The sequence below is a fragment of the Pantoea hericii genome (assembly GCF_014155795.1).
In the GTDB taxonomy this organism is placed as follows: Bacteria; Pseudomonadota; Gammaproteobacteria; order Enterobacterales; family Enterobacteriaceae; genus Pantoea; species Pantoea eucalypti.
In genome coordinates, this window is record NZ_SCKV01000001.1 from 113,059 (window position 1) to 170,729 (window position 57,671).

General features: G+C 54.3%; 47 protein-coding genes, 2 tRNA genes and 1 pseudogene (2 of these 50 only partly in view). 27 read left to right on the plus strand and 23 right to left on the minus strand.

Going from position 1 to position 57,671, the window contains the following annotated elements; genetic code table 11:
• The 8 genes from H7K52_RS00580 to H7K52_RS00615 all read right to left on the minus strand — a co-directional run.
• Nucleotides 1–211: the start of a haloacid dehalogenase type II gene (locus H7K52_RS00580; protein WP_003852370.1), read on the minus strand. Its footprint begins 458 nt before the window's first position; the window shows 211 of its 669 coding nt (coding positions 1–211); its start codon is at nucleotides 209–211; the stop codon falls past the left edge of the window.
• Nucleotides 212–239: 28 nt separating this feature from the next.
• On the minus strand, nucleotides 240–1,709 hold the full coding sequence (locus H7K52_RS00585; protein ID WP_008926926.1) for an aldehyde dehydrogenase family protein: 1,470 nt from the start codon (nucleotides 1,707–1,709) through the stop codon (nucleotides 240–242).
• A gap of 446 nt (nucleotides 1,710–2,155) precedes the next feature.
• A complete protein-coding gene (locus tag H7K52_RS00590) occupies nucleotides 2,156–3,613 on the minus strand; it encodes an NAD-dependent succinate-semialdehyde dehydrogenase (RefSeq protein ID WP_182629503.1) in 1,458 nt (485 codons plus the stop codon).
• Between the two features lie 158 nt (nucleotides 3,614–3,771).
• Nucleotides 3,772–4,731 carry an HTH-type transcriptional regulator Cbl gene (gene cbl / locus H7K52_RS00595; RefSeq protein WP_003853203.1) on the minus strand — a complete coding sequence of 320 codons (960 nt, stop codon included), beginning with the start codon at nucleotides 4,729–4,731 and terminating at the stop codon, nucleotides 3,772–3,774.
• Nucleotides 4,732–5,990: 1,259 nt separating this feature from the next.
• The gene (gene nac / locus H7K52_RS00600) at nucleotides 5,991–6,908 is read right to left on the minus strand and encodes a nitrogen assimilation transcriptional regulator NAC (RefSeq protein WP_140916213.1); all 918 of its coding nucleotides are present in this window, start codon (nucleotides 6,906–6,908) and stop codon (nucleotides 5,991–5,993) included.
• Nucleotides 6,909–7,359: 451 nt separating this feature from the next.
• A complete protein-coding gene (locus H7K52_RS00605) occupies nucleotides 7,360–8,385 on the minus strand; it encodes an ABC transporter permease (protein ID WP_181162214.1) in 1,026 nt (341 codons plus the stop codon).
• A gap of 23 nt (nucleotides 8,386–8,408) precedes the next feature.
• Nucleotides 8,409–9,893 (minus strand): sugar ABC transporter ATP-binding protein, encoded by a 1,485-nt coding sequence (locus tag H7K52_RS00610; protein WP_182629504.1) that lies wholly within the window; start codon nucleotides 9,891–9,893, stop codon nucleotides 8,409–8,411.
• 32 nt (nucleotides 9,894–9,925) lie between these two features.
• A complete protein-coding gene (locus H7K52_RS00615; protein WP_008925990.1) occupies nucleotides 9,926–10,849 on the minus strand; it encodes a sugar ABC transporter substrate-binding protein in 924 nt (307 codons plus the stop codon).
• A gap of 506 nt (nucleotides 10,850–11,355) precedes the next feature.
• On the opposite strand from H7K52_RS00615, the gene H7K52_RS00620 reads away from it, so the two are divergent.
• Nucleotides 11,356–11,431: transfer RNA gene (locus tag H7K52_RS00620), tRNA-Asn, on the plus strand.
• A 298-nt stretch (nucleotides 11,432–11,729) separates the two neighbouring features.
• Here H7K52_RS00620 and H7K52_RS00625 read toward each other — a convergent pair.
• Both H7K52_RS00625 and H7K52_RS00630 read right to left on the minus strand, forming a co-directional pair.
• On the minus strand, nucleotides 11,730–12,224 hold the full coding sequence (locus H7K52_RS00625) for a FidL-like protein (protein WP_008925991.1): 495 nt from the start codon (nucleotides 12,222–12,224) through the stop codon (nucleotides 11,730–11,732).
• 155 nt (nucleotides 12,225–12,379) lie between these two features.
• Nucleotides 12,380–13,009, minus strand: coding sequence for a winged helix-turn-helix domain-containing protein (locus tag H7K52_RS00630; RefSeq protein ID WP_182629505.1), 630 nt, complete (start codon nucleotides 13,007–13,009; stop codon nucleotides 12,380–12,382).
• A gap of 846 nt (nucleotides 13,010–13,855) precedes the next feature.
• Here H7K52_RS00630 and H7K52_RS00635 point away from each other — a divergent pair.
• The 4 genes from H7K52_RS00635 to H7K52_RS00650 all read left to right on the plus strand — a co-directional run bounded on the left by H7K52_RS00635 (nucleotide 13,856) and on the right by H7K52_RS00650 (nucleotide 18,398).
• The gene (locus H7K52_RS00635; RefSeq protein ID WP_182629506.1) at nucleotides 13,856–14,641 is read left to right on the plus strand and encodes a fimbria/pilus periplasmic chaperone; all 786 of its coding nucleotides are present in this window, start codon (nucleotides 13,856–13,858) and stop codon (nucleotides 14,639–14,641) included.
• A gap of 72 nt (nucleotides 14,642–14,713) precedes the next feature.
• Nucleotides 14,714–17,170 (plus strand): fimbria/pilus outer membrane usher protein, encoded by a 2,457-nt coding sequence (locus H7K52_RS00640; RefSeq protein ID WP_409072671.1) that lies wholly within the window; start codon nucleotides 14,714–14,716, stop codon nucleotides 17,168–17,170.
• Between the two features lie 55 nt (nucleotides 17,171–17,225).
• Nucleotides 17,226–17,678, plus strand: coding sequence for an AfaD family invasin (afaD, locus tag H7K52_RS00645; RefSeq protein ID WP_154926603.1), 453 nt, complete (start codon nucleotides 17,226–17,228; stop codon nucleotides 17,676–17,678).
• A 168-nt stretch (nucleotides 17,679–17,846) separates the two neighbouring features.
• A complete protein-coding gene (locus H7K52_RS00650; RefSeq protein WP_182629508.1) occupies nucleotides 17,847–18,398 on the plus strand; it encodes a hypothetical protein in 552 nt (183 codons plus the stop codon).
• Nucleotides 18,399–18,864: 466 nt separating this feature from the next.
• On the opposite strand, the gene H7K52_RS00655 is transcribed toward H7K52_RS00650, so the two are convergent.
• From H7K52_RS00655 to H7K52_RS00670, 4 genes are all read right to left on the minus strand, one after another.
• Nucleotides 18,865–19,851 carry an isopenicillin N synthase family dioxygenase gene (locus H7K52_RS00655; protein ID WP_004571376.1) on the minus strand — a complete coding sequence of 329 codons (987 nt, stop codon included), beginning with the start codon at nucleotides 19,849–19,851 and terminating at the stop codon, nucleotides 18,865–18,867.
• 27 nt (nucleotides 19,852–19,878) lie between these two features.
• The gene (locus tag H7K52_RS00660; RefSeq protein ID WP_182629509.1) at nucleotides 19,879–21,306 is read right to left on the minus strand and encodes an amidohydrolase family protein; all 1,428 of its coding nucleotides are present in this window, start codon (nucleotides 21,304–21,306) and stop codon (nucleotides 19,879–19,881) included.
• 11 nt (nucleotides 21,307–21,317) lie between these two features.
• Complete coding sequence (locus H7K52_RS00665) at nucleotides 21,318–22,307, minus strand: ABC transporter substrate-binding protein (RefSeq protein WP_182629510.1); 990 nt, start codon at nucleotides 22,305–22,307, stop codon at nucleotides 21,318–21,320.
• A gap of 264 nt (nucleotides 22,308–22,571) precedes the next feature.
• On the minus strand, nucleotides 22,572–23,495 hold the full coding sequence (locus H7K52_RS00670) for a LysR family transcriptional regulator (RefSeq protein WP_140033265.1): 924 nt from the start codon (nucleotides 23,493–23,495) through the stop codon (nucleotides 22,572–22,574).
• Between the two features lie 212 nt (nucleotides 23,496–23,707).
• On the opposite strand from H7K52_RS00670, the gene H7K52_RS00675 reads away from it, so the two are divergent.
• The 8 genes and pseudogenes from H7K52_RS00675 (at nucleotide 23,708) to H7K52_RS00710 (ending at nucleotide 31,417) form a co-directional block, all read left to right on the plus strand.
• Entirely contained in the window at nucleotides 23,708–24,682 is a 975-nt protein-coding gene (locus tag H7K52_RS00675) for a PDR/VanB family oxidoreductase (RefSeq protein ID WP_004571371.1), read from the plus strand.
• Between the two features lie 20 nt (nucleotides 24,683–24,702).
• Nucleotides 24,703–25,983, plus strand: a complete 1,281-nt coding sequence (locus H7K52_RS00680; RefSeq protein WP_182629511.1) for an amidohydrolase family protein — start codon at nucleotides 24,703–24,705, stop codon at nucleotides 25,981–25,983.
• Nucleotides 25,973–26,434: a RidA family protein gene (locus H7K52_RS00685; RefSeq protein ID WP_182629512.1), complete on the plus strand. Its 462-nt coding sequence runs from the start codon at nucleotides 25,973–25,975 to the stop codon at nucleotides 26,432–26,434. The genes H7K52_RS00680 and H7K52_RS00685 overlap by 11 nt, the downstream gene beginning before the upstream one ends.
• Before the next feature lie 29 nt (nucleotides 26,435–26,463).
• Complete coding sequence (locus tag H7K52_RS00690) at nucleotides 26,464–27,345, plus strand: creatininase family protein (RefSeq protein WP_004571368.1); 882 nt, start codon at nucleotides 26,464–26,466, stop codon at nucleotides 27,343–27,345.
• A 13-nt stretch (nucleotides 27,346–27,358) separates the two neighbouring features.
• The gene (locus tag H7K52_RS00695; RefSeq protein WP_182629513.1) at nucleotides 27,359–28,342 is read left to right on the plus strand and encodes an ABC transporter substrate-binding protein; all 984 of its coding nucleotides are present in this window, start codon (nucleotides 27,359–27,361) and stop codon (nucleotides 28,340–28,342) included.
• Nucleotides 28,339–29,163: pseudogene (locus H7K52_RS00700) on the plus strand (ABC transporter ATP-binding protein); the annotation flags it as partial. The gene H7K52_RS00695 and the pseudogene H7K52_RS00700, both read left to right, overlap by 4 nt.
• A 7-nt stretch (nucleotides 29,164–29,170) precedes the next feature.
• The gene (locus H7K52_RS00705) at nucleotides 29,171–29,986 is read left to right on the plus strand and encodes an ABC transporter permease (RefSeq protein WP_182629514.1); all 816 of its coding nucleotides are present in this window, start codon (nucleotides 29,171–29,173) and stop codon (nucleotides 29,984–29,986) included.
• Between the two features lie 27 nt (nucleotides 29,987–30,013).
• A complete protein-coding gene (locus H7K52_RS00710) occupies nucleotides 30,014–31,417 on the plus strand; it encodes an FAD-binding oxidoreductase (RefSeq protein ID WP_182629515.1) in 1,404 nt (467 codons plus the stop codon).
• A gap of 736 nt (nucleotides 31,418–32,153) precedes the next feature.
• On the opposite strand, the gene H7K52_RS00715 is transcribed toward H7K52_RS00710, so the two are convergent.
• Nucleotides 32,154–32,366, minus strand: a complete 213-nt coding sequence (locus H7K52_RS00715; RefSeq protein WP_310736367.1) for a hypothetical protein — start codon at nucleotides 32,364–32,366, stop codon at nucleotides 32,154–32,156.
• A gap of 503 nt (nucleotides 32,367–32,869) precedes the next feature.
• On the opposite strand from H7K52_RS00715, the gene H7K52_RS00720 reads away from it, so the two are divergent.
• A complete protein-coding gene (locus H7K52_RS00720; RefSeq protein ID WP_182629517.1) occupies nucleotides 32,870–34,780 on the plus strand; it encodes a methyl-accepting chemotaxis protein in 1,911 nt (636 codons plus the stop codon).
• A 434-nt stretch (nucleotides 34,781–35,214) separates the two neighbouring features.
• Here the strand turns inward: H7K52_RS00720 and H7K52_RS00725 are convergent, their stop codons facing one another.
• Complete coding sequence (locus H7K52_RS00725; protein ID WP_004571361.1) at nucleotides 35,215–35,475, minus strand: hypothetical protein; 261 nt, start codon at nucleotides 35,473–35,475, stop codon at nucleotides 35,215–35,217.
• Nucleotides 35,476–35,675: 200 nt separating this feature from the next.
• On the opposite strand from H7K52_RS00725, the gene H7K52_RS18890 reads away from it, so the two are divergent.
• Complete coding sequence (locus tag H7K52_RS18890; protein WP_255348850.1) at nucleotides 35,676–35,810, plus strand: hypothetical protein; 135 nt, start codon at nucleotides 35,676–35,678, stop codon at nucleotides 35,808–35,810.
• Between the two features lie 80 nt (nucleotides 35,811–35,890).
• Nucleotides 35,891–36,589 (plus strand): RluA family pseudouridine synthase, encoded by a 699-nt coding sequence (locus tag H7K52_RS00730; protein ID WP_182629518.1) that lies wholly within the window; start codon nucleotides 35,891–35,893, stop codon nucleotides 36,587–36,589.
• 16 nt (nucleotides 36,590–36,605) lie between these two features.
• Here H7K52_RS00730 and H7K52_RS00735 read toward each other — a convergent pair whose 3' ends face one another.
• A complete protein-coding gene (locus H7K52_RS00735) occupies nucleotides 36,606–37,145 on the minus strand; it encodes a DUF2058 domain-containing protein (protein ID WP_078804538.1) in 540 nt (179 codons plus the stop codon).
• Nucleotides 37,146–37,307: 162 nt separating this feature from the next.
• Here H7K52_RS00735 and H7K52_RS00740 point away from each other — a divergent pair, with 162 nt between their 5' ends.
• From H7K52_RS00740 to H7K52_RS00750, 3 genes are all read left to right on the plus strand, one after another.
• On the plus strand, nucleotides 37,308–37,940 hold the full coding sequence (locus tag H7K52_RS00740; RefSeq protein ID WP_008926027.1) for a TetR/AcrR family transcriptional regulator: 633 nt from the start codon (nucleotides 37,308–37,310) through the stop codon (nucleotides 37,938–37,940).
• An 83-nt stretch (nucleotides 37,941–38,023) separates the two neighbouring features.
• A complete protein-coding gene (locus H7K52_RS00745) occupies nucleotides 38,024–39,406 on the plus strand; it encodes a D-arabinono-1,4-lactone oxidase (RefSeq protein ID WP_182629519.1) in 1,383 nt (460 codons plus the stop codon).
• Nucleotides 39,407–39,418: 12 nt separating this feature from the next.
• The gene (locus H7K52_RS00750) at nucleotides 39,419–40,249 is read left to right on the plus strand and encodes a glycosyltransferase family 8 protein (protein WP_004571356.1); all 831 of its coding nucleotides are present in this window, start codon (nucleotides 39,419–39,421) and stop codon (nucleotides 40,247–40,249) included.
• 88 nt (nucleotides 40,250–40,337) lie between these two features.
• On the opposite strand, the gene H7K52_RS00755 is transcribed toward H7K52_RS00750, so the two are convergent.
• On the minus strand, nucleotides 40,338–41,459 hold the full coding sequence (locus H7K52_RS00755; protein ID WP_154926609.1) for a Gfo/Idh/MocA family protein: 1,122 nt from the start codon (nucleotides 41,457–41,459) through the stop codon (nucleotides 40,338–40,340).
• 332 nt (nucleotides 41,460–41,791) lie between these two features.
• Between H7K52_RS00755 and H7K52_RS00760 the strand changes: the two genes are divergently transcribed.
• Nucleotides 41,792–41,867 (plus strand) — tRNA-Asn (locus H7K52_RS00760).
• Between the two features lie 231 nt (nucleotides 41,868–42,098).
• Here the strand turns inward: H7K52_RS00760 and H7K52_RS00765 are convergent.
• Complete coding sequence (locus tag H7K52_RS00765) at nucleotides 42,099–42,572, minus strand: NUDIX hydrolase (protein ID WP_033762056.1); 474 nt, start codon at nucleotides 42,570–42,572, stop codon at nucleotides 42,099–42,101.
• A 473-nt stretch (nucleotides 42,573–43,045) separates the two neighbouring features.
• On the opposite strand from H7K52_RS00765, the gene H7K52_RS00770 reads away from it, so the two are divergent.
• Genes H7K52_RS00770 through H7K52_RS00785 form a run of 4 tightly spaced genes read left to right on the plus strand, consistent with a single transcriptional unit; the run spans nucleotide 43,046 to nucleotide 46,984 of the window.
• Nucleotides 43,046–44,497 (plus strand): circularly permuted type 2 ATP-grasp protein, encoded by a 1,452-nt coding sequence (locus H7K52_RS00770; RefSeq protein WP_182629702.1) that lies wholly within the window; start codon nucleotides 43,046–43,048, stop codon nucleotides 44,495–44,497.
• Nucleotides 44,491–45,432, plus strand: coding sequence for an alpha-E domain-containing protein (locus H7K52_RS00775; protein ID WP_004571353.1), 942 nt, complete (start codon nucleotides 44,491–44,493; stop codon nucleotides 45,430–45,432). The genes H7K52_RS00770 and H7K52_RS00775 overlap by 7 nt, the downstream gene beginning before the upstream one ends.
• A complete protein-coding gene (locus tag H7K52_RS00780; RefSeq protein ID WP_004571352.1) occupies nucleotides 45,432–46,226 on the plus strand; it encodes a transglutaminase family protein in 795 nt (264 codons plus the stop codon). The genes H7K52_RS00775 and H7K52_RS00780 overlap by 1 nt, the downstream gene beginning before the upstream one ends.
• 26 nt (nucleotides 46,227–46,252) lie before the next feature.
• Complete coding sequence (locus H7K52_RS00785) at nucleotides 46,253–46,984, plus strand: proteasome-type protease (RefSeq protein ID WP_182629520.1); 732 nt, start codon at nucleotides 46,253–46,255, stop codon at nucleotides 46,982–46,984.
• Between the two features lie 148 nt (nucleotides 46,985–47,132).
• On the opposite strand, the gene katG is transcribed toward H7K52_RS00785, so the two are convergent.
• The 4 genes from katG to H7K52_RS00805 form a co-directional block, all read right to left on the minus strand.
• Nucleotides 47,133–49,352, minus strand: coding sequence for a catalase/peroxidase HPI (gene katG, locus H7K52_RS00790; protein ID WP_004571350.1), 2,220 nt, complete (start codon nucleotides 49,350–49,352; stop codon nucleotides 47,133–47,135).
• Between the two features lie 188 nt (nucleotides 49,353–49,540).
• Nucleotides 49,541–52,636, minus strand: coding sequence for an efflux RND transporter permease subunit (locus H7K52_RS00795; protein WP_182629521.1), 3,096 nt, complete (start codon nucleotides 52,634–52,636; stop codon nucleotides 49,541–49,543).
• Nucleotides 52,633–53,730, minus strand: a complete 1,098-nt coding sequence (locus H7K52_RS00800) for an efflux RND transporter periplasmic adaptor subunit (protein ID WP_182629522.1) — start codon at nucleotides 53,728–53,730, stop codon at nucleotides 52,633–52,635. The genes H7K52_RS00795 and H7K52_RS00800 overlap by 4 nt, the downstream gene beginning before the upstream one ends.
• A 435-nt stretch (nucleotides 53,731–54,165) precedes the next feature.
• Nucleotides 54,166–55,188 (minus strand): LLM class flavin-dependent oxidoreductase, encoded by a 1,023-nt coding sequence (locus tag H7K52_RS00805; protein ID WP_004571347.1) that lies wholly within the window; start codon nucleotides 55,186–55,188, stop codon nucleotides 54,166–54,168.
• Between the two features lie 316 nt (nucleotides 55,189–55,504).
• On the opposite strand from H7K52_RS00805, the gene H7K52_RS00810 reads away from it, so the two are divergent.
• The 3 genes from H7K52_RS00810 to H7K52_RS00820 all read left to right on the plus strand — a co-directional run.
• The gene (locus H7K52_RS00810) at nucleotides 55,505–56,278 is read left to right on the plus strand and encodes a phosphate/phosphite/phosphonate ABC transporter substrate-binding protein (protein WP_182629523.1); all 774 of its coding nucleotides are present in this window, start codon (nucleotides 55,505–55,507) and stop codon (nucleotides 56,276–56,278) included.
• 177 nt (nucleotides 56,279–56,455) lie between these two features.
• Complete coding sequence (locus tag H7K52_RS00815) at nucleotides 56,456–57,370, plus strand: ketopantoate reductase family protein (RefSeq protein ID WP_004571343.1); 915 nt, start codon at nucleotides 56,456–56,458, stop codon at nucleotides 57,368–57,370.
• Between the two features lie 126 nt (nucleotides 57,371–57,496).
• Nucleotides 57,497–57,671: the 5' portion of a LacI family DNA-binding transcriptional regulator gene (locus H7K52_RS00820; RefSeq protein WP_154926613.1), read on the plus strand. Its footprint extends 887 nt past the window's final position; the window shows 175 of its 1,062 coding nt (coding positions 1–175); the start codon lies at nucleotides 57,497–57,499; its stop codon lies beyond the right edge, outside the window.

A 57,671-nucleotide genomic window follows, 5' to 3' on the forward strand; every position in this document is an offset into this window, starting at 1 on the left:
GCTGAATCGCATTACTGACCACGTCGTAATAGGGTTTCCATGCGCCGAGCACCTCATCCAGCCGGTAGCTGGAAAAGTCGGTAGTAAAGGCATGCATTGCATCCGGGTCGACGCGGTCGCTGAAACAACGCTCCGCCGCGCCAGCCATATCGAAGCGAATCAGTGTGCCGTAACAGTCAAACGTGATGAATTTCGGTTTAAACAGTGCCATGTAACACCCTCGTCATTGTCAGTTGCGCTTAGAAATCGATGAGTACACTTTTCTGGCGCTGGCAGGCCTGAAACGCCTGACGCCCTAAATCTTTACCAATGCCTGAACCCAGGAAGCCACCGGTTGGAATAATGAAGTCGCCGGAGCGTCCATAGCGGTTAATCCAGACGGTGCCCGCCTCTATGGCACGCATCGCCCGCATGGCACGAGGCAGGCTCAGCGTGTGCACGCCGGCACAAAGGCCATAGGTGTCATGGGCGGCCATCGCCAGCCCCTGCTCTTCGTCGTCAAACGTCTGTACTGTCAGCACCGGACCAAAAATCTCCTGCTGCACCGCCGGGTTATCCTGCGCCACGTGGCTCAGCAGTGTGGGCTGCCAGAACCAGCCGTTGTCGGTGTCGGCAAAACGCTCTCCGCCCACCAGCACTTCTGCGCCCTGTGCTTTTGCTGCCTCAATGACCGAGCAGACTTTGTTGCCCTGGCGTTCGTCGATCAGCGGGGCATAACGGCTCTCTTCCTGCCACGTGACACCCGGTTTAAGTTCGCGGCAGAGCTGGGCCAGCCGCTCAACCAGCGGATCGGCGATATTGCGTTGTACGATAAGACGGGTGCCCGCCACGCAAGCCTGCCCGCCGTTAGCGGTAAAGCCGCGCAGAATGCGCTGAGCCAGCACCTCAAGGTCACCCGCGTCATCGAATACCAGTTGTGGACTCTTACCGCCCAGCTCCAGTGTCACGGGTTTCATACCGTGCTGCGCGGCATCGCTCATGATGCGTTTTCCGGTCACGGTCGAGCCGGTAAAGGAGACTTTGCGCACCAGCGGATGGGTCACCAGCGCGCTGCCGGTCACCGCGCCACTGCCCTGAACAATATTCAGTACGCCCGCCGGTAAGCCCGCCTGGATCGCCAGTTCAGCCATACGCACGGTTGAAAACGGGGTCAGTTCAGAGGGTTTGAGCACCACGGCGTTACCCGCCGCCAGCGCCGGTCCGCATTTCCACGACGCCATCGACAGCGGAAAATTCCACGGGGTAATCGCGGCGATGACACCATAAGGTTCAGCAATCAGCATGCCGAGACTGCTGTCACGGGTTGGAAAGAGGTCACCGCTGTATTTGTCGGCGCATTCGGCATAGAAGCGAATCGCTTCGGCGGTGAACGGAATTTCATGCAGCACAACGTCGCTGATTGGACGGGTCGAACCCAGTGCTTCCAGCTGAGCCAGCAGCGTGTCCTGCTCAATCAGATCGGCCCAGCGGCGTAACACGCGACCGCGTTCGCGCGGCGGACAGCCGGACCAGCCGCTGGTTTTCAGCGCCTGATGCGCAACAGTGACAGCGCGATCAACATCCTGCGGCGTCGCGTCCTGCAGCGTGGCATAGACCCTGCCATCCGAGGGACGCTTTACCTCAAATGATGCGCCCTGGCTCTGGCAGTGCTGGCCGCCAATATAATGGCCAGCCGGAAGAGAAACTTTTTCAGGGTCGAAACTTAACATGGAAAAATCCTTATTTGTTACACCCATCAGTTGCTGGTTTATTAGCGTTTTCACTGGCCGATTTCTGTGGCGTTAATAAGCTAATGCAGAAAGTATGCCAGCCGGGCAAAAAATAAAAATGCGTTTAAAACAGCGCAAAAAAATTTTCTGCCGTATTGCCGGGGGATTTTTTGCGGAATTGCCGAACAATTAAAGAGATGATTTACTTCACAAAATTTATGCGCCCTGCTGGTGCAACCTGCACGGAAATTGCACCAAAGCGGATATTAGTGACCAGGCTGCTCATTCTTCGATTCCTGACTCACCGTTTACCGACGTGCCTCACATCCCGGATAAATTCTTTAAATTTTTAAAGAGTATTATTTGACGCCGAAGAATTCAGGTTGCGCATCAGGCAAAAAAAAACGCCAGCCGGATGATCCGGCTGGCGTTCTCTTAATATTTAATTACAAACTGCCAATGTGAAATGTTTTCTGTTCCAGATATTCATCAATTCCGTAGCGGGACCCTTCACGCCCTATACCGGAGAGTTTGACGCCGCCAAATGGCGCGACCTCCAGGGAAATAGCGCCGGTATTAAAGCCGACCATGCCAAACTCCAGCGCTTCCGCCACCCGCCAGGCTCGCCGGATATTCTCGGTAAAGAAATAGGCGCCCAGGCCGTAAGGCGTGTCATTCGCCATCGCAATCGCCTCCTCTTCATCATCAAAGATAAACAACGGCGCGACCGGGCCGAACGTCTCTTCATGGGCGATACGCATACTGGACGTGACCTCACCGAGCACCGTGGGCTGCACAAACGTGCCGTTGCCCTGGCTGATGCCGCCGGTCAGCAGCGTTGCCCCGTGACTGAGCGCATCGTCGATATGGCCGTTCACTTTCTCGACAGCGCGGCTGTTGATTAGCGGGCCTATGGTGCTGTCTGGCGCAAAGCCATCGCCCACTTTCAGGGTAGCAACGGCCTCCAGCAGTCGTGCGGTAAAGCGCGGATAGATACTTCGCTGCACCAGAATACGGTTAGCACAAACGCAGGTCTGACCGGCGTTGCGGAACTTACTGAACATGACGCCGGCAACCGCAATTTCAATATCTGCATCATCAAACACGATCAGCGGCGCGTTGCCGCCCAGCTCCAGACTCAGGCGCTTTATGCTGTTGGCGCTCTGCTGCATCAGCAACTGGCCGATTCGGGTGGAGCCGGTAAACGAAATTTTGCGCACCGTGCGACTTTCAGTCAGCGCCGCACCAATCTCCGTGGGCAGCCCGGTCAGTACCTGCAACACGCCCGACGGGAATCCGGCGCGCTCTGCCAGCACGGCCAGGGCCAGCGCCGAGAGCGGTGTCAGCTCCGAAGGTTTAACGATAATCGGGCAGCCGGCGGCTAACGCCGGAGCAACCTTGCGGGTGATCATTGCAATCGGGAAGTTCCACGGCGTTATAGCCGCAGTCACCCCGACAGGCTGTTTCAGCACCAGGATGCGGCGGTCCTCGCTGGGTGCAGGAATGGTGTCGCCGTAGATTCGACGCGCCTCTTCAGCGAACCATTTCACAAAGCTGGCGCCGTAGAGCACCTCGCCCCGGGCTTCCGCCAGCGGTTTGCCCTGCTCAGCGGTCATGATGATCGCCAGGTCATCAGCATGTTCGACAATCAGCTGATGCCATTTTTCCAGCAGCGCGGCACGGCTGGCATTGGTGGTTTTGCCCCAGCTGATGCGCACCGTTTCTGCATAGGCTATCGCCTGCTCCGTCTCCGCCCGGCCCAGCGCCGGAATGGTGGCCAGCGTTTCGCCCGTAGCGGGATCGATAACCGGCAGCGTGGCGCCCTGATGCGCATCCTGCCAGCGTCCGGCAAAAAGCGCCTGCTGGCGCAGCAGATCGCTATCGGTAAGTTTTAATCGCGACATAACATCCCCTCGTGGTCAGTTAATTCCACTTTATCGTGCCGGGTCAGCGCAGGATGTTGTTGTGCGGGGTGAGAAAGGTGAGTGAAATAGTTTTTCGCGGTGTTTTGAAATTTTATGCCGTGCATAAACAGCCGCGCATCCGGCTGGATGCGCGCACTTTAAATCTGGAAGTCGATAACCGGTTCATCGTCGTTGCTGTAGGAGAGCGCCTGACGTTTGATCTCTTCCAGTGACAGGTTGGCGTTGCAGAGTTCCAGGAACTGCCAGACGTAGTTACGCTGCAGCTGACCGCGTTTGAGGCCGAGCCATACGGTGCTGGCATCGAACAGATGCGTGGCATCCAGGCGTTCCAGCTCTTCATTCTCTTCGGTTTCACACGCCTGGTCGGCCAGGATCCCGACACCCAGACCGAGTTTTACGTAGGTTTTGACTACGTCTGAGTCCTGGGCGCTGAGCACGATATCCGGTTTCAGGCCCGCCGCCTGGAAAGCGCGGTCAACCCGTGAACGTCCGGTAATGCCCTGTCGATACGTGATGAGAGGATAGCGGCTGAGCGTACTCAGTGAGACCGGCTGGTTCTGTACCAGCTCATGTCCTTTCGGCACCAGCAAAGCGTGATGCCAGCTGAACCAGGGGAATGCCGCCAGACTGCTGTTATTCACCAGCATTTCACTGGCGATACCGATATCTGCTTCACCCGCCAGCAGCATGGTGACGATTTCCTGTGGCGATCCCTGATTCAACTCAAGACGGACGTTGGGATAAAGCTGACGGAACGCTTTAATCACTTTCGGCAGGCTGTAGCGCGCCTGAGTATGGGTGGTGGCGATAGTCAGGATGCCGCTGGTTTCATTGGTAAAGACATCAGCCAGTCTTCTTACCTTTCCTGCTTCATCCAGAATGCGTTCGGCAATTGTCAGCAGTGCTTTGCCCGGTTCGGTCATGCCCAGCAGGCGCTTACCACGACGGATAAAGATCTCCACGCCCAGCTCGTCTTCCAGATCGCGAATATGGCGGCTCACACCCGACTGAGAGGTAAAGAGCGTATTAGCGACTTCCGTCAAATTAAACTCACAGCGGGCCGCCTCGCGGATGATTTTAAGCTGCTGGAAATTCACGATATTTACCTCCCTTTACATAATCTGATTCGTTGATGGTAAGAACAATTATTGATAACTGGAAATACTTAAAAATTTGGCTTTATGACTTTAGGGAATAAAGGGTGGGAGTGTTCGCTACGCGAATGGGCTGAGGTGCACGCAGGTGCTGGGGAGTGTTCGCTGCGCGAATGGGCTGAGGTGCACGCAGGTGCTGGGGGGTGTTCGCTGCGCGAACGGGCTGGGGTGCACCTGGGTGCCTGGGGGTGTTCGCTGCGCGAACCGGCGCTGAGAAGGTTTCGTTCGCCTGGCGGGTTGGGGAGTTTCAGTTACGCCTCTGCAGGCGACCAACAAGGGGGCGCCAGTCGCCGCGCCCCCTTGACCCCGGGCTCCGGCCTGCTTCACCGCCGCTTCGCGGTTCCTTCGCTTCTTCCGGATTTCTTACGGACCGGCGGGACGCGCCATCCCTGGCGCAAACCCGCCTCTTCGCGGCATCCCTGCCGCTCGTCCTGAAATCCCTCATCCGCTCAGCGGCTCTGACGGCCTCCTTCCCCGCTTTATCTCTTCTTTTTGTGTTGGTTACGTCATCGCTGTAAGTCTGAAGGATTATCTGCGGCTCTCCGCCTGGCAGGAAGAATGGCCTTCTACCCTCGCTGATATCTCTTATTTTTGTGTCGGGTACGTCATCGCTGTAAGTCTGAAGGATTATCTGCGGCTCTCTGCCTGGCAGGAAGAATGGCTCTTCACCCTATCAAATGTTGCCTCTTCTTTTTAATGCTGGTGCATTGCCGCTGATAGTTTTCAAAATTAGCTTTGGCTTTCAAACCACCAGACAACGCCATGTCCGATAAAAACCAGGATATTAAAGGCAGGGGTTTACCAGAGGCATCCGAAGCGCTGAGGAACAACCGGAGGCAAGGAGGAGCCGACAGGACGCCGGCGAAAGGACGGCTCGCGCCAGGGATGGCGCGTCCGGACGGTCCGCGAGCCGCAGGGCGTGACGAAGGCACCCCGCACAGCGGGGCGCGCAGGCTGCCGGACGCCGGGATTGTTAAGGGGCGGGCGTTCGCCCCTTGACGCGTCCGTCTGCACGGGCAAACTGAAACTCCCCAACGCCTGGCGGGCGTAACCCGCTCAGTGGGCAGGCACCGCGCAACGTAATCTTCTCAGTGTGAAGGTGCAGCAAAGCGAGACCCGCCCCCGCTGCTAAGCGTAATCAGCTCAATACCTGGCCCGCTGCTAAGCGAGATCGATTCCGAATCCGCCCGCTGCAAGCGCCCCTACCCCACTAACATTAACTCCCGCTCCTCAGTCAGCGGCCTGTTCAGCAGCGACAGCAGGATATTCTTCACCGCCTGTGCGGAAGGCGACAGCGGCAAACGGGCGGAAATGTTCAGCGACAGCGGCAGGCTCAACGATGGACTGTTGATGCGCGACATCCAGGCGTCCGTCGATCCCACCAGCGCACGGGCAGCGGATTCAGGTAATACGGTCACACCCATCCCACTGGAAATCGCTGCGGTCAGAGTAGAAATTGATTCGATCTCTCCGATGATGCGCGCGCTCAGGCGGCGCAGCGAAAATGCCTCATCAACCCGTTTGCGCACGGCGCTGTAGTCGCGTGGTAAAAACAGGCTCATCTGTGCCACATCGGCCAGATCGACGCTGACACCGGGATAATCAGTGGCGCCTACCAGGAAGAGATCCTCTTTCATCAGCGGCATACTGTTAATTCCGGCAGTGGGTGCACGATCGTACAGCACCGCCATATCCAGCTGACCGCTCATCACCTTCTCGTTCAGCACGCTGCCACTGTTTTCGTGCAGGTAGACCAGCACTTCCGGAAACTGATCGCGTACGGTTTGCAGCAGCGGCATGGTCAGCGAGGATGCCGCCGTGCCGGGTGCCAGTCCAATCGACACCTGACCGCTCAGCACCTGACCGGCGTTGATGACCGCGGTCTGGGCCTGCTCGCACTGGCGCAGAATAGTACGCGCATGGCCATAGAGAATCTTACCGGCTTCCGTTGGCGTAACGCCGCGCTTGGTGCGAATCAGTAATTGCTGATCCAGTTCATTCTCCAGTGTCGCGACCTGCTGACTGAGTGCAGGCTGTGCGATGTGCAGCACTTCTGCTGCCTGCGTCAGACTGCCGATATCGACGATTTTAACAAAGTACTTTAGTCGTCTTAAATTCATCTTGCCTCCGTCACTCACCCCGAATAGCGAAATGGGTCTGATCCAATCGCCCTGATAAAAGAGATTTTGCAAGATGCAGGCCAGGTTTAAAGAGCAGCAGTCAGTGTCCAGCCAGATTTTTCCTAACGGCCCGGAAAATAAGCGTTTCTGATTACCTCTTAAGGGTTAATAAGGATCAGGAATGCGTAATCAGTGTGAGTAAGGATCCCGGGCGCACTGTGACAGTGCAGACGCTGCGAGTCAGACGTGCATAAAAGTGATGACAGACTGTACAGTATTAGTGCAGTGGAAACGTATTGCACCTGATGAAGGCTTGCAGGGCCTGAAGCGTAGCGGTAAAGCGCGGGTATAAATGTAAACGCTATCAGCAGGATTTCTTATCGCTGACGAAGGGAGGGAGGAAAGTAAACAGTGCCCTCTCCCGCATGCAGAAGAGGGCAACGCCTGCTGATTAACGTTTTTTGCGGTTACGGTGCATATCGATTGAGACCGCCGCCACGATGATGATCCCTTTGATGATGTCCTGAATGTAGGCATCGACACCAACGAAAGTGAATCCACTTTTAATCAGGCCGAGAATGACCGCGCCGATTAACGTGCCGGTGATACGGCCCACGCCGCCCATCAGGCTGCTGCCGCCGATCACAGCTGCGGCAATCGCATCCAGCTCGTATGACATCCCCATGCTTGACTGACCGCTGCTGACACGCGCCGCCAGGACCACACCCGCCAGGCCAGAGAGTGCACCAGCAATGGTGTAGACGATGATCAGATACTTATTAACGTTAATACCGGAGACTTTCGCCGAGGTCATGTTGCCGCCGATGGCGTAAACATATTTACCGTAGCGGGTATGTTTCAGGGCGATGTGGAACAGCAGCGCCACCACCAGGAAAATCACCACCGGCATTGCACCCTGCCCGATTGAGGTAAAACCGTCGGACAGGAAGCTGATTGGGTTACCCTGGGTGTAATACTGCGCCAGACCGCGTGCCGATACCATCATGCCCAGTGTGGCAATGAACGGTGGAATCCCGGTGCGGGTAATCAGTACGCCGTTGACGACGCCCGCCAGTAAACCGACGCCAATACCGGCCGCGATAGGGATCACCGCAGGCATATTCACCAGCGAGGGATACATCGGTGACAGACTGTCAGACGTCTGCGCCAGGCTCGCGGCAACCACCGCCGCCAGGGCAATCACCGACCCGGAGGAGAGATCGATACCGGTGGTAATGATGACCTGGGTCACGCCAACGGCGATAATCCCGATAATCGCCACCTGCAGGACAATCAGGATCAGACGGTTGGTGTTGAGCAGGAAAGACTGGTCACGCACGTACCAGCCAAACATTTCAAAAATTAACGCAATCCCCACCATCACCACGAAAATGCCGGTATCTTTCGGCAATTTATGACGCAGGCTGGCGAAAAAAGAGGGTTGCTGCGGGGCTGCCGGGGTAGCAGTAGCTTTCATATTGCTCATAGTGGTCTCGCGCCTCACTCGGATGCCAACGACAGAATGGTTTCCTGATCGGCTTCTTCTTTATCGAGGATGCCGGTTATACGCCCGCCGTGCATCACCATCACCCGGTCGCTCATGCCAAGGATTTCCGGCAGTTCAGAGGAGACCATGATGATAGCCACGCCACGGTTGGCAAGTTCACTGATTAAGCGGTAAATCTCCGCTTTAGCGCCGACATCAATGCCGCGCGTCGGTTCGTCCAGAATCAGAATCTTCGGTTGCGCCAGCAGCCAGCGGGCAATCAGGACTTTCTGCTGATTACCGCCGCTGAGGTTGTTGATGATCTGATCCATGGTCGGTGTTTTGATATTCAGGCGACGGATCTGGTCCATGCAGTCCTGCGCCATCTTCACATGGCTGACAAACCCGCTTTTACCGCTGTATTCCGGCATGTTGACGATGCTCATGTTCTCCATCACCGACAGCACCAGAAACAGCCCGGACTTTTTGCGATCTTCGGTCAGAAACGCCATGCCCTTTTCAATCGCCGTGGAAGGTGAGTCGATCGTCACCGGCACGCCATCAATTAAGATCTCGCCGCTGTCGAAGCTCTCCATGCCGAACAGGCTCTCCATCACTTCGCTGCGACCGGCACCCACCAGTCCGGCGACGCCGAGAATTTCACCCCTGCGGACGTTGAAACTGACATCAGTAAAACGATCTTTGCAGGTGAGATTGCGAACCGTCAGGACATCTTCTCCGATGGCGCTGTTGAATTTCGGGAACAGCTGGGTCAGTTCACGTCCCACCATCTGCGTAATCAGCGACTGACGGGTATATTTCGCCGTCTCATCACTGGCAATCCAGGCGCCGTCGCGGAAAATACTGACTTCATCAGTGATGTTAAAAATTTCATCCATCTTGTGACTGATGTAGATGATTGCTTTGCCTTGCTCCCGCAGATCACGAATGATGGTAAACAGGTGCGCCACTTCAGTTTCGGTGAGCGCGGAGGTGGGCTCATCCATGATGACGATATCTGAATCCCAGGAGACCGCTTTGGCAATCTTGACCATCTGCTGTGACGCAATGCTCAGCTCGCCCACCATGCTCTCCGCTTTCAGGCGGATATTCAGCCGGTTGAGCAGCTCCTGCGTCTTCTGATTCAGCCGGGCGTGATCAACAAAACCAAACTTCATTGGCTCACGACCCAGCCAGATATTCTCAGCGACGGTCATGTAGGGCACCAGATTGAGTTCCTGGTGAATCATCGAAATGCCGGAACGCAACGCGTCCATGGTGTCCTGAAACTGCACCGGCTCCCCTTTAATTTTGATGGTGCCCTTATCGGGACGGTACATCCCGATAAGGCACTTCATTAAAGTGGATTTGCCCGCGCCATTTTCGCCCATCAAGGCATGTACCGTTCCCGGACGCACCCGCAACGAGACGTTGTCGAGGGCTTTAACGCCGGGGAAGAACTTGCTGATGCCTTCGGCTTCAAGCGCAAACGCGTTCATACATCACCTCCGTACAGCTGGGTCGGGAACGATTATTTCAGGTTACGGTTGGTAAACTGTTCCATGTTTTCTTTGGTAATCAGCTGGTAAGGAATGTTGATGATTTTCTGGACTTTCTCACCTTTCACCAGTTTGATTGCCGTCTGCACCGCACCTTCACCCTGGCCCTGCGCATCCTGGAATACTGTGGCGACCATCTTGCCCTGCTTCAGCATCTGCAGCGCATCCGGTGTGCCATCGACACCCGCGATCAGGATTTTGTCCGGGTTTTTACCCAGCGCCTGCAGCGCACCAATCGCCATTTCATCGTTGTTCGAGGCGATGGCATTGATCTGATCACCGGCAGTCATCCAGTTACTGACCACATCCACCGCATCGTTACGGGTAAATTTGGCGGTCTGTTTCTGAACGATTTTAATGCCAGGGAATTTAGCTGCGACTTCTTCCACGCCTTTAGTACGGTCGCGGGTCGCTTCGTTTGCCAGGTCACCCATCAGGATGGCAACGTTGCCTTTGCCGTTCATCGCCTTCGCCAGCGCTTCCATCTGTAAGCGTCCGGCCAGTTCTGAGTCGGATCCGACATAAGCCATTTTTCCGGTCAGTTCAGCCCCAGGGCGGCGGTTTACGAAGATCAGCGGAATACCCGCTTTGCTCGCCTGATCCATAATCGGTTTCACCGCATTGGTATCGACCGGGTTAACGATCAGCGCATCAACACCCTGTCCGATAAAGTTTTGTACCTGCTGCAGCTGCTGTGAAACGTCGCCTTTTGCATCCTCAACCTGCCCTTTGACGCCATCTTTCTGCATCTCTTTCTGCATTGAGGTACGCAGAATGGTCAGGAAGTTGTCATCAAACAGCGCCATAGAGACGCCAACCGAAATATCTTTTGCCATAGCGGCGGCAGGTAACATGCAGGCTAACAGTGAGGCGACAATCGTTTTTTTAATGTTCATAGGGACCCTTCTTATTTGTTAACTTGCTCAGTGGCTGCGGACCACGAATGAAAAATATCTTTTACATTCACCCAGCCTGTCTGGCGTCTGTTTCGGAAAATTTGAGGTAAGACTTCAGGTTCTGGCTATTTTTGTGATCGACCACTCCTTTTCACAATCACTTGATCTGCAAACAGTTAGTTTCAAAATGCCGTTTCACTTCTGGCCGATGATGACGACCGTGATGATAAGCAGTTCATTTGTTCCATATGATCTCGTTTTGAAATTTTTATCATAAAAGCACTGAAACGCTTGTTTTAACATCGGCAAATAACAAAACTTTGACATGCATCTAACATCTACTGAGAAATGCCAGCAAAGTGAGATCCTGTTGGCAGTTTGAAAATCCATCAGAAGTGACTAAAAACCGCCAATCCGCTGCTTTTACGAGCATCTGAACGCAAATCAGTAAACAGGGCTTTGACAAGCAGGATCTACGCCGCTAATATTCGCCCCGTTCAAGCGATTCCTCTGTAGTTCAGTCGGTAGAACGGCGGACTGTTAATCCGTATGTCACTGGTTCGAGTCCAGTCAGAGGAGCCAGAATTAGAAAAGCCCGCTCAGGGAAACCTGAGCGGGCTTTTTGCTTTTGTGTTACAGGTCGGCGAATCACTGACAGGTTCAGATGTGAACCATCAAATAACGATGTGCTGTGGGCGCTACTCAGGCGGCCCTGTAGATAGCGTGTCTATCGACCCCCACTGATGTTAGCCAGGAAGCGGTTTAGCATTTGTGCTGTGCCTTTCCGCCATCCTTTTCCTTTGCTGCCTGCCAGAGAAAATGGCGCCAGTGCCTGGTTCTTTCTTTAGTGCAAAGGTTCTGCGAGCTTTCATGCAATCAGTTAAAAAGCCACGCAGGTAAAGACAAACGAAAGTGGGCTTCCCATCATAAAAGTATGATGTCCGACATTAATCACATCAAGTTGTAAGGTTTCCGGGTCGCCGGTAAATTCAGCTAACAGCTTCTCAAAGGTTGGATTATCTGTATTGTCAGTGGGAGAGATAATGATGCGGCTTATAGAGTAATGCGCTGTATTACTGCCCCTTACTTCCCCCCTATTCAGTATGAGGGTTCTTCCTAAATTTTTTTCCTCATTATTGATTAACACCCGTCCATTCAGTAAAAAATATCCGGTTCCGTCCTTGTATAGTCTGAGATCCTGGGCGACATTAAATTTAAGCGTCTGTCCCTCACCACCCAGATCGTATTGGGTAAAAGAGTAACATCTCAGTGGCAATATTAAATTATTTTCAGACCCAAAAAATATAAAACCCAGAAGAATTGCCGTACAGACAGTTGAAATAGCTATCAGAACTCTCACGTTTGGAAACATCATATTAATTCTCGTTAATATGGAAGAAATTATTGCAACTGGTTACATTCCTCTCTTTTCCAAACTTGCAATACGAAATTAATGTTCGGCCATCATCTTTTGGCGAAAAAGACGTATAGTTATCAAAATAGATTTTTTTATTTTTATCACAGACTAAATTATTTTTCTGCTAAAAGAGCAGTTATTTTACTTTTTACTTCTTTCATCTTATTTTCATTGAGATCCTTAACAAAAACCACCTCGCACCCCTCTGCAAGAAAATCTGATTTCAGATAAATGTTGATATTATCCAATGAAGACGTATTGTTTTTAAAGACTAACACCGCAGTTGCAATAAAAACGGGTGAAATGATATACAGGCAAAGAACAATGACTTTCCATGAAAGAAAAGATCCAGGTTTATTTAATAATGCCTTAGGTAAATGAGCCGGTGGGGATGACTCTATTCCGTCAAAGGAGGGGGATTTAACGACAGAATGATTAGTATTTAACTTAATACCAATTTTAGGAATGGTAATGACAATTTCATCACATCCAAATGCGGATAATGCACGTCTCATTATACTCAGGTATTGCGTTAAATTTGCATTTGACCCTCTGAGGTTATGTTTATCCCAGACTTCAACAATCAAATATTCTCTTGTCAGAATATCGCCATTGGAATCAAGAATGAGTGCCAGTAATCGCGCCGAAGGCAGGTTAATCTGAACGGTATCTTTCGTCGGTATATGTCGGAGAGTACTGTCATCCGTATTAAACACTATTGAACCATTAATGGTATACAACACCTTCACATCCCCCCCGATTAAATAAATTCAATCTCAGATTTATCTCACAACATAATACAGTAAAACCCTTTTTGCACGTAGCATTTTTAAAACAAGCGAATAAAAAGCACGGGAACGCGTTGATACCCACTGACTCTGTTTCAGGGAAATCATTGTCCTGATGTCGGAACGCCGTTGCTAATGAAAGTATGAGTATATTCGCACAGCTGAACCTTCCGCTGTCAGAAGGGAATTACGACGATTCAACCAGATTCACGGCAGGAGATGCTCTTTTAAACTCTCCTCCGGATGTCAGGTAGTGGGCAGCCTGCAACAATCGGCGACTGTTTAAGCTAAAAAAATAACAAAAATAGATCATTAAACTAAAAATACAGATAAATTCGAATTACATTCCGTTATTGGTTTTCCTGTATAACACTGTTTCCATCCTGAGGCAGCAAGCCCCGGCCAGTGTGGGGGTTAAGGTGGGTACGCATCTTGCTTCAGCTCGGTGATTATAGATGTACCTGAATCCGCGCCATCTATATGAATGTGAAAAGCAATGACCTGGTAATTTCTTCAACATGCTTTATGGGCATTATAAATAACCCGAAAACACACCAGAGGATTACTGAATATGAAACTTAAATTTAAACATTATTGCACGACTGCCCTTTCCACCTGTGGCTCATCGGGCTCGCTAACTACCTGTGCCGCTTTTTATCTGAAGCTTTTCTCTTCTTAAAAATCTGGTCGTGTATTTTTAAAATGAATTTCTTTGTTAATTTTACGTTTACCTAAAAATCAACAAGGGTATTTTACGATTACGTTTAGTCAGGAATAATTATTCTCTGATAGGGATGTGTTATGTATTTACTTTGTAATAAAAAAACTTACAGGGCAGCCGGGGCTGTACTGGCCGCCGCGATATTAATCAGTAATGGCGCTACTCCGGCTTTTGCGCAGGAGCTGAAGACGGTCACCAATACCAAAGTATTCGAGGTCAAACTGGGTGCCTCACGAGTGATATATAACCCGGACTCCAGCGGAGCGTCTTTATCCATCACCAATGCGCAGGCTTACCCCATACTGGTGCAGGGAAAGGTGCTTGCGGAAGATAAAAAAACACCTGCGCCTTTTATTGTCACCCCGCCAGTTTTCCGTCTGGATGCACAGCAGCAGAACCGCCTGCGAATTATTCGTACCGGCGGTCAAATGGCCGGTGACCATGAAACGCTGCACTGGCTTTGCGTGACCGGTATTCCGCCTAAAGATAGTGATGTCTGGGCTCAGGATGCGAAAGGGACACCGTTAAAGCCCACAGCAGTCACGCTGAACCTGGAAGTCAGCGCAAACAGCTGTATTAAGCTGCTGGTGCGCCCGTCCGGCGTGAGAGGAACGATGATGGATGCCGTATCCGCGCTTAAGTGGCAACGCCAGGGCGATAAGCTGACGGTAACTAACCCTTCCGCATTTTATATGAATTTGTCCTCACTCAGCGTGGGGGAGATGAATATTCCGGATAGGGAATATGTCGCTCCGCACTCTTCCCGCAGCTTTATCCTGCCAAAAGGCGCTGCCGGTCAGGTGAAGTGGACGGTTATCACTGATGAAGGTGGAGAGAGCCGCACGTTTCAGTCGCCGTTGCACTAATAAGGCGCCTGGATAATGCAATATTTTCGGTTTTCTGTGGTGGCCATCGTGGTATCTGCCGGGCTGTTTTCAATGCCGGTGATGGCCCGGACCTGGGAATTTGATGCTTCACAGTTGGGTGGTGGTGTCAGTGATGCGGATATCGCTCTATTTAACCAGGGCGGGCAGCTTCCAGGAACCTATCTGGTTGACGTGTTGCTCAATGGTGAGCAGGTGGATTCCCGTGAAGTGGTTTTTGTTCAGCAGGAAGATTCCCGGGGCATGCCTGTTTTGCAGCCCTGCCTGAGCAGGAAGCAGCTTTTACGTTACGGCATAAAGACGGAAGACTATCCGGCATTGTCCGGCAAAGGCCTGGACGCAAACAAAGATTGTGCTGACATCCGCGTTATTCCGCATGCCAGAGCTGATTTTAATTTCGGGGCACAGCAGCTGGTGCTGAGCGTTCCGCAGATAGCATTGCGCCCTGAAGTAAAGGGCATTTCTCCCCGAGAGCTGTGGGATGAGGGAGTCCCGGCGATCCTGATGAATTACCGGACCGGTACCAGCCATGTGGAATCCCGGGTCGGGAGTAGAAATGTCAATGAATCGCAGTACCTGCAGCTGGAGCCCGGCGCTAACTGGGGACCATGGCGATTACGTAATTCGACGACGTGGCAGAAGAGCCGCGGACAGACCGGCCGCTGGCAGACTCCTTATACCTATCTTGATCGGGGCCTGTATGACATGCAAAGCAGGCTGACGCTGGGAGAGCGTTTCACGCCGTCGGAAATTTTTGACAGCGTACCTTTTCGCGGCGTGATGCTGGGTTCGGATGAAAATATGCTGCCCTTTTCGCAGCGGACTTTTTCACCCGTGGTGCGCGGTATTGCCCGCACTCAGGCCAGGGTAGAAGTGAAGCAGAATGGCTACACGGTTTACAACGCCACGGTAGCGCCCGGCCCGTTTGCCCTGAGTGACTTTGCCGCTGGCGGCTCGGGTGGGGATTTGCAGGTTACCGTATGGGAAGCCGACGGCACTACTCAGGAATTCAGCGTCCCTTATCAGACGCCGGCGATTGCGCTGCAGGAAGGCCACAGCGTGTACAACCTGATGGCCGGGCAGTATCGGGCATCAGATAACACGGTTGATTCGCCTCTGGTTGCACAGGCCACTGTTATGTATGGCCTGCCGTGGAGCCTGACCCTATACGGCGGTTTGCAGGGCGCGGAGCGCTATCAGGCGACGACTGCGGGGCTGGGTATGTTGCTCGGGTCGTGGGGCGCGGTATCTCTGGATGGGACCCACGGCCGTGGGCAGAAGAAAGAGCGTGAAAGTGAAACGGGGGGATACGGACGGCTGCGCTACAGCAAGCGCGTTGAGGTAACCAACACCTCGCTTGATCTGTCCCATACCCGCTATGACGCATCCGGTTTCAGCACGCTGTCTGAGGTAATGGACAGCTATCGGCAGGAAAACCCAGCCGGCAGTGACGCACAACGCCGGTCTGAGACAACCCTGACGCTCAGTCAGTCATTGGGCGGATTGGGGAGTCTCAGCCTGAGCGGTTCTCGCAACAGTTACGGCAACGGGCAAGGGAGTACAGAGTCGTTCAGTGCCGGCTATGGCGTCAGTATACGCGGCGTTTCCCTGTCGCTGAATGCGACGCAGATCCGTAACCGGAACAGCGGCAGTAAATGGCAGGATAACCGGCTGATTAACATGATGGTCAGTATTCCACTGGACCGCTGGCCTGGTGGGGCAACCCGGGCGACCTATCAGATGACGTCGCCTTCATCCGGCGGCAATACACAGCAGGTGGGGCTCAGTGGTCAGGCGTATGACCGCCAGTTGCAGTGGAATGTGAACCAGCGTCAACGTTCGGGGGCGGTGAGCGGAGACCGCAACGACAGCGACCTGAACCTTGGCTGGAGCGGGGGCTACGGCCAGCTGAATGGCCGTTACGGCTACAGTCCGTCTTACCGGCAGACAGGACTGGATGCGTCAGGCGGCATCGTGATTACCCGCAGTAGTGTCACCGCAGGGCAGACGCTGAACGATACCGTGGCACTGGTGGAAGCGCCGGGTGCCTCCGGAGTGGCTGTTGGCGGCTGGCCGGGAGTGAAAACCGATTTTCGTGGCTACACCACACAGTCAGGCCTGCAGCCTTACCGGAAGAATATTGTCAGCCTGGACCCTGCTCGTCTTTCGGCTGATGCAGAAATAAAACAGACGGACGTGACGGTAGTGCCGACGCAGGGCGCGGTTATCCCGGCCACCTTTATCACGCATATTGGCCGGCGGGCGCTGGTGACACTGATACGTCCGGACGGTAAACCGGTTCCTTTTGGGGCACTGGTTACCCCGGAAAACCAGGCGTCATCAGGCAGTGGCATTACCGGTGAAGCCGGACAGGTGTATCTGTCCGGACTGAACGGAAAAGGTGCCCTGATGGCGAGATGGGGAGAGAAGCAACAGTGCCGGGCTGATTACCGTCTGCCGGAAAAACCAGGGCCAGCAGGGCTGTATCTGTCAGAGGCAGTTTGTCGCTGAAAGCAGTTACCGGCTTCCGAAAAAACTGAACAGAAACATCACCCGGAGAAGGGGAATGATGAAAAGAAAAAGATTGTATCTGATAGCGGCAGCACTTTTGACAGTCATGGCCAGCAGCGCTCCGGCTGTCGCGACGGGTAGCCCGCAACTGGTGTTACAGATGAATCATGGCCTGCAGGCGGGTGCTGTCAGAGACGGCACAAAGCTCGGCAGGGGCACGCTGGTCAGCTACGACATTCATACGGGTTTTCAGCTCCGGAGCGATCAGGCTGCATCCGGCCAGCAGGGAGGACGTTATGTGCTGACAGGCCAGCAGAATCCGGCGCATCAGTTGCGGGTGCGTCTGGTGCCACAGCAACAGGTGGTAACGGAAATGGCGGACATGCAGGTGATAACCGTGCATACCGGCGAAGACAGAATGGTTTTTGACATTCTGGCGGATGGCGACCAGAGGGTGAAAGCGGATACCTACTCTTTAAACATCGCTGGTCAGGTGGTCACTCAGTAACGTGCAACAGCCGGGCGCTATATAGAGATTTCACGAATACCCCGTCACTGACATTTTTGGTGACGGGGAGCCATCGGGCACATATGCCTCGATGGTCGGGTAGACGCACTGTCTACGACTTTTAGGGACGACTGCAGTCGTTAATTCAACACAACAAAGGATAGAGATATGAAATTTTTAAACATCAAAACCTCAGCGGCAGCAGCGATAATCATCGCGGGTATTTCATCCCACGCAGCAATCGCAGCGCTGTCCGAAGCCAGTGCTACGTCGGCCGACATTACTTTTACTACTCCGCTCACTGTTTCTAACGTTTTGACACCGGTGTCGGGTCTGTCGGACGGGACTAATAGTGGAATAGTGCTGGCAAATGGTACCATCACTTCGACAGGCGGCGCCTCTCGTCATTACATAGCTTTGGGTATGCCCGGGTCATTAACAGGGTCTGATAACGGCAAGACCCAGGCCACATTAAGGATTAAAGGCAAAAACGACAGCAATAACGGCATTCTTGTAACAATAATCAGGCCTGCTAATACTCCTGACTCTGTTGGCTCTGCTCATTGCTCAGAGTTAAATTTGACATGTAACACCGATTACATTTTATACAGCACTGCCACCAACGGCGTATCAACTTACAATGTTACATTAAGCGGGACGCAGGACGTGAAACCTGATACCTATACCGTCCAGACCACCGCTTACGCGTATGGAGACTGACAGAAATAAAAACATCAGGCGAACACCCTGTAATGTTCAGGGATTTGACTGACTCTGTCGCATTGACGTTAATCAGAAGCATAGGCGAGGAATCCCGCCTATGCTTACAGCTTCAAATTTTCAATCTCAGGTAAGCCAGTTCAGAGAATAGCTTCATATTTCAACATTCATTAACAGTAATCGACACAAATCCTTCTGGTTACATTGTTCTGCCTGTTCGGCAGTAACAGAGATTTACGCAACAAAGAATGTTGTTATCATGTTCAAATCAAATAATGAGATCGCATTAAATTCCTTCTATGCGAGGGTTGTATTTTTTATGCCCGTAAGTACATGAAGGCGAAGGCTATATTAGCGAGTTACTGACAAAGGCGATCTCAGCCAGAAAAGCCAGAATTAAAAAAGCCCGCTCAGTTTTCCCTGAGCGGGCTTTTTGCTTTTCAGCTCTCTTTATCTTTCTGGCAAATTATCCTTTCGCAAAGTTCGCCTGAATGCGCTGTTGCAGATAATCTTCGGCGGTGATGGCCGGATATTTCGCCTGCGGCCCCAGAATCTCCACATCTTTATTAGCCTGACAGAAAAAGGCCAGGCTGTAGCGCGCACCCTGGTATTCGCCGGGCAGTGGGCTTCTCACACGGTGGAAATTTGACGGCAGCTGATCGTCGCTCCAGCGCATCAGCATGTCGCCGATGTTGCAGGTGATCACCTCTTCGCGCGGCTCGATGCTGGTCCACTGCTGACTTTCGCGGTCTTTGCCAGGACATACCTGCAACCCGCCCTGACCGGGACGCTGGAACAGCAGCGTCAGACAGTCAAAATCTGTATGCGCACCCGCGCGCCACATCCCCTGCTCTGACTGCTCAGTGGCATAGTAGTGCAGCATGCGCAGCGTACTCTGGTAAGTTTGCAGGTCCGGATTATGTGCCTGCTCGAAAAAGTGCTCAGGAAAGCCCAGTTTCAGGGCAAAACAAGAAAGCAGTTTCATGCCCAGTTGCCAGCATTGCGATTCAAAATTCAGCATGGTCTCTTTGAAAGCCGGCAGTTCCTGTTCAGTCGGCCATAGCGGTGCCATCAACGGACGGGTGATCTGGTAAGACTCTTTCTGGTCTGGCGTTCGGGTTGATGGTCGCACCTGAGATTTATTCTCCCAGCCTGCGTTACGCGCCAGCGGATATTGCGCTTTTATCTCTTCGGGCAGTAAGAAGAAATCCTCTGTCATGCTGAACGCCTGACGGATATCGCCGAGTGCAATGCCGTGATTGCTGACCTGGAAGAAGCCAATTTCTACGGCTGCGCTCCAGAGTTCGTCGGCGATCTCACTTTTACGGTTTTCGAAATCTGATAAATCGATACAACGCACTTCACGGGCAAAAGTTTCTTCACCCATCGCGCCCATTCCTGCTTCTTTTTCCAGTTCCTGTAATGCATATGCTGTTTGATTTGATTGCGTCATTGTTCTTATCCTTCTTAATCAATAGGGTTAGCGCGCAGCGCGCTGTTGTAAAGTACGGACGGCAGACATTGCCTCATGGCGCATGGCCTCCAAATCGAGTCCGGGGATGACATCGTTTTCGACGATCACCCGGCCATTTATCATCAGTGCCTTAAGCGAAGCGCGTCCGGCACAGGCCACCGGACCAATGGCCATGTCGTGCAGGCCGAAGTAGCGCGGGTCATCCAGCCGATAAATGGCGATATCCGCCAGCCTGCCCACCTGCACGGTGCCGCTTTGTTGCAGGCCAAGGATCTGCGCCCCGCCTGCGCTGCCCCACCGCACCACGTCTTCAACAGATGCTGCGTCGCCGCCGCCTTCAAACGTGCCGCCGTCATAACGCGGTGTCGCCAGCATGCCTTTTCGGGCGCGCTGCAAAAGCCAGGCCGCATGCGCTTCACTTTGCATATCGGCGGCTTCGTTCGATGCCGCACCGTCTACGCCTAATGAAACAGGCACACCGGCCTGTTCCAGCGCCAGCAAATCAGCGATGCCGCTGCCCAGACGCCCGTTGCTTTGCGGGCAGTGTGCAATGCCAGTGCGGGTCTGACCCAGCATCGTGATTTCCTGCGGCAGCAGTTTTACCAGGTGCGCAAACCAGACGTCCTCACCCAGCCAGTCGTGTTCCGCACAAAACTGCACCGGCGTCATGTCGAATCTGGCACGCGCCGCATCAAGATAATCCACGGTTTCCGACAAGTGGCTGTGCAGCCGAATCCCCAGACTGCGGGCCAGTTTCGCCATTTCGCGCAACTCCGCACCGGGTGCAGAATGCAGCAAGGTTGTAGGTGCCATCACCACACGGCGCAGTGACGTTGGTTTCGGATCGTGATAACGACCCACCAGCCGTTCAATATCCGCCATGTAATCCCCGAAGTTTTCCGGGCGCAGCGCCTGCGGCAAATCTTTCTCGATCGCGCGCCCCTGCGTTGCGCCACCCCGACATAGCACAATGCGCATTCCCAGCGCCTCACCTTCACTGAACAGGATTTCCGAGGTATCGAACGGCATATCTGGCCAGTAAAGGTAGTTATGGTCCGCCACCGTCGCGCAGCCGGAACGCAGCAGTTCAGTCAGGCCGATACGCACCGCAAGACGAAAGGTGGATTCATCGAAGGTGGCACGAAAACGATAAGGCGTGGCACTCAGCCATGCGGTCAGGCTTTGGTTCAGCCCCTGCGGTTCCCCTTTTAACAATGACTGAAACAGGTGATGGTGCGTATTCACCCAGGCGGGATAAACCACGCAATCGCGGGCGTCGATCAGCTGCTCGTCGGGCATTGCCGTCAGGGAACCTATCGCCTCGATCACCCCATGACGCACGCGAATATCCGACCCGGCGTGACGCGCTGCCTCTCCCGGCAAGCCGGTGAGGATTGCGTGCGCATTTTTAATCAGTAAAACGTCAGATGACATTGCAACACTCCTCAGGGCTTAACCTGCATCTGGTCGACAATTTCAGTGGTATACGCCTGCTTCCAGTCGGTATTCGCATTCAGCAGTCTGGCGTTCACCATGAAATCACGGGTTTTCTGCCAGCGGGCCTCCGTCATGGTGCCCCACCCCTTCGTTGCCGCATCACCGCCGTCAATCAGATGGTGCGCTTTGATTTGCTGAACGCCCCAGGCCAGCAGGTCGTCCGTCATCTTCGGATTATCCTTTTTGATCAGCGCGTTGCCCGCCGCCGGATTTTGCAGATAGCTTATCCATCCTTCCATCGACGCCTTTACAAACTTAGCCATCGCCTCTTTCCGGCTGCTGATCAGTTCAGGACGGGTGATCAGAATGCCGCCGTAAGGGGGATAGCCGTGCTCCGAGAAGAGGAAGAAATTTGATTTCACACCCGCCTTTTGTGCCTGAAAAACTTCAGAACTGACATAGGCTTGCTGCGCGACATTTTCGTCAGCCACAAAGGGCTGGATATTGAAGGTGTAAGGACGAACCTGTGAATCGCTAAGCTGATAGCGTGCTTTCAGCCATGGCCACCAGGTCGATTGCCCGGAGCTGGAGACTAAAATGGTTTTGTCTTTCAGACCGTCCAGGGAAGTGACTGAAGCATGTGTCAGCAGCCCCTGAGGATCAAACTGGAAAGGGGCGGCGATGGCTTTGGCCTGAAAACCGCGCTGCAGGGATTCGAGTAGCTGGAGATCATAACCGATGATCACGTCCGCGCGCTTTGCCAGCAGCAACTGCATGCCGTTGACCTGCGGGCCGCCAGACTGAATGCTGACATCCAGCCCGTAACGCTTGTAAATGCCTGTGGCCTGCGCCTGATAATAGCCGCCCTGCTCCGCCTGCGCGTACCAGGATGTCAGTAGCGCTATTTTCTCATCGGCGTGTGCCGACAGTGAAAATGCGGCAGGGATCAGCGCGCTCAGCACGCAGCAAGACAGGGGAATGCGGGAAACTGACTTCATTGCTCCTCTCCTAATCATCACCGGAGGGGGCATTGAGCGAATGCGGCTCAGCTCCCCTGACCGGCTCTAAATGAACCGCGAAATGGTTGCTGAGCAATGTCCCGCGCAGTTGCCCGCACTGACCGCTTCTACTCACTGTGGGTTATACAAGAAAGGTGCCAACTCCACGAATGCGCTTTCTCTGCGCTTTAACAGGGGATTGATCGGCGCTGGCTCTGCAACCTTTGATTCATTACAAAGCAGCCAGCACCAGAACAGTGCAAATCAATCCCGATCACCTCGCGGCATCTGGATCTCGCTGAACAACATCTCCAGCTGTTTGAGCATCATCGAGGCGGCCAGCGAAAGCTGTCTTGTCGGGGCGACGCACAACGAAAGGGTGAACGTTTTTAATTGCGGATCGGTCAGCGGAATAAATTGCAGTTCATCGCTTTCCACCTCATCAATGATGTCGAGCCAGCAGAGAATACCGATGCCCATTTTCTCTTTAATCAGCGAGCGGATCATGTGGATGTTATTGGATACCGCGACTTCGTTAATCATGTCGCCGTTGATATTCATCAGCGCCTGGACGGGTTCGGCCAGCATCAGCGGCGCAGCCGGCAGGATAAACGGATATTCCATGCACTGGCTAAAACGCACGTGGCTTCTGTCGCCGAGCGGGTGCCCTTTCGGCACCACAATCCCCAGCTCGATTTCTGCAAAAGCGCGTACCTGCAACTCTCGTGAACTTTGCGGATTAAGCATCAGACCAAAGTCAGCATCGCCAGATATCAGCGCCTGCTGAATGTCCACATTGTTCATGGTGGTCAGCGTGAAAGAGATATTCGGATAATCAGCATGCACCTTCCTGAGCATCGCCGAGAAAAACTGCCGGTTGATGGCGTCAATGGTGGCAATTCGCACGTGTCCGCGCCGCAGACCGCGCAGGTCATCGAGTTGCTCGCAGACGCGGGTGAAATCCTTTTTCCAGTTGTTGGCGGCGTGCAATAGCAGCTCGCCGGCTGCCGTTAGCCGCAATCCGGTCGGGTGCCGTTCAAACAGCGGCATTGCCAGTTCTTTTTCCACCCGCAGGATCTGCCGGTCAATCGACGATGCGGCGACATGTAAGGTTTCTGACGCCTTACGAAACGAGCCCTGGCGGGCAACCTCAGTGAAGTACAGCAGAAACCGTGAGAATGCGAACATGATTGAGTGCTCTCTTTTTTGCAACGGGATGTGCGAATCAAAGCGCTGGACGCAACAGCTTTACAACAATAACGTAGCTTTCATTGCAATGGGAACAATCGTTTCATCGACATTACATCCCGCCGCGGGCTATTCCAGGCCGGATGGCAGCAGGTTATGCGGTGAACAGGTTACCCTGGTTTATGAATGACTCATCAAAATGAATACGGTAAATGACGATGAATGATGCCGGATTAATTCCTGTCACGATCAAGGCGATCGGCGAAAATGGTAAAGGAAATATTTCACTGCAACTTATTGCGCAGGACGGTGGATTATTACCGCCCTGGTTACCCGGTGCGCACATTGACCTTTTCATTCCTGAAATTGGCCCGCGCCAGTATTCTCTCTGCAACGAAAATCACAGCGGGGAATATTATGAAATCTGCGTAAAACTGGCAGACAACGCGACCGGCGGGTCGCACTTTATTCATCATCATTTCAGTGCTAACGACACACTCAATATCTCGATGCCACGTAACCATTTCCCTCTGCCAGCCGCCGGGCGCTATCTGTTATTTGCCGGAGGAATTGGCATTACGCCACTGCTGGCGATGGCGGAACAGATTTCTCGGCAAGGCATTGAATTTGAACTGCACTACTACATTTCGGGCCTGGATAAAGCGGCGTATATACCGCGTCTCACAGCACCTTCACTGGCAAGAAATCTCTTTTTACATGACAGCAGCGCAAACGATTCCCTGCGGCACACGACGCCGCTGAGCCTGTGTCAGCCGGATGCCAATACGCAGGTGATGGCCTGTGGCCCGGATGGGTTTATTAAGCGCCTTGAAGAGATTATGTACACGCACCACTGGCATAAGAATCAATTATCTTTTGAGCGATTCAGCAATAACACTATAAACAAAAATAACGCCAACTCTGAATTTCACATTGAGCTGAAATCCAGCGGAAAACGTTATTTAGTTGGTTCAGACCAAAGCATTGCAGAAGTCTTATTGAGTGCCAGAGTCGATATTATGCTGTCGTGCGAACAGGGTATTTGCGGCTCATGCATTACGGATGTCATCGACGGTATTCCCGATCACCGCGACTGCGTGCTGACAGAAGAAGAGAAAGCGGAGAACACGCAGATTACGCTGTGCTGTTCGCGCGCTAAGAGTCCTGTTCTGGTCCTGGACCTGTAATGCCAACGCGGAGCCTCAATATGAACTTTCCTTCTTTTGCCTCACCGTTAAACGGCATTGCCAACGTTCGCCTTCCCGCCTGGCTGCTTCCTGCCGGGTGGCCTGAGGATGCAGGTGAACCGGTGACGGCAGATCTGCGCGTTGAGGCAGGCAAAATAACTTCCATGACGCCTTTTCAGCCCGACCAGAATGATTTGTGGGACGCACAGGGCATGCTGGCGCTGCCAGGTCTGCTCGAACCTCATGCGCATCTTGATAAAACCTTCACCATTGGTCGCAGCCGTCCCCTAAAACCCGGTCTGCTGGCCGCGATTGAAACCCTGCATGAGGATCACCGGCACTGGACCACGGCAGATCTTCATCAGCGTGCCCGACAGGGAATGGCATGGGCCGCCGCCAACGGCGTAACCCGCCTGCGCACCCATATTGACTGGTTCGATGCCACGCCGCCGCTGGCCTGGACGGCACTGGCCACTATCACACAACCCGGCGTCATGCTGGAACGGGTGGCGCTGGTCCCGCTGACTCTTTTTGCCGACAGCGAGGCCGCTGACCGCATCGCCGCTGCGGTGGCGCAAAGCGGGAACCACTGCCTGCTGGGTGGATTTATCCACTCATCCAACTGGGATCCGGCCGCCATGACCAACCTGATGCGCAGTGCCTCGCGCTGGCAACTGAATCTGGATTTGCATATCGATGAAGAGCTCTCGCCGGTGGCACACGGCCTGAGCTGGCTGGCGCATTACCTGTCAGAAAATAGATTCAGCGGCCATATCTGTTGCAGCCACGGCTGCGCGCTGGCCTCCGGCAGTGAACATCAGGCAGTGGAGGTCCTGCGTTTGCTGGCGGAGCAGCGCGTCACGCTGATTGCACTGCCGATGACCAACCTGCTGTTGCAGGACGCCGTCACCGGCCGTACGCCACGACAGCGCGGCATAACGCTGCTGAAAGAGGCGCAGGCGGCAGGCGTTCCGGTGCTGCTCGGTTGCGATAACGTGCAGGACGCTTTTTGTCCGGCCGGCAGCTACGACCCGCTGGATACGCTGGCCTGTGCCCTGTTCGCACTGCAGCTGGATAACGTTTTTGACTGGCAGTCGCGACTGATCTGCGATGTCGCCGCGCTGAGCGGTGATGCACCGCCCGGCCTGCCACTCGCACCTGGCAGCGATGCCACGCTGATTCTCTTTCCAGGCAGCGACAGCCTGACCTGGCCTTTAAACAGCGCAGCCCGGCTGGTTTTCCACCATGGCAGGCTTGCCCACCAACGTACCTGGAATCCGGAGTTATCCCATGAGTCTTGAAGCGGGTGCGGGTAAACCGCTCGCCAACTATGCCGCGTGGCGCCGCGCGGGCAATTTTGTTTTTCTCTCGGGCGTGATTCCGGTTAATCCGCAGAGCGGGACCATCGTGCGCGGCTTTCAGGATATCCCCGCCGAAGCACGCCTGCTGTTGGGTGAAACCGGCGAATTCTCGACTGATATCAAACAGGGGCCGATCCTCGCCCAGAGCTGGTATGTGCTCGAAAGTATCCGCCACATCATTGAAGACGCCGGCGGGCAGATGAGTGATGTGATCAAGCTGGTGCAGTACTTTCGCAATCTTGATCATTTCCCCTATTACAGCCGGGTCAGAAAGCTTTTTTATCCCGGTCAACCGCCGGTTTCTACCGTGGTTCAGGTCAGCGAAATGCTGCCCTGCGCCGACGTGCTGATTGAAGTGGAAGCCACCGCCTGGTTACCCCAGTCCCGCTAACCCTGACAAGTCCGAACACGAGGCAGAGCATGATTAACGGCTATATTCCCGCAGAACGTTTTCTCCCTTTTCTGAGCTGGACAGCTATCGCTGCTCTGCCCGACAAGGCTAACACCGTGATTGTCTTACCGACCGGCGCCATCGAACAGCATGGCCCGCATCTGCCGTGTTCGGTGGACAGCGTGATTTCCTCCGGCGTCGCGGGTCACGCACTGGCGCGGCTTCCGGAAGAGATTCCGGCCTTCGCGATTCCGCCCATTACTTACGGCAAGTCGGACGAGCATCTGAACTTCCCCGGCACGCTGACCCTGACCGGCGACACGCTGTTGCAGACGGTGCTGGAAATTGCCGAATCGCTCTACCGCGCCGGGTTCCGCAAACTGCTGATGATCAATGGGCACGGCGGACAGCCGCAGGTGCTGCAAATGGCCTCGCGGGAAATGCGCCTGCGTCACGGGGACATGATCATGATCCCGCACGACGTGTTCCGCGTGCCTAACGTGGAAAATCAGTTCCTGAGTGCGCAGGAGCAGAAAATGGCGATGCATGCCGGTCACAGCGAAACGGCAGTGATGCTGGCTCTGGCACCGGAATGCGTTCACATGGAGCACGCAGTCGCCAATTATCCGCCGGCGTTTCCCTGTCCGACGCTGTCATCTGGCCGCCCTGTCGCCGCCTGGGCTTCTTATGATTTTGGTCCGAGCGGCGTAATCGGCGATCCGATTGGCGCAACCGCCGAACAGGGGCACGCGATCCTCGATTCGCTGGCGGCAAGCTGGGCGCAGGCGATCACGGAGATCCACCTGATGGAATGGACAGTCCGCAGCGAACCCACCTGGGGTAAACACCACTGGAACGGCTTTGTGCAAACCCGCTTCACTCCTCCTTCGTCTTCTCTGGCCTCTGAATAAAGGAATTCTCAAGATGAAACTACGGCGTTCACCCACTTACACCCTGCTGGCTCTGCTGCTGAGCGGCGTTTCGGCCAGTTCAATGGCGGAAGAGAAATTCACGTTCCTGACCAACTGGTACGCGCAGGCGGAGCATGGCGGATTTTACGAGGCGCAGGCTAAAGGGTTTTACAAAACCGCCGGTCTGGATGTCAGCATTAAAATGGGCGGCCCGCAGGTTAACGTGATGCAACTGATGGCCGCTGGTCAGGCGGACTGTACGCTCGGCGACAATGGCCAGGCGCTGGAAACCTGGCAGGCTGGCGTGCATGCGGTGACCGTGGCGACGGTGTTCCAGCATTCGCCGACGGTGTTTATCAGCCACGATAAAGTCGGGGCCGGCGAGCAACTGAAAGACAAAACCTTTTTGCTGGCGACCGAGGCGTATACCTCATTCTGGCCCTGGGCGAAAAGTGAACTGGGGCTGGGTAACGCCAAAGTCCGGCCCTACACCTTCAGCGTGCAGCCGTTTCTTGCGGACAATAATCTGGTACAGCAGGGTTATGTGACTTCCGAGCCGTTCTCAATCGAGAAAGGTGGCAAACCGTTCTATGTCTACATGCTTAGCGACTGGGGATATCCGCCTTACGGCAACTCCATTATCTGCATGGCCGACACTGTCAAAAAACGCCCGGCAGCCGTGGCGGCGTTCGTGAAAGCCTCCATGCAGGGCTGGAAGGAATATCTGCAGGACCCCGCCGCGGGCAACGCGCTCATTACCCAGGCTAACCCGCGTATGGGCGCCGACCAGATTGCCTTTGGCATTGCGCAGATGAAGAAGTATGCGCTGGTGACAGGTGGCGACGCGCAAACCGGCGGTATCGGCATCATCACTGAACCTCGTCTGAAAAAGACCTGGGAGATGCTGGTCAAAAATAAACTCATCGACGCGGATAAAGTGCCGTTTGCGCAGACCTATACCCTCGACATGATTAAAGACGCGAAGGTTATGCCATGAATTCAGCCCCGAAACTCACCGTGATGAGCGATGTCCGCTCAGTTATTTCTCCAACCGTTCCGGCTATCGAGGTGTTGTCGGCGGAGAAAATTTACAGCAACGGCACCCGCGCGCTTCTGCCGGTCAATCTGACCATTAATCAGGGCGAATTTGTCACGCTGCTCGGCCCGTCGGGCTGCGGCAAAAGTACGCTGTTAAAAATGGTTGCCGGTCTGGTGGAACCCAGCGACGGCAAGCTGATGCTGTGGCGCCGCGAAAGTCGTGAAAAAGCGCAGGTTCCGCTCTCTTTCGTGTTTCAGGAAGCCACGCTGATGCCGTGGAGTAATGTGCAGAACAACGTGCGTTTGCCGCTGGATCTGGCAGGCGTACCCCGCGCTGAAGCCAATACCCGCGTCAGTGAAGCGCTGGAACTGGTGGGGCTTGGCAAATTTGCCAACGTCCTGCCTCGCGAACTGTCAGGCGGCATGCAGATGCGCGTGTCGATTGCCCGCGGCCTGGTCACGCGCCCGAAGCTGCTGCTGATGGATGAACCGTTCGGCGCGCTCGACGAAATCACCCGCAACAAACTCGACAGCGACCTTCTGCGCCTGTGGCGGGAACAGGGACTGACGGTCGTGTTCGTCACTCACTCGATCCACGAAGCGGTGTTCCTGTCGCAGCGGGTGATCATGATGGCCGCGCGTCCGGGGCGCGTGGTGGAAGATATCGCCATCAACGAACCTTTTCCGCGCAGCGAAGATTTCCGCGTCAGTCCGGCATTTTCACGCTATGCGAAGCAGTTGCAGGACAGCCTGCTGCAAGCCAGCCAATCGGGTATGGAGAAACGGTATGAAAACGCAAAATGCTTCTCCGTGGATCAACAACCCCACGTTTCGCAAAGTGCTCTATCCGGCGGTAGTCGCCGTGGTGGTCATTTTGCTATGGCAAGGCTGGGTGAGCTATTTCAACATCCCTCAGTTTCTGGTGCCGTCACCGGTGGTGATGCTGCAAAGCCTGTGGACACATTGCGGTTCGCTGATGACGTCGCTGCTGTTCACCCTGAAAATCACCCTGATTTCATTTTTACTGTCGATTGTCATCGGTGCAGTCGTGGCGTTCGTACTGGTACAGAACCGCTTTATTGAAACCGCGCTGTTTCCCTACATCGTGTTCCTGCAGGTGACGCCGATCGTCGCCATCGCGCCGTTGATCATCATCTGGGTCAAAGACACCACATTGTCGCTGGTGGTGTGTTCAACGCTGATGGCGGTGTTCCCGATTATTTCCAATACCACACAGGGGCTTCGCAGCGTATCGCCGGGGCTGCTGAGCTATTTTCAGCTGAATCACGCCAGCCGTCTGCAAATCCTCATTCGCCTGCGCATTCCCTCCGCTCTGCCCTATTTCTTCGGCGCACTGCGCATTTCCAGCGGTCTGTCACTGATTGGTGCGGTGGTGGCTGAGTTTGTGGCCGGCACCGGCGGCAATAATACCGGCCTGGCCTACCAGATATTGCAGGCGGGCTATCAGTTGGACATCCCGCTGATGTTTGCCGCTCTGCTGCTTATTTCACTCACCGGCATTGCACTCTTTGGCGCGATTTCCTGGATTTCCCGACGCGTGCTGAGTGCCTGGCATGAAAGCGAAGCCGTGCAATCTCATTAACCTCATTCATCTTTAGGCAGGAAGATTATGGACAGTGAACAACGTCAACAGGCGCTCGCCCTGATTCTGCAGGCGCTGCCTGATCTGGACTGGACTTTACAGGCGCCGAAGGTCAAACGCCTTTCCCGTGATTTTCACTGGTTCAGCCCGGTGCTTAAGCGGCAACTGGAAGACAAACAGGCCGATGCCGTGGTCAGGCCGCGCAGCGAAGAAGAGCTGAGATTACTGGTGAAAGCCTGTGTTCAGCATCAGTTGCCGCTGATCCTGCGCGGCGGCGCGACCGGCAACTACGGCCAGCTGGTGCCACTGGAGGGCGGCATTCTGGTCGATATGACCGGATTCAATCAGGTATGTGAACTGGGCAACGGCGTGGTACGGGCGCAGGCTGGGATCCGGCTGGCGGAGATTGAAACCCTGACCCGGCCAACAGGATGGGAACTGCGCTGCATGCCTTCCACCTACCGGCTCGCCAGTCTGGGCGGCCTTTACGGCGGCGGATTTGGCGGTATCGGCTCCATTAACTACGGCCCACTCGGCGCGCCCGGCAATGTGCTCAGCGTAAAAGTCATGACGATGGAAGCCGAACCACGCATTCTGCAGGTGCCCGCGCCACAGGCATTGCTGCTGCATCATGCCTATGGCAGCAACGGTATTGTGCTTGAGGTGGCGCTGGCACTGGCACCGGTCCATCAGTGGATTGAGAGGCTGGACGTGTTTGATGATTTCACCGACGCGCTGGATTATGCCAATGCCTTTGCCCGTTCGCCGGGGCTGGCAAAACGCCAGCTCGCGCTGTTCGCCGCGCCAATCCCCTCTTATTTCAGTCACCTGAACGGACGCTATCAGGCCAGCCAGCATGCGGTAATCAGTGTGATCGCGCAGGAAAGCGAAGGATTTTGCGCGCATCTGCTGGAAAAATACCGCGGTCAGAGCGCCCTGCGCCAGCCGGCCGACGAAGCGCGTGAGGCTAACGCGTCGCTGATGGAGTATTGCTGGAACCACACCACGCTGCACGCACTTAAAGTTGACAGCTCTCTGACATATTTACAGACAGCGTTTAATCACACCTGTTATCGTCAGCAGATTATCGATATGGCAGCGTTGTTCGGTGATGAGGTTATTTCGCATATTGAATTCCTGCGTGACAATGATGGCAATATTACCGCAAGCGGTTTGCAACTTGTGCGTTATTCAACCGAAGAAAGACTGAATGAAATAATGACAACCTTCCGTGACAATGACGTAAAAATAAATAACCCACATGTTTATCATATTGAGGATGGTAAACAGGGAGAGATTAAACCTGACGTCGTTTCTGTTAAGAAGTGTCTTGATCCTGAAGGATTACTTAACCCCGGCAAGCTCAGAGGCTGGGCGGAACGCGACAACCTCGTATTAGATAAAGACCCTCTGTTATTAATCATTAAATAATAATAAGCCTCCCCACTTCAGGTGACAGAAACAGAGGCGGGGCGGCGATTGCCTGTGTGTGCCCTTAAATAAAAGTTACCGGCAGTTTTTCTGCCGGGCAGCTCTATTACTTTTTGACAGGATGGCACTAATGAGAAATAACCTATTCAGCGTTACGCTGAAGTTGAGCGCTATTGGTGTCGGATTTTCAATTCGCTTTTTATTCCATGGAATAACTAACGTATAAAATACTGAAATTTTATTTCTGCATGCCTGAGCCGATTAGGGATGGAACTAAAGAATGGAGGGGAAATGTAGGATAACGTTCAGACCATACTGAATTTTTAGTGAGATCACTAATTTTATTAGTCGATAACTGAATACGGTCTGAGATAAAAATCAGCGTAATTTTTCGGTGACACCTGACTAACCTTAATGTGATTTAAATTTTAAACAAACTAATCACTGTCACATCAATCTGAAGGCATGAATAATATCTGTAAGAATGTTTAGCAGAGTGGTTTGGAAAGGGGAATCTGCGTAAATACGGAATCATTCAGGATGAAGATGATAGCCTGACAGATAATAAAGATTCTTGCCGGACGTGGGTGTACATTCTTTGCGCCAGTGAGACAACCCCATCATATTAAGAGACGCTGGCGGGTTAACATCGGGCACCGCTTTCTGTGATGATGCGGTGCCCGATAGCGTCAGGGAATCGGTCGACTGTTTTCTGAAGAACTGCGGGAAATCAGGATTATTTTTTACGCCAGAAGAGAAAGGCAGCCAGTGCTGTGAGCATGCCAATCAATGGCATTGTTCCCGCGCCGGCCAGAAAGTTATGCCGATCAATGCCATTCTCTTTTTTGATGTCTGCAAAGCGCGCAGCGGCCTGCTTTTCATCAGGAGCACGCACTTCTTCAGCCTCTTTTATAAACCCCCGGGCAAGCAACTCGCTGGCGCGGTTCATGTCTGACCTTGCCAGGGCAATGGTCTGTTTTCCCTGCGTGTAGAAACAGTAATCTGGCATATTTTGTGCTCACTATTGAGAGTGGGATTTCTACTTTATAGGATAGAGCGCGTGGTAAATAGCATTGCTCATGAATAAAGCTGTTTATATCTGACTGCTTAATCAAAACATTAGCAAAATCCTGCACTTTCCCTTTGTAAACCGTTATCGCTTTTGATCCATACTTTCATAAAATAATTTTGATCAGGATCAAATAAATACAATTCAACTCCATATAATTATAAATTTTTATTTTATTAATCAGAAGCTTGCAATCATTCCTGAAATTATTAGAAGGCAAATAATTTCAACATTAACAATAAAAAGCCAACTCATTAGCCCCTCATGCAATTATAAATAAAATTAAAGGTTATTTTCACCCTGACGATATAAAGATCATCTTTGGCATTATTTAACTTTTTTTTCTTTTCTTCTGCTTCTGAACCTCATTAAAGGTGAACCTCATGGGTCTTTCTCAACGTATCTCTGATATTAAAATCGGAAAAAAACTGGGTGCCGGCTTTATCGTCCTTATCGCTGCCTCCCTTGCCATTACCTTTATGGCTTTTGACTGTTTTCGCAGTATCAAAGACAACTCTGCCCGGCGCTCAATTACCGTGGAAATGGTTAACACCTTAGGCAAAGCACGTCTTAACCGTACCCTCTACCAGTACACCAAAGATCCCAGATTTGCGTCACAGAACGTTCAGGCCCTGAAGGATCTAGAAGCGCTTTATAAACGGCTGGATGGATTCAAATGGGATGAGATTGGTCAGCAGAAAGTCACCCTGATGGGACAGCTGCTCAACGACTATAAGAACCAGCGTGAGAAATTCGTGGCATCCGCGGAAACGACCTCCGCCGCTCTCAATGCGATTAAACCCGGTGCCCTGATCGGTTTTGCACATCAGTTTGAATCGCTCGATATGGCTCAGTCACCGGATGCGGCCCTTCCCGTCATGCATCTGGCTGCCGCACTGTTTGATGCCGCCAATGTTGAAAAAGCGTTTCTGGATAAACCCACAGAGACCAGCAGAGATGCGGTGCTGGAAGAATACACTGCGATTAATACGCTGAGTGAGCAGCTGGACATTTTTGCTCAGCCCACCATTAGTGATGGCACGCGAAACTTACTTAACACGCTTGCGCAGCAGCGCCAGGCTTTAACGCGCTATATCGATGCTTCAGAGAAAGAAAAAGGCGAATCTGCGAGCCTGACTGCTGCTGCTGAACGGCTCAATGCGGCAGTCTCTGACACCTTTGCGTTCCAGTCTCAGCTTTCTGCAGAGTTCATTAAACAGGCGGAGTGGCGTATTGCGTTTGCCGCGCTGATTTGTGCCATTCTGAGCCTGCTGATTGCCTGGCGGATCACCCGCAGCATTACGCAGCCCCTGAAAGAGACACTGAATGCCGCGCAGCGTATCGCCAGCGGTGATTTAACAACCTCGCTGAAAACCACGCGTGGCGATGAGTTAGGTCAGTTGATGCAGGCGGTAGATGCAATGAACATCAGTCTGCAGAACATCATCACCAACGTGCGCGATGGCGTCAGCAGCGTGGCGCGCGCTTCGGCAGAAATTGCCGCAGGCAACACCGACCTGTCATCGCGCACTGAGCAGCAGTCTGCCGCCGTGGTTCAGACAGCTGCCAGTATGGAAGAGCTCTCCTCGACGGTGAAACAGAATGCGGAGAACGCCCACCATGCAAGTCAGCTGGCGACCGATGCGTCGGTGAATGCCGGACGCGGTGGTGAGATTATTCGTGATGTTATCGTCACCATGGACAGCATCAGCCAGAGTTCAGGGAAAATTGGCGAAATCATTCACGTCATCAATAGCATCTCTTTCCAGACTAACATCCTGGCACTCAACGCTGCCGTGGAAGCGGCACGCGCCGGTGAACAGGGGCGCGGGTTTGCGGTGGTTGCAGGTGAAGTGAGAAATCTGGCCCAGCGCAGCTCGCTGGCCGCTAAAGAGATTGAAACGCTGATTCGCGAGTCACTTGACCGGGTGCAGGATGGCTCTGCGTTTGTTGAACGCGCCGGCACCACGATGAATGACATCGTTCGCTCAGTCAGTCAGGTTAAAGACATTATGGGTGAGATTGCTGCCGCATCTGACGAGCAAAACCGCGGCATTTCTCAGATTGCCACGGCCATGGCCGAAATGGATACCACCACGCAACAGAACGCCGCGCTGGTTGAAGAGTCTTCCGCTGCAGCCAGCTCTCTGGAGTCGCAGGCAGATGAACTGGAAAAAACAGTGGCTGTGTTCCGTCTCTCTGCCGTGCAAACCCGGACTCCGGTTCTGACGCCACGTTTAGTACCTGCTGTGCCTGTGGCGGCATCCGCAGACGCCAGCTGGGAGAGTTTTTAACCCGTAGCAACGCGTCAATCTGTTCTGCACGTTAATTCAGCCAGCCTTGTCACAACGAGGCTGGCTGAAATAGTCATTATCTTCAGACAACAAGACAGTCGATAAACAGAAAGCCTACAGCAACGGCCGCCGCAGGCACGACGTGAAGATGTTGAATATAATGGCAGCGATACAATCTGGCTGGACGGCGGGTGCGATGTGTCTCTCGCCTGATTTGTATCAGGCTGGCGGTTTGCAGGCAGAAAGGGATCTGGCAGATTGTAGTAGAAAGGGATAATGTCGCGATCACAGGTGCAGTTTTTGAGGGCAGGAGAAGTGTCGTCCCTGACATTATCTCCGGCCGGTATACGCTCTCGCGCAACCGTTGAGGTCGTCCGCTTCGTCGTTTTCCGGCCGGAGCCGGACTACGTCCACTGGCGTCAGTTCTATCGGGGCTAGTTCAGCTCTTCGTTCAGGCCTGCAAGCGTTCGCAGGTACGGCACCTGCTGCTGGGCAACCGCTGGTGACGTAAAACTACTCAGCCAGTTTCTGGCTTTGTCGATTTTCTCCAGTCGATCAGCGTTGCTTTCAGATTTCGCCATCAAACCCAGCTGAGTAAAGAGTGATGCGATACTGATTTCTTTCTCACCCAGGGCAAGGCTTAGTGCCGCTTCGCCAATAATGACGTGGCCTTTCTCGTCGTTTTGAATTAACACAGAAAATCCTCCATTTGGTACGAATTGATGACAACCTCACCAGAGACTGTAGTCGTTAAAGCGAGACTTGCCCGAATAAATCACTAAAAATCGTGCAAGTTGCTGTTCAAATGTACTAAAAGTTTTTTTCCGGATTGTTCTGTTTGTCTCTGTCACCGTTCCTGCCAGACTGACTGCCCTTATCAGCACTGGATGCAGCCATGAAACTTTCTGTTCTTCTCACGTTGTTAGCCGCGACGGTATGCTCAGTATTTGTTGCTCAGGCGGGGTTCGGAACGCATCAGGCCAGCCAGTCGCTCGCCACACAAAGCGGTGAAACCATTACGGGAGAATAAAGACCCGGTGAAGTCTGCCGTCGTCGTCAGTGACCGGGCAATAGGTTATGATCTCCGGCCCTTTGTCTGCCGGTTGCACCATGTCTGCCATTATCGATACGTTTATCGCCCCACCCTGCTTTGATGAGATCACATTTCTCTTTCAGGATGCACATCTGCTGGTGATCAACAAACCCGGCGGATTGCTGAGCCTGTCAGGTAAAAATCCTCAAAATCTTGATTCGGTGCATCACCGGCTGGTCAGCCTTTTCCCTGGCTGCACGCTGGTGCATCGGCTCGACTTCGGCACATCCGGCCTGATGGTTGTTGCACGAAACAAGGCGATTAACGCCGCCCTCTGCCAGCAGTTCAGCCAGCGTAGCGTGAGCAAAACCTACCAGGCCCTGCTGTGCGGCCATCTGTCCGATGATGAGGGAGTCATTGATGTTGCCATCGCGAAAGATCCGGCGTTGTTTCCCCGGATGACGATATGCGCCATCAGGGGCAAACCCGCGCGGTCACGCTACCGGGTCACTGAACGCGGTTATTATCAGGGAAGTGAGGGAGACGCGTTGCCGGTCACGCGGGTTGAGCTGACGCCCGAAACCGGACGCACCCACCAGCTTCGTATTCACTGTCAGCAGCGGGGGCACCCGATTCTGGGCTGTGATCTTTACGGTGGGCTGTTGATGCCGGGCGCCCAACAGGCAGAAAGGCTGATGCTGCACGCCAGTGGGCTGACGTTTGTTCATCCTGTCAGCGGCGAGGTAATGCAACTCTCTGCCGCCAGCCCGTTCTGAATGGGTCAGAATACAATTACCACATCAAATCATCAGGGACTTTGAAATCAGCATAAGGATCATCTTCGTCCTGTGCTTCTTCGCTTAATGCGCTGTTTAACACGATGGCGCTGGCATCACGCTGCGCAATTTTATCCGCTACGCTGGCCGGGATGATAGCGTACTGGCTCTCACCACTGGCGTCGGCAGCCAGGCGGGCAATGGCGAGACGACCATTAATCAGCTGCGTCTGCGTAGGCTTATCCACCATGATCTTTTTAATCAGGTTATTGTCGGTAAAGTTGAAGGTGATGTTGCCTTTTGCCACATCAATTTTGTTCATCTCAATCAACTGCTTGACCTGGGCTTTGTACTCTTTCGACAGCACAGCCAGCTTCTGCTGTTCGTTCAGCTGCTTATCCCGCTCAAGCTGCGCCTTTTTATTGTCTTCCACCGCGGCTCTGGCTTCGCGCGCCTGAACCCGGGATTTTTTGGCTGTGCGCTGAACCTTGTCCATTTTTTTGCTGGATACCAATCCCGCTTTCAGCATCTGCTCTTGCAAGGTGAGTTTTGTCATTGTGGTCTCTGAGTCGTCTCTGAAGCTGTGAAATTCTATCCGGGATTATACCTGCAATCGTCCGGCGTGTGCCAGGTTGCCGCATCTGCTGCGCCTGCGGTTGCAGGCAGCCTCTCAACACTGTGCTAACATTCCCCGGTCAGAATCACTTTATTGAGCACCATGTCAGAACTAACAAAACGTAAAAATGACCCTGAAGGGCTGAAAAAACGCATCATTGCCGGCGCACTTAAGACGTTTGCAGAATTTGGCATGCAGGGTGCGCGGCTGGAGCAGATTGCTGAGCATGCGCAGACCACGAAACGCATGGTGGTCTATCACTTTGGCAGTAAAGAACAGCTTTATATCGACGTGCTGGAACAGGTTTATCAGCAGATACGTCAGCATGAAACGGGCCTTAACCTTGCGGCGATGGAGCCAGAGCTGGCTATGACACGGCTGGTGGAAGCCAGTTTTGATTACCATGTCGAGCATCCCGATTTTATCCGGCTGGTGTGCAGTGAGAACCTGCTGCGCGGTCGCTATATTTCCCAGTCGGCGCAGATAAAAGCACTGAACCGCAGTGCGCTGGATCTGCTGGATGATATCCTGGCACGGGGTCAGCAACAGGGCGTGTTTACATCCGGCGTGCAGACCATTGATGTTCATCGCCTGATCAGTAGCATCTGCGTTCACCACGTTTCGAACCGTTATACTTTCAACGCTCTGTTTAGCCCTGATAATAGCGAAGCGGAGAGTATTCGCCGCAATCGTCAGCTGGCTGTCACCGCAACGTTACGTTACATCCGTAAATAATTACCGGCATTCCTGACTGCATTTGGCAATAGTCTACGCTTAGTGATACTTGTCTTTTAAATGCAATAATAAGGAATACTGTTGTGACCAGAGACGCACGCCTCTATCCGCTTCGTCAGACCCATATTAAACCCGATGATGATGCACTGTGGAACTGGGCGCAGAACGCGCAGATCGGCCGTCGTCAGCAGGTTCATCGTCCCGCCAGTGAAGCGGAATTACAGACACTTCTTCGGGAGTCACGCGGTCAGATTCGGGTGATTGGCAGCAAGCTGTCGCCAGGCCGCATGCTGCACGTCGCTGATGATGATGTGCTGCTTGATCTCAGCGCACTGAGTGGCCAGCTCGCCAGCGATGAAGAGAGCGTGACCTTTGGTGGCGCGACCCCGCTTGAGCAGGTTTATCGCAGCCTGACCGAAATGAACCGCATGCTGGCATCTTCGCCAGGTGTGATAGCGATTCAGACGCTGGCCGGTGCGATGGCGACCGGCACGCACGGCCAGGGTTTGCAGCAGAGTTCGATTGCCGATGAGGCGCTGGCAATCCGGATGGTGCTGGCCGATGGCAGCGTGCGCGAATTTGTTCGTGGTGAGGCTGACTTCCCGGCCGCGCAGGTTTCTCTCGGGGCGCTGGGCATTGTTACTGCGGTAAAACTTCGTACGCAGCCGTTTCGCATTTTCACCTGCCACAAGAATGCCGTGTCCGCCGATACGCTTGAAGAGGACCTGTTGCGCTGGAACAACGACTATCCGCTGAGCAAAGCGTGGTGGTTTGTTGACGACAACCTGATGCACGTCTGGAACGCCCATGAAGCGAGTGCCGAAGAGCGTAATCGCTATGAAGCACAGGGTCGTCAGGTGGTGGAACATGAGGGTGAGGTTGATGAGAGTCTTAACGACACTATCGACCAGACGCTGGCGCATATGCATCGCGATACTCAGATTGAGGGCAAAGGGGGAAAACAGTTCCGCACCGTTACCCGTTTTCGTGATTTCACCGATGTTACCGGTGACATCTACCAGCTCTTCTGCCGTGGCATTGCAGTTCCCCAGATCAATGTGGAAATCGGCGTACCGCTGGCAAAAACGCCGGCCATTATTCGCCGGATCAAGCAGTGGTATGCCGAAAACCGTCCGCATATGCACTACCCGATTATCCTGCGCTGCACTGGCGCATCATCAGCCTGGCTCAGCCCGGCAACTGACCAGCCCACCTGCTTTTTCGGCTTTGTCGTCTATTACGCCGATGATGGCTCGCTATCTCAGGAAGGGCTGCACTTCCTGACTGAAGTGGAAAAATTGCTCGCCGAGGAGGGTGGACGCCCGCACTGGGGCAAGTATTACGACGAAGAACGCTACAACTGGCGTGAGATCTATCCGAAGTGGGACGCCTTCCGCGCCCTGCGCAGCCAGCTCGACCCGCAGGGCCGACTGGGTAACGACTACATCACGCCACTTTTTGACTGATTGAGGAAAGCTATGTTTGCCTGGGTAACGCTGTTAACACAACCCGATTATCTGGTGGGCGTGAAAGCGCTGCACCGTTCGCTGAAAGAGAGCCAGAGCCAGTGGCCGCTGGTGGTGATGACGACATCGGCGATTTCAGACGCTGACTGTCAGATTCTGCAAAATGAAGGCTGTGTGATTAAACCGGTCGATCCGCTCTATCCGCGTGACGATCTCGACCAGCATTACGCCTCGGCGCAGTTCGGTGAGGTCTGGACCAAGCTGCGCGCCTGGCAGCTCACCGATTATCAGCGCGTGGTGTTCCTGGATGCCGATATGCTGGTCCTTAAAAACATGGATGAGCTGTTTACGCTGGATCTGGGTGAAAACCCGCTGGCTGCCTGTCACGCCTGCCGCTGTAATCCCAACCAGATTGCCTCTTATCCGCCAGAATGGCAGCCAGAGCAGTGTCATTACACCTGGCAGGCGCGCGGTGAGCAGGCCCCGGAGAGCGTCGACTATTATCTCAACGGCGGTTTTCTGGTGCTGAAGCCTGACAACGCAATGTTCGACGCACTGGAAAAACGTATTGCCGCCATTGATGATCTCAGCGCTTATCCGTTCTCCGAGCAGGATCTGCTGAATGAAGTGTTCGCGGAACGCTGGAAACCGCTCTCTTATATCTACAATGCGTTAAAAACGCTGCCCTTCCAGCACCGTGGCCTCTGGCAGGATGATGAGGTGAAGAACCTGCACTATATTCTGGCGAAGCCGTGGAAACGCGATCTCAATCAGCCGGAGAGCCAGCGTGATCGGTTCTATGCGCTGGACAAGCTGTGGTGGGAAAAAAGCGGCTTGATCTGATTACGTCAGGGCGGGAAACCCAGGTTCCCGCCCTGCCCGACGGCATTCATTACCGCAGCGGCAATCTCCTCTCACCTGTGACGCTGCATTACACCTCGATCCAGCGACGCTGCTCTGCGGAGTACGCAATCGCTTCCAGGACTTTCTGCACCTGCAATCCCTCTGCGAAATCGGGCCACATGCGATCACCCGCCGCGATACCGTTGATCAGATCGCGGATTTCCACCGTTTTTTGATCGTTAAATCCGATGCCGTGCCCGGCTGAAACACAGAAGTTCGCGTAATCAGGATGGGCTGGCCCGGTCAGGATGGTTTTAAATCCCTGACGCCCGGCGGGATCGTCATGCAGATAAAGCTCAAGCTCCGCCATACGCTCCTGGGTATACCGCAGTGTGCCTTTGGTGCCGGTGACGACGTACGTCAGCCCCATTTTTGCGCCACAGGCGATGCGTGAGGTTTCAATCACGCCATGTGCGCCATTCGAGAAGCGCAGCAGCGCGCTGGCCTGATCCTCGTTTTCAACCGGTAACTGCCGTTCAGGTGCTTTCGGGTCGGGCCGTGAGGTAATTACCGTCATCATGTCGCCGCTGACCTCTGCAATGTCACCGACCAGGTAGTGCGCCATATTGACGATGTGCGCCGCCAGATCGCCCAGTGCACCCAGACCGGCCAGCGCTTTCTGACAGTGCCAGTCGAGCGGGGTTTCCGGTCTGGCGAGGTAATCTTCGTTGTGGGTGCCGTAGAAATGGACCACATCCCCAATTTCGCCATTGGCAATGATCTCTTTTGCCAGCTGGCTGGTGGGGTTTTTCATATAGTTAAAGCCGACCAGCGTTTTTACCCCTGCGGCTTCAGCCGCTGCGACCATCTCCTGCGCGTCCGCCACGCTCAGCGACAGCGGCTTTTCTGAATAGACATGTTTGCCGTGGCGAATCGCCTCCAGTGCCATCTCTTTGTGCAGGAAGTTAGGCGCGCAGATATCCACCACATCAATCGCCGGATCGCTGACCAGCGCGCGCCAGTCGCCGGTTGAACGCGCAAAACCAAAGGTTGCTGCCTGTCGGGCCGCCAGCTCAGGATTCACTTCGGCCAGCATCTCCCGCACGATTTCGCCTTTCAGCGCGAAGACGGTGGGTGCCTGGGCGTAGGCAATGGCGTGGCAACGCCCGATATAGCCGCTGCCGATCATGCCGATTCTGACTTTGTTCATGTCAACTCCGTATATTCTGTTCAGGATTGAAATGAAATCTACGTTTCGTTTCTGTTGCTGACAAAGCGAGAATAGAGACTTTGTGACGGCCGTAAAAAACTATCCGCTTAAATCATGCGCACAGCAGTCTGACAAGCGCTTTGCACCATCAGAACACCTCATAAACACCTCAGTTTTCCGTGCCTCTTCTTCCGCATGAATGCTCTATGCAGCGCGTTCTATCACGGCATAACACGCGATAGTGGCGACTATTTCAGCAGTCGCGCTAATTTATGAAAAAGAGCTTTGACATGCTCTGGCGTGGCCGTTACTATGCGCTCCGTTCAAACGATTCCTCTGTAGTTCAGTCGGTAGAACGGCGGACTGTTAATCCGTATGTCACTGGTTCGAGTCCAGTCAGAGGAGCCAAATTAGAAAAGCCTGCTTAGGAAACTAAGCGGGCTTTTTGCTTTTTGGCGTTTGAGTCTGAATAACCCTTCTCTTCAGGCAACCCTGGCTCTGAAAGGATTTTCACCCTAATAAATATTTGAGAGCGGCAGTTGCTGTTATGTGACGGGCTGATAGCAGCAAAGTCATGACATTGAAGAAAGACGGGTTACAACCGTGGACAGTTTTGCGTCAGTGAAGAGGTTCAGAATATCATGACGCCGTTAACGTCGACGATCCGTCCGGCTTGCTTTGAAGTATGTTAATGATTAAGTCGCGTGGAAAAATTGTCTCATTGGTGTGTATCAGCTCTTCTATTGTCCACCAATGATAATCGCGAATGACTTCCTTTTCATTGCTACTCCATCCTGAGCGATCGAGATCGACGGTATTTGCATTAACCATAAAGAACCGCTCATCAGCAAGTACTGTCTCTCCACTGGGTAACATCATTGTGAAAGTTCGGGACGCTATTTCTGGTCCAGTTAATGTTCCTGTCAAACCCGTCTCTTCAAATAATTCGCGTAGAGCGGCCTGCTCGAAAGATTCATTATTTTCAAGCCCTCCTCCCGGCGTTGCCCAGTATGTTTTTCCCCTCAGAGCATCGTCTTCATGACAGAACCTGAAGAGCAGGACATGATTTTCAGGCGAAAGAATGATCAGCCGTGATGATGGTCGAATACGCACATTCCACCCTCTTAAAAATTCTTAGTTACTGATTCTCAAAATTTATATAAACATAAATTGCAGCCTGAATCGCCCTGAATGTCTGAATTATCTTACCGCTTCAGTCTCACTCGCTGTCCGTTTCTCGCGCTCAACAGATCTCTCATTCCTGGAGTTTTTCTGCTGCGCTCCATGAGCAGATGTTGCTTAAGGCAGCTTGAATTGATCCACATGGAGCCGATAAGCGGACTCTGCGGTAAGTGCGTCGTTTTCCTTGCATTACTGGCAATTGCCTCATCAGCGACCATATTTAAAGTAAGCACCTTGTTTTTGCCCTCTTTTTACACAACCTGAAAGCGAGCCGCACCCGAACAGGGCAGAACCGCCCCTTTTTCCCTGATTTTCAGCCCATTTTGCACCCTGGCACACTTTATGCCTGATCGTCAGTGTTATTGAACGATTCAATTGCAGCCTGTCCTGTTTGTGAGGTGATGATGATCAAGATTGACCTTTCCGATTCACCCTTTTTTGATGAAATGTTGATGGCTGAAGGTAAACACCGCAGCCATTATCAGGACTACTGGCAGTGGTTGCAGAAAGCCGATCAGCAGGCCGTCCAGCGCAAAAAAGAGGAAGCTGCGCTGTTGTTTCACCGGGTGGGGATTACCTTTAATGTTTATGGTGAAAACGATGGCGCGGAACGGCTGATCCCGTTCGACAGCGTGCCACGTATTATTCCGGCCAGCGAATGGCAGATGCTTGATCGCGGGATTCGTCAGCGGGTTCAGGCACTCAATGCGTTTCTGCATGATATTTATCATGACCAGAAGATCCTCAAGGCAGGGATTGTGCCCGCTGAACAGGTGCTGGCCAACGAGCAGTATCAGCCGTGCATGCAGGGTATCGACCTTCACCGTGATACTTACGCCCACATTGCCGGAACCGACATGGTGCGGGGAGGCGATGGCGAATATTACGTCCTGGAAGATAACCTCCGTACGCCCTCTGGTGTCTCTTACATGCTGGAAAACCGCAAAATGATGATGCGGTTATATCCCGAACTGTTTGCCGGGCAGCGTATCGCGCCGGTTTCCCGCTACCCTTCTCACTTACTGCAAACCCTGCGCGAAAGCACGACCGTCAACGATCCGACCGTTGTGGTACTGACACCTGGCCGCTTTAACAGCGCCTATTTCGAGCACAGCTTCCTCGCTCAACAAATGGGCGTTGAACTGGTTGAAAGTGTCGATCTGTTCGTGAAAGACGGCGCGGTGTTTATGCGCACTACCGCAGGTCCCTGCAGGATTGATGTGATCTATCGACGTATCGACGACGCCTTCCTCGACCCGCTGGCGTTTCGCGCCGATTCCATGCTCGGCGTTCCCGGCCTGCTGTCAGTCTACCGATCCGGTGGTGTGGTGCTGGCGAATGCGATAGGCACCGGCGTGGCAGATGATAAATCGATCTATCCGTATGTTCCGGAGATGATCCGCTACTACCTTGCTGAGGATCCCATTCTCAACAACGTGCCGACGTGGCAATGCCGCAAAGAGAGCGATCTCTCTTTCGTACTGGCAAACCTGGAAAAAATGGTGGTGAAAGAGGTTCATGGTGCAGGCGGTTACGGCATGCTGATTGGACCCAAGGCCAGCAAGGCGGAAATTGAACGTTTCCGTGAATTGCTGCGCGCTCGACCGGAAAATTACATCGCGCAGGAAACACTGGCGCTTTCCACCTGCCCAACCTTTGTCGATAACGGGCTCGCACCGCGTCACATCGACCTGCGGCCCTTTGCGCTGACCGGCGCCGAAATTCGTCTGGTACCGGGTGGATTAACCCGCGTAGCACTGGAAGAAGGCTCACTGGTGGTGAATTCCTCTCAGGGCGGCGGAACCAAAGATACCTGGGTACTGGAAGAAAATGCGACGGAGGATGACGCATGCTAAGCAGAACAGCCAGCGAACTGTACTGGATGGCACGTTATCTGGAACGCGCCGAGACAATTGCACGCCTGCTGGACGTGACCAATAAGCTGTCGATGATGTCGATCCGTGATGTCCACGCACGCGATGAAAACAATGATTTACTGGTCCCGCTGACCATGACCGGCACGCGGGATCTGTTCGACGAGCACTATCCGCAGGCGTCGATGGGGAATCTGCTTAATTTCTTTGCACTGGACAGTTTCAACCACAGCAGCATTTTCAGTTGTCTGCAAATGGCCTGGAACAATGCGCATGCGGTGCGCGGCAGTCTTTCGTCTGAAGTCTGGGAAAGCATCAATGCTACGTGGATAGAGATGAAGCTGATCCGCCGTCAGGGCGTCGGTTCTGCCGGTGCAGATGCGTTCTTTGACTGGGTCAAAGAGCGTTCACATCTGTTCCGTGGGGCGATGTTTGGCACCTTGCTGCGCAGTGATGCACAAAACTTCATCCGCCTCGGTACCCTGCTGGAACGCGCAGACAGCACCGCGCGCCTGCTGGATGCTAAAAATCAGCTGTTGAACGCCGATGAGGATCCGGTGCGTGAATACTACCGGATGGACACGCTATTGCGTGCAGTCAGCGCCCGCGAAGCGTTCCACACGCTTTATAAGCAGCAAATCAGCCAAAGAGGTATTGCCGAGCTGTTGATACTGCGCCGCGAGCTACCGCGTTCTCTGCTTTCCTGCATCGAACTTATGGCCCAGGAGCTGGATGAGATCGGTGGCAGCGCGGGTAATCAGCCTCGTCGTCGCGTTCATACCCTTTACGCTCAGCTGCGCTTCACCGAAATGGACGAAATTGTTGAGATGGGTCTCAGTCCCTGGCTGATGCAGTTTCTGGATCAGACCAATGCCATCGCTGAGTGCATTCATCAAACCTATCTGGAGGCTCAATAATGAAACTGAATGTCACGCATCAGACGCATTACAGCTATGCTCAACAGGTTAAACACAGCACGCAATATCTTCGCCTTACGCCGCAGGATTCCAGTCATCAGAAGATATTGTCGTGGGATCTGACCTTGCCGGAATACGCCACCCGCACGCTGGATGCTTACGGCAATATCCTGCATGTTCTGACACTCGACCAGCCCCATCAGGCCATTACCATTGTCGCCAACGGCGTGGTGGAGATCGAAGATAATACGGAAGACGATAATTGCGGGCATCTCTCACCCCTGGTGTTTCTGCGCACCAGCCCGCTGACGCTGGCCGATGGCGCGATCCGCGATTTCGCCAGTCGTTACTACCGGCCGCAGGCACAGCATGAGAGTCTGTGCAATCTGATGGGCGAACTGCTGCTGAAAATGCCCTATAACCCCGGCAGCACCACGGTAAAAGACAGCGCTTCCCAGGCCTTTTCCGCCCAAACCGGCGTATGTCAGGACCACACGCATGTTTTCCTGGCCTGCTGCCGCAGCCTGGGTATCCCGGCGCGTTACGTCAGCGGCTATCTATACTCGGAAGACTCCGCACATGTGGCCATGCATGCGTGGGCGGAAGCCTGGCTGGATGACCGGTGGCAGAGCTTTGATGTCACCAATAACACCTGCCAACCGAATCAGCATTTGAAACTGGCTATCGGCATAGATTATCTTGATGCATGCCCGGTCCGCGGTATCCGGTTAGGTGGAGGAAGCGAAGACATGCGCACTGTTGCCGCCGTTGCCATGCTCGACGTTCCGCAATGATCCTGAATACCTGAGGAAGCCATTTTATGACTTACTGTGTGGCCATGCGCTTGTCCTCTGGCCTGGTGTTTGTTTCAGATTCACGCACCAATGCCGGAGTGGACCATATTTCCACCTTCCGTAAACTGCATGTGTTTCATCAAAGCGATGAGCGCGTGCTGGTGATTCAGAGTGCCGGAAATCTGGCGACCACACAGAGCATTATCAGTCTGCTGCATCGTCGCTGCGCAGACGATGAGCGGGAAAACCTGCTGAACGTAACTTCCCTGTATGATGCCGCCAGTTTGCTGGGTGAAACGGTGCGTGAAGTGATCGCCCGGGACAGCGGCGCAAATCAGGGCGGTAATACAGATTTCAGCTGCAACCTGCTGCTCGGTGGACAGATTAAAGGGGAAGGTCTGCGGCTGTTCCACATCTATCCGCAGGGAAACTTCATTGAAGCCACGCACGACACGCCCTATTTCCAGGTAGGTGAGAGTAAGTATGGTAAGCCGATTATTGATCGCGTGCTGAACTACGACACCGCTCTGGATCAGGCGATGCAATGTGCACTGATTTCGATGGACTCCACACTGCGCAGTAATCTTTCCGTGGGCCTGCCGCTGGATGTGATGACCTACCCCAAAGACAGCTTTGGTGCCGCGCAGCAGCATCGAATTACCGAAACGCACCCCTATTTCGACATGATCCGCAAAGGCTGGGGCGAAGGCCTGCTGAGCATTTTTGCGCAGTTGCCGCCGCTGAAACTGGACGAGTAATTATCTGCCACACCAGGTCTGAGTAAAAAGAATCGCCTCAGACCTGCCATCAGAAGCATAGCGCGCAAAAAAAACTGCACCCTACTCAGTTGGATTACCAACTTTTGGGGTGCAGTCACTTGTCAGCGTTTTATCGTGTTACTACCAATCAGATATCAAACCGATCCAGATTCATCACTTTGGTCCAGGCGGCCACAAAGTCTTTGACGAATTTTTCACGGGCATCACTGCTGGCATAGACTTCCGCCGAGGCACGTAACACCGCGTTAGAACCGAATACCAGGTCGGCGCGGGTGGCGGTGAAACGGGTTTCTCCATTAACACGATCACGTCCGGTAAAGTGCTCGTTGCTGCTATCAGTCGCTTTCCATTCGGTACGCATATCCAGCAGATTGACGAAGAAATCTGTGTTCAGCGATCCCACATGGTGCGTGAAGATACCGTGCTGGCTGCCATCAAAGTTAGCACCCAGTGCACGCATCCCGCCCACCAGCACCGTTAACTCCGGTACAGTCAGCGTCAGCTGTTGCGCTTTATCGATCAGCAGACTTTCAGTGGTGGTTTTGCCAAAGCCAGTGCCGTAGTTGCGGAAACCATCAGCACGCGGTTTCAGCAGATCGAACGACTCGATGTCGGTCTGATCCTGACGCGCATCAACGCGGCCCGGCGTGAACGGAACCTCAATCGCGACGCCAGCCGCTTTCGCCGCCTGCTCAACGCCCACAACACCCGCCAGCACGATCACATCCGCCAGTGAAGCCTTGTGTGCTTCGCGCTGGATCGCTTCCAGCGTCGGCAACACGCGTGCCGCGATGGCATTGACCTGCCATTCACGTTGCGGCAGCAGCGCCAGTCGGGCACCGTTGGCACCACCACGCTTGTCGCCACCACGGAAGGTGGATGCCGAGGCCCACGCAACTGACACCAGCTCGCTGACGCTGAGACCGGATGCTGCAATCTTCTCTTTCAGCTGGGCGATATCTGCCACGGTTGGATGATAAACCGGTGCAGGCAGCGGATCCTGCCAGATCAGATCTTCCTGTGGCACTTCCGGACCGATGTAACGCGCTTTTGGCCCCATATCACGGTGCGTCAGCTTAAACCAGGCACGGGCAAAGGCTTCGTTGAACGCCTGCGGATCGTTGTGGAATCGACGCGAAATTTTTTCAAATTCCGGGTCAAAACGCAGCGTCAGGTCAGTGACCAGCATGGTCGGTTTGTGTTTCTTCGTGGAATCAAACGCATCCGGGATGATTTCCGGTGCATCAGCCGCTTCAAACTGAATAGCGCCAGCTGGACTGCGCGTCTGGACCCACTCATATTTGAACAGGTTCTCGAAGAAGTAGTTGCTCCACTGGGTAGGCGTCTGAGACCAGATGACTTCCAGGCCAGAGGTGATCGCATCTGCACCGACACCTGTGCCGTGGCTGTTAACCCAGCCCAGACCCTGCGCTTCAATGGGCGCGGTTTCGGGATCGACACCGACGTGGCTGGCGGGTGCGGCACCGTGGGTTTTACCCAGCGTATGACCACCTGCAATCAGCGCGACGATCTCTTCGTCATTCATCCCCATATTGCCGAAGGTGGCACGAATAGCCGGGGCCGCAGAAGCAGGATCGCCGCTGTGTTCCGGACCTTCCGGGTTCACGTAGATCAGACCCATTTCAGTGGCACCCAGTGGTGACTGCGCCAGAGATTCCGGATGACGGTGTTCCAGCCAGGCCGCTTCTTCGCCCCAGTTCACATCCATATCCGGTTCCCAGACATCGTCACGGCCGGCACCAAAACCAAAGGTGCGGAACCCGGAGTTTTCCAGCGCAACGTTACCCGCCAGAATATAGAGGTCGGCCCAGGAGATTTTCTGACCATATTTCTGTTTGATTGGCCACAGTAAACGGCGCGCTTTATCCAGGCTGACGTTATCAGGCCAGGAGTTTAACGGGGCGAAACGTTGCTGACCACGGCCCGAACCACCGCGTCCGTCCACGGAGCGATAGGTTCCGGCGCTGTGCCAGGCCATGCGAATAAACAGACCGATATAGCTGCCCCAGTCAGCGGGCCACCAGGATTGTGATTCGGTGAGCAACCCTTTGATGTCAGCTTTCAGCGCAGAGTAATCTAATTTGGCAAATTCTTTACGGTAATCGAAGGATTCATCAAGCGGGTTCGAACGGGATGAGTGCTGGTTCAGCAGGTCAACCCGGAGTTGATTCGGCCACCAGTCACGGTTAGTTGTTCCGCCACCCGGCGCCTGATTTGACTGAGGTGGTTTGCCCGCGTGAAAAGGACATTTGCCCTCAGGCGCTTCGCGATCGGCTTCGACAATAGGCTTTGCATCTTTTGCATCTTCATCAACGGAATTGCTCATGGTCACACCTCTTTTTTGTATTTTCATCGCTACTCTATAGAGGATTTTCAGGATCGCACACCTGTCTCATCCTATATGTTTGATAGCTTTTACCTTTTTATGCACCTTCTTCAAAAGCTTAAGACAATGAACCGACGGCCGCCGCTGTGCTTAAAAAAAGCAGCGAAGCGGCAACCGCCACCCTGAGACTATTCCGACAGCGCCGGTTTCACAACTGCCGTTTTACTCTCTGGCAGACGAATACGGAACCAGATCGCATACATCGCGGGCAGGAAAACCAGCGTGATTAGGGTACCGCCCAGCGTGCCGCCAATCAGCGTGTAGGCCAGCGTTCCCCAGAACACCGAGTGGGTGAGTGGAATAAACGCCAGCACCGCCGCCATCGCCGTCAGTAACACAGGACGCGCACGCTGTACGGTCGCTTCTACCACCGCAGCAAAAGGTGCCAGCCCCTGCTGTTCGTTATGGTGGATCTGCCCTATCAGGATCAGCGTGTTACGCATCAGGATACCCGACAGGGCAATCAGCCCGACCAGCGCATTGATACCAAACGGCTGACCGAACAGCAGCAGCGTCGGCACAACACCTATCAGCCCGAGAGGTGCGGTGAGAAATACCATCACCATCGCCGACAGAGAACGCACCTGCAAAATGATGATTAAAAGTGTGATCGCAATCATGATTGGGAACAGCGGCGCCATCGCCTGTGTCGCTTTACCGGACTCCTCTATTGCACCGGCCAGTTCAATGCGATAGCCCGCAGGCAGCGTTGCGATGATCGGTTGCAACGCTTTGTTCAGCGCCGTGGAGACATCCGGCGGCTGCAGGGAGTCAGCAATATCTCCGCGAACAGTAATGGTCGGTGTACGGTCGCGCCGCCTCAGCAGGGGATCTTCCATTTTCACCTGCACCTCACCAATCTGCGACAGTGGGATACGTTGCCCCGCCGCACCTGCCAGCGTGAAGTCAGCAATCTTAGCCGGATCGAGCCGGATATCTCCGGCGGAACGGCCCACGACCTGGACCGCGCGGATATCTTCCCGCACGGTGGTGACCGGCACGCCCGTCAACAGAAACTGCAACTGCCGGGCGACTTCACTGGAGGTCAGGCCCACAGCCTGCAGTCGGTTTTGATCCAGCGAGAAATGCAGTGTCGGCACGGGTGCGCCCCAGTCGGTGTTCACCGTCCTCATCATCGGGCTGGCACGCAGTACGGCTTCCACCTGATTAGCGATAACATGCAGGCGTACCGGGTCCGGCCCCATCACGCGCCACGCCACCGGATAAGGTGAATAAGGGCCAAATACCAGTTGTGTCACGCGAACCTGCGCTTCAGGCACCAGGCCACGGGCGATAGCGGTGCGAAGCTGCGCTTTTAACGCCTCGCGTGCATCCTGACTGTCGGTCAGTATGACCAGCTTGGCAAAGGCGGGATCGGGCAGTTCGGGCGCCATCGCCAGGTAAAAACGCGGCGGTCCCTGACCAATGTAGGTGGTGACGATTTTTGCCTCACGCTGCTGTTTAAGCCAGGTCTCAATCTTTTCAGCCGCAGTCGCTGTCTGTTCAATGGCGCTGCCGTAGGGAAGCTGAATTTCAACCAGCACTTCAGGCCGATCTGAGGTCGGGAAAAACTGTTTTTTCACCAGTGTCATTCCGAGCACAGCGGTGATAAACAGGGCAATGACCACGCCTGCTACCCAGCCTTTACGCGCAATCACGCCGGTCAGTAGCTGGCGAAAGCGATTGTAGTTACGGGTGTTGTAGATGGCTGCATGACTGCCTTCCACCGTTTTGATGTCAGGCAGCAGCTTCACCCCGAGGTAAGGCGTAAATACCACGGCCACAATCCAGGAGGCGATCAGGGCGATGCCCACTATCCAGAACATATTGCTGGTGTATTCACCCGCCGTGGACTGCGCAAAACCATTGGGCATAAAGCCCACGGCGGTGACCAGGGTTCCGGCCAGCATCGGTGCCGCTGTATGACTCCAGGCATAGGCAGACGCCTTGATGCGGTCATAGCCCTCCTCCATCTTCACGACCATCATCTCAATGGCGATAATGGCATCATCCACCAGCAGGCCCAGCGCCAGAATCAACGATCCCAGCGTGATGCGGTCAAAGTTTTTGCCGGAGGCTTCCATCACCACAAATACTACCGCCAGGGTGAGCGGAACGGCCGCCGCCACCACTACTCCGACACGCCAGCCCATGCTGACGAAGCAGACCACCATCACCACCAGTAATGCCACGACGAACTTAATCATAAATTCATCGACCGCTGAGCGGATATTCACGGACTGATCCGTGACCTGAGTCAGTGACATCCCCAACGGCATTGCCTGATTTATGCTGACGGTTTCAGCAGCGAGTGCCTTGCCCAACGCCAGACCGTTCCAGCCATCACGCATCACAATACCGAGCAGCAATGCGGGTTCACCCTGATGACGAACCTTAAACGTGGCGGGATCTTCATATCCCCGCGTCACGGTAGCCACGTCTGCCAGCTTCAGGCTTCTCCCCTGCGCCACAATCGGTGTCTCACGAATTTTTTCCAGCTTATCAAAAGCGCCCTCCAGCCGGATAAACACCTGCGGTCCCTGAGTATCGATCGAGCCCGCAGGCGTCAGGACATTCTGGTCGTTCAGTGCCGCAAAAATTTCCTGTGGGGTAATACCGAGCGTCGCCAGCCGATCGTGTGAAAACGAAACATAGATGCGCTCACTCTGCTCGCCGATGATATTGACCTTTTTCACACCCGGCAGATGCAGCAATTGCTGACGCAGTGATTCCGCCTCACGCACCAGCAGGCGCTGCGGTTCCCCTTTTGCCTTCAGCGCCAGCAGCGCAAAGGTCACGTCAGAGAACTCGTCGTTGATCATCGGCCCGATGACCCCGGCGGGCAGATTTCTGCTCTCATCGCCCAGCTTCTTACGAGCCTGGTAAAACTCCTCCTGAACCTGGGAGGGCGGCGTTTTGTCCTGCAGGGAGAGCATGGTGAACGCCAGGCCAGGCCGCGTATAAGTTTCGCTGCGTTCATACCACCGCAGCTCCTGAAGCCGCTTCTCCAGCGGTTCGGCCACCTGATCCTGCATCTCCTGCGCCGTCGCACCTGGCCACGCGGAGATAATCGTCATCTGTTTAACAGTGAACGGCGGATCTTCTGCCCGTCCCAGTTCGAAAAAGGACAGGATGCCCGCCACGGTAATCAGGATGATCAGAAACAGCGTGATGGCGCGTTCGCGCACGGCCAGTGCTGACAGATTAAAGCGTCCGTGGCTCATGGCTGGCTCCCTGCAACCGCAGCGTCATCGGGTCGCACGCGCTCGCCCTGCTGCAACAGATGTGCCCCGAGAGCCACGATCCGATCGCCTGCATTCAGCTGCCCCGTCACGGTCGCCGCCTCGTCACTGATCGCGATCACCGTGACCGGCCGCCAGGCAACAGTGGCAGGCAGACCCGTAATATCCCAGACGCCTGGCCCTTTACCGGCATCATAGATCGCAGCCAGCGGCACCTTCAGCTGCGTTTGCATGGGTTTATTGGTTAACGAAATTGTGACGGTAGCACCCAGTGGCGCGCTGGCCAGTGCGCCCTCCAGCACATATCTCGCCTCATAGGTGCGCGTCATCGGATCGGCTGCATCCGCCAGTTGCCGAAGCCGGGCTGACACGGGCGCACTGCCCGCACCATAAAGCGTTGCCTGCGCCTCGCTGCCCACTGCGGGACGAAGCGTCTCCGGCAACTGAACGCTCGCCTCACGCTGCCCGGCTCTGGCCAGTCTGACAACCGCCTCACCGGCGCTCACTACCTGGCCCGGCTCCGCCAGTGTTGCCATCACCACACCGTCGTCATCCGCCAGTAACAGCGCATATCCGCTGGCATTAGTCGCCACGCTGGCCTGCGCCTGCGCGGCTTTCAGATCGGCCAGCGCGGTAGCCGCAGCGGCCCGAATCTGGTCATAGGCCGACACGGAAACCGCGCCAGTTGCCACCAGTGTGTGGTAACGCGCTTCATCGGCACGGGTCTGTCTGACGCGTGCCTGCGCAGCGGCAACACTCTGCTGTGCGGACTGGGCCTGCAGTCGCAGATCGACCGGATCAAGCCGCATCAGCGGCTGACCACGCTTCACACGCTGGCCGCTGTCCACCAGCCTTTCGAGGATTTTGCCCGATATCCGAAAGCCGAGGTCGCTCTGAACCCGGGCAACCACGATGCCGCTGAATGCGCGACTGTCATCAGCAGCGCTGAGAACTTTCGTGACCCTGACCAGCGGCGGCTGGGTGCGCGGATCCGCTTTGGACGCGTTATCCCGGCAGCCCACCAGCGCCAGTGGCAGCAGACAAACAACCAGGGTGGCGGGAATGAACCTGAGCATAGATGACCTTCAACAGTAAGCAGGAGAGTGCCGCCATTTTGTTATCATGTGACCAATATTGTCAATGGTCACTAGTTACGGAAAGGCATTAACCGTTGAGCCGATCTTTAAAGAGCAACGAGCAGCAACGGCTTAAGCAGAAGATTTGCTGAAACGCTGACTAAGTGGATGTAACTCCCTTCCAGGCGCAGGCGTGACTAAAATAGGGAAAAGTCACCACTCCAGAAATCGCAGGTATTAACTAAGAGTGAGTGAGTGAGCGAGAAATACCCTGTCAGGTCGGGAATAACCTGCCAGCGATAAACGCAGAGGGGAAAAGCTAAAGAATCAGAAGGTGATGATACGCACAGGCTGCAGAGACATTACAACGAACGCGCATCATTTGCGGACAAGGTAAACCAGATAGCGCCCTGCTTATCCAGGGCGCTGGGTCACTTAACGCCAGCCGAGTTCCGGGGCGACATACTTCAGGATCGCCTCAATAACATGGGCGTTATAGGCGACACCGAGCTGGTTAGGCACGGTGAGCAGCAGCGTATCCGCTTCGGCAATGGCTTCATCCTGTGCCAGCTGCTTAATGAGCACTTCAGGCTCTGCGGCGTAGCTGCGGCCAAAGATGGCTCGGGTTTTCTCATCCAGAAAACCGACCGAATCCTGGTCGTTACCGCTGCGGCCAAAATAGGCGCGGTCCATATCATTCACCAGCGCAAAGATACTGCGGCTGACAGAGACGCGTGGCGCATGCTGATGTCCGGCTGCTTTCCAGGCCTCACGATAGGCGCGAATCTGTTTCGCCTGCTGAATGTGGAACGGCTCACCCGTTTCATCATCTTTCAGGGTTGAGCTTTGCAGGTTCATGCCCATTTTTGCTGCCCACTCTGCGGTGGCATTGGATCCGGAGCCCCACCAGATGCGGTCGCGCAGCCCTTCAGAAAGCGGCTCAGGGCGCAGCAGGCCAGGCGGATTCGGGAACATCGGCTGCGGATTCGGCTTCGCAAAGCCTTCGCCGCGCAGCACCTCCAGGAACTCTTCGGTGTGACGACGTCCCATATCCGCATCGCTTTCACCTGCTTTGGGTTCAAAGCCAAAGTAGCGCCAGCCATCAATCACCTGCTCCGGTGAACCGCGGCTCAGACCCAGTTGCAGACGACCATTGGAGATCAGGTCTGCTGAACTGGCGTCTTCCACCATGTAGAGTGGGTTTTCATAGCGCATGTCGATGACGCCGGTGCCAATCTCAATCTTTTTGGTGCGCGCGGCCACGGCAGCCAGCAGCGGAAACGGCGAGCTCAGCTGGCGGGCAAAATGGTGGACGCGGAAGTAAGCGCCATCTGCGCCCAGTTCTTCGGCGGCGACCGCCAGGTCGATCGACTGCAATAAGACATCCTGCGCGGTACGGGTGGCAGACTGAGACGAAGGCGTCCAGTGACCAAAAGATAAGAAGCCAATATTTTTCATCTGTAGTTCTCCTGACAGGCGTTAAACGCCTGTGAGCATAAGGCGATATTCGATAGGGAAAGGTTACGCCCTCCGCGCCGCCACTGATAGTCAATATCTTTCAGCGCTATATTCAGGATTTTCGACATAGCCTGCAGCGTATCCACGTTACTTTTGACCAACCTGGCTTTCACTCTTCGGGTTTCTGCGGGTTTCTGCGGGTTTCTGCTGTCAGGCACTGGCGCACCCAATAGATTGCCGGGGCGCCGGTTGCTGCTGAATCTGAACTACCCTTGAGTGCATTACGCGCCACCGGAAAACACAGCGGAGAACACACATGAATACCCTGCTCGCTTTGCCGATGTATGCGATTCATCCGCCTGCTACACAGGCGCTGATGCAGGCGATGGTTACCCTGCTGGCGCAGCAAGGTATGGCCGCGCAACCGGTCTGGCCTGAGGATTTGCTGACACACTGGCAGAATGATCGGTTGCTGCTGAGCCAGACCTGCGGCTATCCGCTGGTCAGTCAGTTGCCTGCAGTGCAACTGGTCGGTGCATTTCACTATCGGGCACCGGGCTGCAACGGTTACGCGTATCGCAGCTGGCTGGTGGCGCGGGATAAAAAGGCAACGCTCGCCGATTTCAACGGTCAGCGGGCCGTGGCAAACAGCCTGGACTCGCACTCCGGCTATAACGCGCTGCGGCGGTTAGCAGCGCTTCAGGGCATAACGTTTTCGCAGCTGTTGCTGAGCGGCGGGCACCGTCAGTCGCTGGCGGCACTGCGTGATTCACAGGCGGATATCGCGGCGATCGACTGCGTCAGCTGGGCGCTGCTGGCGCGCCATGCACCTGAGGAACTGCGCGGCCTGCATATCATCGGAGAGTCACCAGCCGCACCCGGATTACCGCTGATCACGGCAGCCTCAACGTCAGCGGCCCGGCTGGAGACGTTACGCACAATACTGCTTCAGCTGGTGAGCGACCCTGCGTTTCGCGCCATCTGCGACGATAATCTGATCGGCGGATTCAGCCCGGTGCATCGGGACAATTATCAGGTCATGCTGGCATGGGAGCAGCAGGCCGCCGCGCTGGGCGTCGCCCGGCTGTAACGCACCATGCTGGCTTAATCGTTTAACCGGAACAGAGGGAGACTCTGCGTTGCCGCCTCCCTGCCGACGCTTTCCCGACCTGGCATTTTATGCTCCTCAATGCGCTCTGACCTTGCTAAGACTGGTAAGCCCGGCTGCGGCGTTCTAAGGTAGAGGTTTTCAGAAAGGGAGAGTGGGATGCGTATTCTGATGGCAGGTGCCGGGGCGACCGGTGGGTATTTTGGCGCACGACTGATTCAGGCAGGTCAGGATGTCACGTTTCTGGTACGTGAACGGCGTTATCAGCAGCTTCAGACCCACGGTCTGGTATTACAGACGCCGCAGGGCACTGAAAAGTTTCAGCCGCAGCTAATCCAGGCCAGCACGCTGAAAAGCCACTATGACCTGATTATCGTGACGGTGAAGAGCTTTGCCCTTGATCAGGTCATGGATGACATTGCGCCTGCGGTCGGCCCGGCAACCCTGATCATGCCGATTCTCAACGGAATGCGGCACATCGCAACACTACAACAGCGTTTCGGCGAAGATAAGGTGATTGGCGGCCTGTGTAAAATCAATGCCACGCTGGGTGACCAGGGTGAAGTGATCCAGATGACGCCGCTGCATCAGCTCTTATACGGTGCGCTGGACGGTAACAACGACGCGCGGCTGCAGCGGGTTGATGCCGCACTGCGCGACTGTCGGGTTGATACCCTGTTCAGTGACAACATCATGGATGAACTGTGGGAAAAGTGGCTGCTGCTGAGCACGCTGGGCGCGGTCTGCTGCCTGGCACGCGGCAATACTCAGCAAATTCTCACCTCGCGCGGCGGTGAAGCGCTGTTACAGGGGGTTTTCACTGAGATTCTGTCCGTCATCACTGCCGAAGGCTATCAGCCGCGCCCGGCGGTCACCGCCCGCATTTTTGAGCTGCTGAACAATCCGGCGACGCCCATGACCTCCTCTATGTATCGCGATCTCACCCAGGGCTCTGATATCGAAGCGGATCAGGTGATAGGCGATCTGCTGCTGCGGGCGAAACGAAATGGCCTCGCGACGCCGCTGTTGAACGCAGTGGATGTGAATCTGCAGGTCTATCTGCAACAGCGTTAACCAGGGCCGACTACGCTGACCGGGTGCGGGAATGGCCCCGGCAGTGTGGCGGTGAAAGTGTGGTCAGCAGCAGCAGCGCAGCAGGAAAATTTGCTACACTCATCGCTTCATATTTTGGAGAGTTCAATGACTTCCCGCTCCGTGACCCTCGATGATGTCGCTCAACTGGCTGGCGTCTCATATCAAACCGTTTCACGTGTTTTAAATCGTTCTGAACAGGTGTCAGCCCGCACGCGGCAAAGGGTTGAGGCGGCAATGCAGCAGCTCAATTATGTGCCTAATCGCGTGGCGCAGCAGCTGG

What these genes read in the sequence shown, in the direction of transcription:
- H7K52_RS00585 (WP_008926926.1), bottom strand. Translation starts at nt 1,709, where the DNA reads ATGTTAAGTTTCGACCCTGAAAAAGTTTCTCTTCCGGCTGGCCATTAT.
- H7K52_RS00590 (WP_182629503.1), bottom strand. Translation starts at nt 3,613, where the DNA reads ATGTCGCGATTAAAACTTACCGATAGCGATCTGCTGCGCCAGCAGGCG.
- nac (WP_140916213.1), bottom strand. Translation starts at nt 6,908, where the DNA reads ATGAATTTAAGACGACTAAAGTACTTTGTTAAAATCGTCGATATCGGC.
- H7K52_RS00605 (WP_181162214.1), bottom strand. Translation starts at nt 8,385, where the DNA reads ATGAAAGCTACTGCTACCCCGGCAGCCCCGCAGCAACCCTCTTTTTTC.
- H7K52_RS00610 (WP_182629504.1), bottom strand. Translation starts at nt 9,893, where the DNA reads ATGAACGCGTTTGCGCTTGAAGCCGAAGGCATCAGCAAGTTCTTCCCC.
- H7K52_RS00615 (WP_008925990.1), bottom strand. Translation starts at nt 10,849, where the DNA reads ATGAACATTAAAAAAACGATTGTCGCCTCACTGTTAGCCTGCATGTTA.
- H7K52_RS00625 (WP_008925991.1), bottom strand. Translation starts at nt 12,224, where the DNA reads ATGATGTTTCCAAACGTGAGAGTTCTGATAGCTATTTCAACTGTCTGT.
- H7K52_RS00635 (WP_182629506.1), top strand. Translation starts at nt 13,856, where the DNA reads ATGTATTTACTTTGTAATAAAAAAACTTACAGGGCAGCCGGGGCTGTA.
- H7K52_RS00640 (WP_409072671.1), top strand. Translation starts at nt 14,714, where the DNA reads ATGCCGGTGATGGCCCGGACCTGGGAATTTGATGCTTCACAGTTGGGT.
- afaD (WP_154926603.1), top strand. Translation starts at nt 17,226, where the DNA reads ATGATGAAAAGAAAAAGATTGTATCTGATAGCGGCAGCACTTTTGACA.
- H7K52_RS00650 (WP_182629508.1), top strand. Translation starts at nt 17,847, where the DNA reads ATGAAATTTTTAAACATCAAAACCTCAGCGGCAGCAGCGATAATCATC.
- H7K52_RS00655 (WP_004571376.1), bottom strand. Translation starts at nt 19,851, where the DNA reads ATGACGCAATCAAATCAAACAGCATATGCATTACAGGAACTGGAAAAA.
- H7K52_RS00660 (WP_182629509.1), bottom strand. Translation starts at nt 21,306, where the DNA reads ATGTCATCTGACGTTTTACTGATTAAAAATGCGCACGCAATCCTCACC.
- H7K52_RS00665 (WP_182629510.1), bottom strand. Translation starts at nt 22,307, where the DNA reads ATGAAGTCAGTTTCCCGCATTCCCCTGTCTTGCTGCGTGCTGAGCGCG.
- H7K52_RS00670 (WP_140033265.1), bottom strand. Translation starts at nt 23,495, where the DNA reads ATGTTCGCATTCTCACGGTTTCTGCTGTACTTCACTGAGGTTGCCCGC.
- H7K52_RS00675 (WP_004571371.1), top strand. Translation starts at nt 23,708, where the DNA reads ATGACGATGAATGATGCCGGATTAATTCCTGTCACGATCAAGGCGATC.
- H7K52_RS00680 (WP_182629511.1), top strand. Translation starts at nt 24,703, where the DNA reads ATGAACTTTCCTTCTTTTGCCTCACCGTTAAACGGCATTGCCAACGTT.
- H7K52_RS00685 (WP_182629512.1), top strand. Translation starts at nt 25,973, where the DNA reads ATGAGTCTTGAAGCGGGTGCGGGTAAACCGCTCGCCAACTATGCCGCG.
- H7K52_RS00690 (WP_004571368.1), top strand. Translation starts at nt 26,464, where the DNA reads ATGATTAACGGCTATATTCCCGCAGAACGTTTTCTCCCTTTTCTGAGC.
- H7K52_RS00695 (WP_182629513.1), top strand. Translation starts at nt 27,359, where the DNA reads ATGAAACTACGGCGTTCACCCACTTACACCCTGCTGGCTCTGCTGCTG.
- H7K52_RS00705 (WP_182629514.1), top strand. Translation starts at nt 29,171, where the DNA reads ATGAAAACGCAAAATGCTTCTCCGTGGATCAACAACCCCACGTTTCGC.
- H7K52_RS00710 (WP_182629515.1), top strand. Translation starts at nt 30,014, where the DNA reads ATGGACAGTGAACAACGTCAACAGGCGCTCGCCCTGATTCTGCAGGCG.
- H7K52_RS00715 (WP_310736367.1), bottom strand. Translation starts at nt 32,366, where the DNA reads ATGAACCGCGCCAGCGAGTTGCTTGCCCGGGGGTTTATAAAAGAGGCT.
- H7K52_RS00720 (WP_182629517.1), top strand. Translation starts at nt 32,870, where the DNA reads ATGGGTCTTTCTCAACGTATCTCTGATATTAAAATCGGAAAAAAACTG.
- H7K52_RS18890 (WP_255348850.1), top strand. Translation starts at nt 35,676, where the DNA reads ATGAAACTTTCTGTTCTTCTCACGTTGTTAGCCGCGACGGTATGCTCA.
- H7K52_RS00730 (WP_182629518.1), top strand. Translation starts at nt 35,891, where the DNA reads ATGTCTGCCATTATCGATACGTTTATCGCCCCACCCTGCTTTGATGAG.
- H7K52_RS00735 (WP_078804538.1), bottom strand. Translation starts at nt 37,145, where the DNA reads ATGACAAAACTCACCTTGCAAGAGCAGATGCTGAAAGCGGGATTGGTA.
- H7K52_RS00740 (WP_008926027.1), top strand. Translation starts at nt 37,308, where the DNA reads ATGTCAGAACTAACAAAACGTAAAAATGACCCTGAAGGGCTGAAAAAA.
- H7K52_RS00750 (WP_004571356.1), top strand. Translation starts at nt 39,419, where the DNA reads ATGTTTGCCTGGGTAACGCTGTTAACACAACCCGATTATCTGGTGGGC.
- H7K52_RS00755 (WP_154926609.1), bottom strand. Translation starts at nt 41,459, where the DNA reads ATGAACAAAGTCAGAATCGGCATGATCGGCAGCGGCTATATCGGGCGT.
- H7K52_RS00770 (WP_182629702.1), top strand. Translation starts at nt 43,046, where the DNA reads ATGATCAAGATTGACCTTTCCGATTCACCCTTTTTTGATGAAATGTTG.
- H7K52_RS00775 (WP_004571353.1), top strand. Translation starts at nt 44,491, where the DNA reads ATGCTAAGCAGAACAGCCAGCGAACTGTACTGGATGGCACGTTATCTG.
- H7K52_RS00780 (WP_004571352.1), top strand. Translation starts at nt 45,432, where the DNA reads ATGAAACTGAATGTCACGCATCAGACGCATTACAGCTATGCTCAACAG.
- H7K52_RS00785 (WP_182629520.1), top strand. Translation starts at nt 46,253, where the DNA reads ATGACTTACTGTGTGGCCATGCGCTTGTCCTCTGGCCTGGTGTTTGTT.
- katG (WP_004571350.1), bottom strand. Translation starts at nt 49,352, where the DNA reads ATGAGCAATTCCGTTGATGAAGATGCAAAAGATGCAAAGCCTATTGTC.
- H7K52_RS00795 (WP_182629521.1), bottom strand. Translation starts at nt 52,636, where the DNA reads ATGAGCCACGGACGCTTTAATCTGTCAGCACTGGCCGTGCGCGAACGC.
- H7K52_RS00800 (WP_182629522.1), bottom strand. Translation starts at nt 53,730, where the DNA reads ATGCTCAGGTTCATTCCCGCCACCCTGGTTGTTTGTCTGCTGCCACTG.
- H7K52_RS00805 (WP_004571347.1), bottom strand. Translation starts at nt 55,188, where the DNA reads ATGAAAAATATTGGCTTCTTATCTTTTGGTCACTGGACGCCTTCGTCT.
- H7K52_RS00810 (WP_182629523.1), top strand. Translation starts at nt 55,505, where the DNA reads ATGAATACCCTGCTCGCTTTGCCGATGTATGCGATTCATCCGCCTGCT.
- H7K52_RS00815 (WP_004571343.1), top strand. Translation starts at nt 56,456, where the DNA reads ATGCGTATTCTGATGGCAGGTGCCGGGGCGACCGGTGGGTATTTTGGC.